The following is a 42,664-nucleotide window of genomic DNA, read 5'->3' as shown; positions in this document are numbered from 1 at the left end:
TTCATTTATTTTTTATTTATTATTTCTTTCACTGCAATACAAAGTTTAAGGTTAGATCGTTTTTTTAATTCAGATCAACAAAGAGGAATTCAAATTTTAATTGTACTATTATCAATTTCTGTAGGGTATTTAACGGGAGAATTTTTCTTGAGTTTTATTGATAATGTGAGAAACTTTACTTATTTTGTGAAATAATTAATTGAATGATGAGGGAATATCATGGAAAAAATCGTTGTTCGTGGTGGAAAGCAACTTCATGGGGAAGTTGAAATTGAAGGAGCTAAAAATGCTGTATTACCACTATTAGCTGCGACAATTCTTCCGATTGAAGGAAGAACTAAGTTATTAAATGTACCAGTTTTATCTGATGTGTATACGATGAATAATGTTATTAGATATTTGAATGTTACAATCGGATTTGACGAGGAAGAAAAGATTATTGAAGTTGACGCAACAAGACCATTAACACATATTGCACCGTTTAAATATGTTTCCAAAATGAGAGCTTCAATTGTTGTTTTAGGGCCACTTTTAGCACGATTAGGTAAGGCTAAAGTTGCATTGCCTGGTGGTTGTGCTATTGGATCTCGTCCCATCGACTTGCACTTAAAAGGGCTAGAAGCTTTAGGGGCAACAGTTCATCAAGAAGAGGGCTATATTGAAGCAACTTGTAATGAGTTAAAAGGTGCAAATATTTATTTAGATTTTCCTAGTGTTGGTGCAACTCAAAATATTATGATGGCTGCAGTTTTGGCTAAAGGTAAAACTGTGATTGAAAATGTTGCGCAAGAACCAGAAATTGAAGATTTAGCTAATTTACTAAATGCAATGGGAGCAAAAATTTCTGGAGCAGGAACGGAAATTATTACAATTGAAGGAGTTTCAAAACTCCATGGGGTTGAATATCAAGTAATGCAAGATCGTATTGAAGCGGGAACGTTTATGGTTGCTGCTGCAATTACTCAGGGAAATGTGTTAATCAAAGACGCTATTGCTAACCACAACCTACCGCTAATTGCTAAGTTAGAGGAAATGGGTGTTCAAATTTCAAAAGAAGAAAACGGTATTCGAGTTATCGGTCCCGAAAAATTAAAACCAGTAAATATGAAAACAATGCCACACCCAGGTTTTCCAACGGATATGCAACCACAGTTTTCAATTGCACAGTTATTGTCAGACGGTATATGTGAATTGACAGAAACGGTATTTGAAAATCGTTTTATGCATTTGGAAGAATTAAGAAGAATGAATGCAAACTTTAAGATAAAGGGAAATACTGCAATGTTGTTTGGACCAACTAAATTTAGTGGTAGCGAAGTGGCGGCAACAGATCTTAGAGCAGCTGCGGCACTTGTATTAGCTGGATTAACTGCTGAGAATGTGACAACTGTTACCCAATTAAATTATTTGGATAGAGGATATTATCATTTTCACAAGAAGTTAGCGATTTTAGGTGCAAATATTAAACGCATAAATGATATTGAATAATATATAAAGACGAGTATTTTAAGCTCGTCTTTTTAATACCATTGATTGGGGAATTAATATTATATTTTAATTTTGATTATGGTATAATAAATTGGTTATAGAAATGGTTATTTGTAAAAATAAGTGTGAAGGAGAATTGTCATGGTTAAGGATATTGGTATTGATTTAGGTACCGCTAATGTTTTAATAAATGTTAAAGGGAAAGGTATCGTATTGAATGAACCTTCTGTTGTTGCAATTGATACTAAAAGTGGTCGTGTACTTTCAGTTGGAACAGAAGCCTATCAAATGGTCGGTAGAACACCAAGTAACATCCGGGCAATTCGTCCGTTAAAAGATGGGGTAATTGCTGATTTTGATATGACTGAGCAAATGTTGTCATACTTTATCAAAAAGTTAAATGTTAAGGGATTTATGTCACGTCCTAATATTTTAATTTGTTGCCCTACAAATACAACAGATATTGAAAAAAAGGCAATTCGACAAGCTGCTGAAAAATCTGGTGGTGGAAGTCGCGTCTTTTTAGAAGAAGAACCAAAAGTAGCGGCAATTGGTGCTGGATTAGATATTTTTCAACCTCATGGAAATATGGTTATTGATATCGGTGGGGGTACAAGTGACATTGCAGTACTTTCACTTGGTGATATTGTAGTTAGCCGTTCTTTGAGATTTGCTGGTGATCGTTTGAATGCAGATATTGCTAATTATGTAAGAAATAAGCATAATTTAATCATTGGTGAAAGAACAGCTGAAAAAGTTAAAATTGAAATTGGTTCAGTATTAAAAGGTCGCCGCGATGAAACGTTTGCCGTACGTGGAAGAAACGTTGTTGACGGATTGCCAAAAACAATTACGATGACATCTGATGAAACGGAAGAAGCTATGCATGATACAATGCAATCAATGGTTGCAGCTGCTAAAGAAGTATTGAGTGTGACCCCTCCTGAATTAGCGTCTGATATTATTGATCGAGGAATTGTTATAACTGGCGGTGGAGCATTACTAGACGGAATTGATCAATTATTTTCAAATAATTTAAAGGTTCCAGTTATGGTTGCTGAAACACCATTAGATGATGTAGCTGTAGGTACAGGAAAATTATTAGAGCACATTGAAAATGCACAATAATTTTTTTCGCAAACTTCTAATATTTCCAATAATAATTTATAAAAAAATAATTTCTCCATTATTTCCACCGTCCTGTCGATATTATCCGACTTGTTCGACATATATGATTGACGCGATTGAAATGCATGGAATTGTTGGAATAATAATTGGAATTGCAAGAATTCTTCGGTGCAACCCCTTTGTTAAAGGTGGCTATGATCCAGTTCCTGAAAACATATCTATTTTTCGAAATAAAAATTATGAGATGAGAAAGGCGGAAAATAACCGTGTCAAAAAAAGAAAAAACAATTGAAATTCACGAAAATGAAAAAGTAATTAATGGTGTTAAAGTTCATCAGTTAACAACAAAAAATGATGAGGTAATTGGTGAAGTTAAGCCTGAAGGGAGTAAATTTATTGCTGCTTTAAGTAGTGGTGAAAAATTTACTGTTACAAGAGTAGAAGAAGGAATGGCTATTTTGCTTCGAGAATACCACTTACATTATAATAATTAAATTTTCATAAGAGGTAATAAGCGTGCAAGAAAGAAAAACACCAACGCGGCGGCAAGTCGAAGAAGATACCCGAATTGATTGGGGCATAATTTTATCTGTCTTGGTTCTTGCGGTAATTGGACTTGGTTCGATTTTTGTTGCTGCAAATCATGATTCAAGTACAACAAGTGTTGCTAAAGCGTTAATTTCGCAGTCAATTTGGTATGTTCTTGGTATTATCGCAGTTATTTTTATTATGCAATTTGATGCTGAACAACTGTGGAAAATTGCGCCGGTAGCATATGGATTAGGAATTACTTTACTAATCTTAGTCTTAATTTTTTATAGTAGGGCGTATGCTGTTCAAACAGGTGCAAAAAGTTGGTTTGCTATTGGGGGATTTACGTTCCAACCGTCAGAGGTTATGAAACCTGCGTTTATATTAATGTTAGGTAGAGTGGTCGTCCAACACAATACCGAATATTATGAACATTCGGTTAAGAGTGACTGGGAATTAATTGGAAAGTTGTTATTGTGGACGTTACCAGTTGCGATTTTATTACGTTTGCAAAATGACTTTGGGACAATGCTGGTTTTCTTTGCTATACTTGGGGGTATTATATTAGTTTCGGGTGTTACATGGGAAATTTTGCTTCCACTTTTTGGTGGAGCTTCTTTAATTGGTATTTTAGCAATTATTTTAGTTACGTACGGTAGAAATTTACTAATGTTAGTTGGATTTAAAGCTTATCAATTTGATCGTATTGAAGCGTGGTTGAATCCAACTGCGGGAACATCAGGAAACAGTTATCAATTATGGCAAAGTATGAAAGCGATTGGATCAGGACAATTATTTGGAACGGGTTTCAATAACTCTCATGTTTACGTTCCTGTTCGAGAATCAGATATGATTTTCTCTGTTATTGGTGAAAATTTCGGATTTATTGGTGGATGTATTTTGATTTTCATTTATTTATTATTAATTTTTCAAATGATTCAAGTAACATTTGATACGAAAAATGAATTTTATGCATATATTTCAACCGGTGTAATCATGATGATTTTATTCCATGTTTTTGAAAATATTGGGATGAGTATTGGATTACTTCCATTAACAGGGATTCCATTACCCTTTATTAGTCAAGGGGGATCGGCATTAATCGGAAATATGATTGGGATTGGCTTAATTATGTCAATGAGATATCATAACCAGAGTTATATGTTCTCAAATAGTAAGGAATTCAGATAATTATAGAGGATCTGTTCATGATAGAATTTTACTGTTATAAAAAATGTAGTACATGTAGTAAAGCCAAAAAATGGCTTGATAACCAGCATATTGAATATAAATATGTTGAGATAACTGAACAAAGGCCTTCAAAAGAGATGTTTAAAAAGTGGTTAGGCAATAGTGAATATTCAGGGAGATATTTATTTAACACAAGCGGTCAAATTTATCGAAAGTTAAATTTAAAAGATAAGTTAGATAATATGTCTATTGATCAAAAAGCAGAACTACTCTCTAATGAAGGGATGCTCATTAAAAGGCCATTAATAGTTGATGGTAGTGCTATTATGTGTGGTTTTAACGAAAAAGAATATTCGAAAAAGTTTTTGTAATGCACTAGATACTTAGTTCATTATAAATTATAATTTGTATTAATAGATAGAGGCTTGGAAATTTCAAGCCTTCTTTTTTGTAATAGGAGGTTTGTGTATGATAAAGGACAAAAGGCGTTTAGGGATGATTTTTGCGATTGTCGGTACAATGTTTTGGGGGATATCTGGTACAGTAGCGCAAGGACTTCTCCAAAATGGTGTAACAGCGCAATGGTTAGTCTGTGTTAGAATGATTTTTGCCGGATTAATTTTGGTAATTTGGAGTTTTTTTACGATTGAAAGGAAAATATGGCAAGAAATTTTTTCTAAGAAAAATTTCTTATCACTAGTCGTGTTTTCAATCTTTGGAATGATTCCATCGCAATTTACATATTTTAAAGCAATTGAGGCAGGAAATGCCTCAACTGCAACAATATTACAATTTTTAGGGCCATTATTTATTATTATATATTTAGCTTTTGCAACTAGAATTTTACCTAGAAGAATCGATGTAATTTCAATTGTTATAGCTATTTTGGGGATACTTTTATTAGTAACAGATGGTGACATGAATAGATTAACGTTATCTCCAGCAGCTCTTTTTTGGGGAATAATGGCGGGAGTTAGTCAAGCATCGTATACTTTGTTACCGCGAGAGTTATTAAAGAAATTTGATGCTAGAGCAATTTCTGGTTTGTCTATGATAGTTGGAGGAATTGTATTATTACCGTTTGTAATTTTTCAAAAAGTACCGGAATTTTCACCCCAAAATTTTGCAGCGCTATTTTATATAATTGTTTTTGGAACAATGTTTGCTTATTTATTATATTTAATGAGTTTAAAATTTATTCCACCAGAAACTACAGGTATGCTTAGTGCGTTTGAGCCGTTTACAGCAACTATTTTAACTATTCTAGTGTTTCATATTCATTTGGGATTTTTTGAATTATTGGGCGGGCTCTTGATTTTATCAACAACATTTTTACAATCAATTTCTATAAAAAGAAAATAAATGACTTGTTGTCCCTGTATTTCTTTAATACAATTAAGTAAAGGATAGAAAGCGGGGGAAGTACGATGAATGAAACTTTTTTAATTCAGTTTTTAAATGACTATTTTAATGGAGATTTTAAAAACATTCATGATGTTGCCGGAAATAAACATTTGGTAGGATACAGTAACTTATATAATGAAAATTTATTTATAAAAATCTTCATTGATGAATCTATGTTTTATGCTGAACAACATGTTAATCAAGTGTACTATCCAGAAATATATTTAGATAGTGTAATATACGAGGACAACTATGTTGTAGTTCTTAAAGATAGAGAATTATTTGATATAGATCAAGAATTAAATGAAGAAAGAGCATATAAGTACGGCACTATGATTGCTAATTTTCATAATAAACTAACTAATAATGTTAGTGTGAAAAATGATACGCGTAGGCTTTCTGAAATTGTTGATGAAGATTTTCAAAATTTGAAGAACACAGAATATGAAAAGAAAGTTAGTGAAGCATATGAGCATATTCAAAGAATATTACAACAGGTAGATAACGAATATGAATTACTTCCTAAAGTAGTATTACATGGTGATTTTAGTCTTCGTAATATAAAGAAATATAAAGATAACGAAGTGTTGATTGATTTTGAACATTCAAGAATGGGATCTCAATATGAAGATTTTATTAAATTTTTCTTTAATGAAGTGGTAGATGTTTCCTTGCGAAATGAATTTTTGAAAGGTTATCGCGATCAAGGAGAATTTGAAATTCCAAGTTCTGAGTTACAACAAGTATTACTTTTTAAAACAGCAATTGAGATATATTTATTTCACTTATCACATCCAAAGAAAAAATTTGGAAAAATGGCGGATATGATGATTCAAACAATTTTGAATAACGATGCGGTGTTAAAAATTTAAAAAAATATACTTTTGTTGGTACGAATTTATCAATAAGACTTGAAATATTTTGAATTTTATTGCATTATTAAAATAATACAGATTGTTTAGGAGAATTATATTTCATGGCTAAAAGAGGGATGTTAATTGTTCTATCTGGCCCATCAGGTGTTGGTAAAGGAACAGTTAGAAAAGAAATTTTTTCACAACCAGGTAATAACTTTCATTATTCAGTATCTATGACTACTCGAGATATGCGACCTGGAGAAGTAGATGGAAAGGATTATTACTTTGTATCAAAAGAAGAATTTGAACAACAAATTAAAGATGATCAAATGCTTGAATATGCAAAGTATGTTGATAATTACTACGGAACACCATTAAAATATGTAAACCAAATGTTAGATAGTGGTAAAGACGTATTCCTTGAAATTGAAGTTAAAGGTGCAATGCAGGTCCGTAAAAAAGCTCCAGATGGTTTATTTATTTTCTTAACTCCACCTGATTTAATGGAATTAAGACAAAGAATTATCAATCGTGGAACAGATGATATTGAAACAATTAATAAGCGTATGGAAAAAGCGGTTGATGAAATTGAAATGATGCAAAATTACGACTACGCAGTTGTTAATGATGTTGTTGAAGAAGCCGCTGAAAAAATTAAAACAATCATTAGAGCTGAACGTTGGCGTGTAAAACGTTTTTTACCAGATTACAAGAAGCAGTTAGGAGATTTTAAATAATGATTTTATATCCATCAGTAGACGAATTATTAGAACAAGTTGATTCACGTTATTCTTTAATTATGCTTGCAGCTAAGCGTGCTCATCAAGTAGACGAAGGTGCTGAAGAATTATTAGATTCATATAAATCACCAAAACAAATTGGTCATGCTTTAGAAGAAATTGCTGCTGGTAAAGTTAAGATCAAAGATAGCAAAAAATAATTATTAGAGGGTTAGGTAGAATCTTACCTAACCTTTTGGATTTTTGTCAGTTAATACTGATGAGAAAATTTAATTAAATATATTCGAAAAGATAATGGTTAAGTAGATTGGAGAACAAGCTGCTTAGCCGTTATTTTTTTGCGCATCTTTTCTTTAATCTTTAGAGTGCCTGCGGTAGATTCAAGACATCTTTGGACAGTATTACTAGAAACATGGTAATCAAAAGAAGTGTCTTTCATGGATGTATTTTTCTTAAAATTAACAATAATCTGTTATTTAATATTATTTGAAATAGAACAATGTTCTTCAAAACCAGAAATAGGGAATACACGAGTTGAACGACAATTCTTCCAGATGAATTTTTGTTCACAAACTCCCATAAATAAAGACTTTTCATCTGATCTAGAACAAAGGATTAGAACCGGAGGAGTTTTACCATATTGAACCCACAATTATGGCAGCGTTTAGGAGAATCGAAACTTTGAATACAGTTTAAAATCTTAAAATCGTCTAATTCGGAGTATTGATCTTTTGATTTATCCAAAATAATACTGATGATAATCTTAAAATACATTTTAAAATTATCATTAGTACAGAATATAGAACCACCCTTTTTTAGTCTAAAATTTTAAGCGTCAATTTTTAAGGAAGCTCTAGTAGTTATGATATAATTTATTTGAAGTATTTTTATTGGAGGAAAGTTCATGTCTAAGAAAAATGTAGTTTTCTTTATTACAGGTGGGATTGCGGTTTATAAAGCTGCGTCTTTAGTTAGAATTTTCGTTAAAAATGGATATAATGCGCGAGTAGTTATGAGTGATTCAGCTCAAAAATTTGTTACTCCTTTAACGTTCGAGGCATTAACACACACTAAAGTAATAACAGATATTTTTAATAACGATACTGAATTTATCCCTCATGTAGAACTAGCAAATTGGGCGGATTTTGCTGTGGTATTACCAGCAACTGCAAATGTTGTAGGAAAGATGGCCAACGGGATTGCCGATGATACTGTATCAACTTGTTTATTAGCAATTGATAAACCAAAATATGTTATTTTAGCAATGAATGATAAAATGTATGAAAATCCCGCCACGCAAAGAAATATTGAAACTCTAGTGGCGGATGGAATTAAGGTTATGGAACCTAAAGTCGGTTTATTAGCTGAAGGGTATGAAGCAAAAGGGAGGATGCCAGAACCCGATGAAATTTTTCAATGGGTAAAAAAATGTAATATTCAAAAAAATGACTTGGAAGGCAAAGTAATTACGATTTCTGCAGGGAGTACTATTGAACCAATTGATCCCGTTAGATATTTAACTAATCATTCGAGTGGAAAAATGGGATTTGAACTTGCTAAAGTTGCGGCCAATAGAGGTGCGATAGTAAATTTAGTCAGCGGTCCTACAAAACTTACCCCACCTCAAAATGTGAATTTTGTAGATATAAAAACAACAACTGACATGAAAGACACAATGTTAAACTTACTACCAAAGTCAGATGTGGTTATAATGGCGGCCGCGGTTTCAGATTATCGTGTGAAAGAAATTTCGAATAAAAAAATAAAAAAGGATGGGGAAAGCCTACAACTTACATTAGTTCAAAATCCAGATATTCTTAAAGAATTAGGACATAAAAAAGGTAAGGGGCAAATTATTATCGGTTTTGCTGCAGAAACCAATAACCTTGAAAATTATGCTAAGGGCAAATTAAAATCTAAAAATGCAGATTTTATTGTAGCAAATGATGTGTCGAGAAAAGATATTGGGTTTGGGACGGATGAAAATGAAGTTATAATTTTTGGACAAAATGATTTCAAACAAAAAATTAGCAAGGCTTCAAAAGAAATTATTGCAGAAAAAATATTTGATGTTTTGTCAATGAAGGGTGAGTAAAAATATGCAAATTGCGGATGTGATTGTCGATGTACCGACAATGCAAACTAATAGACCGTACACATATTTAATTCCAGAACAATTTCAAAATGATTTAGAACCAGGAATGAGAGTTTCTGTTCCGTTCGGAAATGGAAATCGGCTAATCCAAGGATTCATTACCAAAATAGATTATGTTAAAAATAATGATATTAATTTAGAAAAATATAAAGAAATCCAAGAGATACTAGATATTGAGCCAACTGTAAATGAAGAATTATTGCAATTAGCTGATTGGATGGCAAAGTATACATTTGCTTTTAAAATAAAATGTCTACAAGTAATGTTACCAAGTGCATTAAAAGCAAAATATGATCGCATATTTAAATTTATTGGTAATGATAAAACATCAGCAATTCAAGAAATTTTTGGGAATGATAATGAATTAGTAGAAAGTAAACATGATTTAACTCCTCAAAAAATTCAACAATTATTAAACTTACGCAAAAAAAATCTTGTTGAAGTATCTTATATAGTAAAAGATAAATTAACATCTAAAAAAGTTTGGGCGTTTAGGCCAATTTTAGAAAAAGATTCTTATCAAGAATTAAGCAGAAAAGTATCTAAAAATGCGAATCGACAAAAATTATTGCTAGAGTTACTCCAAAGGTTGGATTCAACTAAGGAATATAGACAACTAGAGTATGCAAATAAGTTAAATTTATCAAGTGTTGATTTTAAAAATGCAGAAACAAAAGGCTGGATTTCAAGATTTAAAGTTGATGAATATCGTGATCCATTTGCAAATATTGAAATTAAACGTGATGAACATAAAATTTTGTCAAAAGAACAAGATGAAGCGTTTAAATCTATTAGTAGGGATGTTAATAATCATGTAAATAGTGTGAATCTATTGCAGGGTGTGACAGGAAGTGGAAAAACTGAAGTTTACTTACAAGTTATTGATAATGTTCTAAAAAAGGGGCAAACAGCGATTATGCTGGTACCGGAAATTTCTTTGACACCACAAATGATTAATCGATTTAAAGCCCGTTTTGGTAGTAATGTCGCCACTTTACATAGTGGATTATCAAATGGTGAAAAATTAGACGAATGGCGAAGAATCGAAAAAAATGAGGCCAAAGTTGTTGTGGGGGCAAGATCTGCAATTTTTGCTCCCTTAAAAAACATAGGGGTCATCATTATTGATGAAGAACATGAAGATAGCTATAAGCAAGAAGAAATGCCTCGTTATGATGCAAAAGACGTTGCAATTTGGAGAGGAAAATATCATCATTGCCCAGTAGTTTTAGGTAGTGCTACACCTTCTTTGGAAACAAGAGCAAGGGCGCAAAAAGGTGTGTATAAGTGGTTAAAACTAACGAAGCGAATTAATGGAAAAAGCCTGCCAAAAGTTCATATCATTGATATGAAAGAAGCGTATAAAGATTCACCAAGTCCAGATTTTTCAATTGAATTATTAAATGAAATTTATCAAACGATTCAAAGAAAAGAACAGGTAGTCTTGATGTTAAATCGTCGTGGTTACTCATCATTTGTGATGTGTCGAGACTGTGGAAATGTGGTTAATTGTCCTAATTGTGATATTTCTTTGACTTTACACATGGATTCTAGAACATTGAGATGTCATTACTGTGGTTTTGAAATGAGTCCGCCAAAGGTTTGTTCAGTATGTAAAAGTACTAAAATTAGATATTACGGTACAGGTACACAAAAGGTTGAAGCAGAATTAAAAAAATTAATACCAAATGCTCGAATTTTGAGAATGGATGTCGATACAACTCGAAAAAAAGGTGCTCATCAAAAAATTCTGGATGAATTTGGAAGTCAAAAAGCAGATATTCTGTTAGGAACACAGATGATTGCGAAAGGGTTAGATTTTCCTAATATTACACTAGTTGGAGTTTTGAATGCCGATACAGGTTTAAATTTCCCTGATTTTCGTGCAAGTGAAAAAACTTTCCAATTATTAACACAAGTAAGTGGTCGTGCTGGTCGTGCTGATAAGGATGGGAATGTATTTATACAAACTTTTAATCCAGACCATTATGCAATTAATCTTGCTAGAAAACATTCATATGAGGAATTTTTCTACCACGAGATGAAAATGAGGCATATGTTAAATTATCCCCCATATTATTATTCATACAAAATATCTGTTAGTGCTAAAAATGAAGAACAGGTTGTAAAAAGAATTTATAAAATTGGGAATGAGTTAAAAGGAATTCTGTCTGCTCAAGCACAGATTTTAGGGCCAGCGCCTCAAGGGATAACCAGAATTAATAATCGATATTATTATCAAATTATTATAAAATATAAAAAAGAAGAAAAATTGGAAGAATATTTATCGAAATTACTCGTTTCTAGTCAAAAATTTGAAAGAAATGGAGAATTAATTGTAATCGATAGAAATCCAAATAGATTCGAATAAGGGAGTGGAAGAATCGTGAAATCAATTATTTTTATGGGAACGCCTCAATTTGCGGCACCAATTTTAGAATCATTAATTGAAACAGGATATAATGTTTTAGCTGTAGTAACACAGCCAGATAAGAGGGTTGGAAGAAAAAAAGAACTACACCAGTCACCAGTTAAAAAAATTGCAGTTGCACATGGAATTAAGGTGTATCAACCATTTAAATTAAGTGGTAGTGATGAAATGCAAGAATTAATGGATCTAAAGCCTGATTTGATTGTTACCGCAGCATACGGTCAATTTTTACCAACAAAATTAATTGAGTCTGCTAAAATTGCTGCTATTAACGTACATGGATCATTATTACCAAAGTATAGAGGTGGGGCTCCAATTCAATATTCAATTATGAATGGTGATGATAAAACAGGAGTAACAATTATCTATATGGTTAAAAAAATGGATGCAGGTGCAATGCTTGCACAAGCAGAAATGCCAATTTTAAGTTCTGATGATGCTGGATCTATTTTTGAAAAGATGAGCTATTTGGGAAGAGACTTACTGATTGAAACCTTACCAAAAATAATTTCAGGAGACATTCAACCTGTCGAACAAGATGAAAATCAAGTTGTATTTTCTCCTAATATCGAACCAGAAGAAGAAATCTTACACTTAGATTTAGAAGCAAAAGAAATTGATTGGAAGGTTCGCGCATTGCGTCCGGCACCTGGTGCTTATTTTACAAACTTTAAAAATAAGCGGACCAAGATTTGGGATGTTACGCCATTAGATGAAATAACTACATTAGAAGCAGGTTGTGTAGTTGAAGTAGGAAAACACTTGTTAAAAGTTGCAGCAGCGAATGGAACGGTGTATTCAATTAATGAAATTCAACCAGCTGGAAAACAACGCATGGATATAACTAGTTACGTGAACGGAACTGGTCAAGGATTAAAAGTAGGACAAAAGGTTGTTGAGGATGAGCAATAAATTAAATAAAAAAACTAATAATGTACGTGCGTTAGCCGTTCAAACATTAACTAAAATTGAAAAACAAAATAGTTATTCAAATTTGGCACTAAATAGCGTGATTGAAAGTAATAACTTATCAAATCGTGACGCCGCATTATTAACTAATATTGTATACGGAGTTATTCAACACAAATTAACTTTGGAATACTACTTAGCCAGTTTTATAAATCTAAATAAAACAGATAATTGGGTAAAAATTTTATTAATGACGGCATTGTATCAAGAATTGTATTTAGATAAGATTCCTAAAAGAGCAATCTTTAATGAAACAATTGAAGTAGCTAAAATCTTGGGACATGCCGGAATTCGAAAATATGTGACTGGGGTGTTACATGCAATTGATCGCCAAGGATTGCCAGAGATCCCAACAGATAATTTAGTAAAAAATTTATCTTTGAAATCAAGTACACCAACTTGGTTAGTTGATTATCTAATAAAGAGTGTTGGTGAAAAAAAGGCAAGTTCTATTTTAAGCGTAATTAATAATGTACCAAATCATAGTGTAAGGGTGAATACCCAACAAATTGATATTGACAAGCTGTCTAATCAATTAATTCAAGAAGGGTATGAAGTTACTCAAAGTAATGTTAGTCCTGTAGGGTTAATTATGGATGGGGGATTTATTCCTAAGAGTAAAGCTTTTAAAGAAGGAAAATTAGTTATCCAAGATGAAAGTGCAATGTTGGCTGTAGATAGTATGAATGTCCAACCTAATGATACTATTTTAGATGCTTGTGCAGCTCCAGGAGGAAAAACAACGCAAATTGCTGATTCACTACAAGATGGGGAAGTTTATGCTTTAGATATTCACCAACATAAGGTGAAGTTAATTGCTGAAAATGCTTCTCGTCAAAATGTAGCAGATAGAGTTAAAGGAATTCAATTGGATGCAAGAAAGGTGAACGATGAATTTTCAGCTGAATATTTTGATAAAATTTTAGTTGATGCTCCTTGTTCAGGTTTAGGATTATTAAGACGAAAACCAGAAGTAAAGTATGATAAAAATCTTAATGATTCAAAAAATTTACACAAAATTCAAGTAGAAATTTTGGAAAAAGTTGCCCCAACACTTAAAGAAGGTGGGGTTTTAACATACAGTACTTGTACAATTATTGATATTGAAAATCAACAAGTTGTAGATGAATTTCTAAGTAAACATCCCGATTTTAAACAAGTAAAGACTAAAACAATGAATAAAATTAAAGAAAATAGAGATGAATTGGGATTAACTATTTATCCAGATGATTTTAATTCAGATGGATTTTTTATTGCTACGTTAGTAAAAAATAATTAAAAATTGGGGAGATAAGATGAAAATTGCTTATTTAAGTGATATTGGAAGAGTTCGAGAAAATAATGAAGATTATATTGGAGCTTTTCAAAATAAAGCCGGAGCTACTATGGTATTGGTTGCTGATGGTGTCGGTGGCCATAATGGTGGTGAAGTGGCTTCAGAAATGGCAGTGTCTCATTTGGGATATTATTTTGGAGAGACTAGTTTTTATTCTATCGACCAAGCAAGTGCATGGTTAAATAAACAGGTTGAAAAAGAAAACAAAATCATTTTAGAAAATGCTTCTAAGTATTCCGACTTATCTGGAATGGGAACTACATTAGTTGTGGCAATTATTTTTTCACAAGGAATTTTGGTAGCAAATATTGGGGATAGCAGGGGTTATTTGTATCATTTATCTCAATTAGAACAGATTACAGAAGATCACTCGCTTGTAAACGAGCTAATCAAACGAGGAGAATTAAGTAAAGAAGATGCCCAGGTTCATCCTGGAAGAAACGTTATTACTCGTTCGTTAGGAATTTCAGATACGGCTGAATTAGATGAAAAAGTCATCCCAAAGTTGAGTGGACAAATGCTCTTATTGTGTTCAGATGGTTTAACAAATTTAGTTACTGATGAACAAATTGCAGAAATTCTTAATGTTTCTGAAACTCTAGAAGATAAGTGTCAAAGATTAATTAACGCCGCAAACGATGCAGGTGGAAATGATAATATATCAGTTTTATTAGTATCGTTTGATGAAGAGGAGATTTGATAATAATGGAGCCAGGATACATATTGAACAAACGTTATCAAATTATTCGTACATTAGGCGAAGGTGGGATGGCAAATGTTTATCTCGCAAATGATTTAGTTGAACATCGCCAAGTTACAATAAAAGTGTTGCGCCTGGATTTACAAACTGATGAATCTGCTCTAAGAAGATTTAAACGTGAAGCAAAAGCATTAAGTGAATTAGATAATGAAAATATCGTTAAAATTTATGATATAAGTCAGTCAAACGATGGATTACAATTTTTAGTTATGGAATATATTGAAGGAACAGATTTAAAAGAGTATATTAAAGAAAATTATCCGTTAAAATACGAAACTGTCGTTCAAATAATGGATCAAATTTTATCAGCTGTTTCATATGCTCACAAGCAAAATATAATTCATCGGGACCTGAAGCCTAAAAATATTTTAATCGATAAAAATAATGTTGTTAAAATTACAGATTTTGGAATTTCAATGGCAACTACTGAATCAACATTGACGCAAACGAATTCTATGCTTGGATCTGTCCATTATATATCCCCTGAACAAGCTCGGGGAAGTATGATTACGAAACAATCAGATATCTATTCTTTAGGAATAGTTTTATTTGAATTATTAGTGGGGCACGTTCCGTACAAAGGAGAAACTGCAATATCAGTTGCTTTAAAGCATTACAAAAGCAAAATACCATCTGTAAAGAAAATCGATCCTAAAATTCCACAGGCACTGGAAAATGTTATCTTGCATGCAACATCAAAAAGCCTATCGGACCGATATCAAACGGTTGCCGCAATGAGAGATGACTTACGTACAACTTTAAATGAAGAACGAAAAGAAGAAAAAATCTGGCGGCCACAAATTTTGATCGAGGAAGAAACTAAGATCATTCCTCAGATTAATCATGAAGATGAAATGATTGAAGATGATACAATCGAACTCCCAATAAAGAAAAAATATGTTGTCCCAGAAAATATTAGTTTAAGAGAAGTTTTAAAACAAAAGTACTCTAGAAAAGAAGTGGGAATCTTTTTAGGAGCTATTTCATTCATAACCGTCGTGATTACGGTGATAATTTTTGCAATTACGACAACACCAAAAGTAATTTCAATGCCAGATATTAGAGGTTTGTCTAAATCTCAAGCTACTGAAATTTTAGATAGTCATAAATTAAGTTTGGGACAAGTGAAATATCAATATTCGAGTGATTATAATTATGGCCAAATTATTAAGTCTTTTCCCAAAAAAGATAAAAAAGTTCGTCAACAAACGGCTATTAATGTAATTATTTCTAAAGGGCCAGATGCAAAAAAATTTGGTGATTATCGGGGGCAAAATTATCAAGCAGTTAAAAAGCGGCTTGAAAAACAAGGTGTTCATGTATATGAAGAAGAAAAGTATACGGACAGTGCCGAAACCGGAGCTATTTTAAAACAAAGTATTTCGCAAAAAGAAAAAGTAGTAATGAGTGAAACTACGGTAACATTTACAATTAGTAAAGGGCCAACTTATTTTAAAGTAAGAATGTTATCTGGGATGTCAAAGGATCAAATTGATGCTTATGCCCAAAGTGAAGGAATTAAAGTCGTATATCAATATGAATATTCCGATACAATTGCCGAGAATCAAGTTATTAAGCAAGGACCAGCGCCTAATGCAACAATGTACCGTGGTCAAACACTAATTGTTATTTTGTCTCGTGGAAAAGTACTAGGTAATGAAAATAGTAATTCGAAAGAAAAATTTAACCAAGGTGAAGGTAATAATAGGGAAAGTGAATCCCTTAATAGTACCTCAAATTCGCTTAGTCAATTGCAACAAAAATAGTTTTTTAAGAAATTAAAATAGATATAATATTTAAAGCTCTGATAAGATAAAGGTTATTAAACTAAGATTATCAGAGCTTTTATTTAGTATTCTGATAGCTTTAAGTAGTTTGTTTAACTAAGATGTTTCGTGTATACTAAATTTAAAAATGAAAGTAGGGTAGATATTTGGTAAAAGGAAGAATTAAGCAATCATTGAGTGGATACTATGATGTTTTAGTAGATGATAAAATTTATAGAACGCGAGCACGTGGGAATTTTAGAAAAAAAAAGTTGACTCCATTAGTGGGAGATTGGGTAGAATTTAAATTTGAGGATAACTCAACAGATGGATATGTATTAAAAATTTATGAAAGAAAAAATGAACTTGTACGTCCACCGGTTGCAAATATTGATGCAGCGATTGTTGTTTCTGCTTGTATTGAACCAAAGTTTTCAACAAACTTATTAGATCGGCAAATTGCAATGTTAGAATCACATGATATTGAACCTGTATTATATTTTTCAAAGGCAGATATTTTATCAGAATCGGAATATAATGAGATGAACGAATATATAAATTATTATAAAGAGTTTTATCCTACTTATAATACCCGTAAGCAAGAGTTGAAAAAAGAAATTCTAGATCAAATGATGGATACTTTGAAAAATAAGGTTGTCGTAGTAATGGGACAAACCGGAGCGGGAAAATCTACGATGCTAAATGAAATCGATGAATCGCTTAAAATTGAAACAGGAGAAATTTCAAAAGCTTTAAGTCGTGGTAAGCATACTACTAGGAAAGTTACATTACACGATATTAATGATGTACTTATTGCAGATACACCTGGTTTTTCTTCTTTTGACTTATTAGAAATTACTAAAGAAGAATTACCTTTATTATTTAGAGATTTTGTTAAATATCAAGATGGCTGCAAATTTAGAGGATGCCTTCATATAAAAGAACCGAAATGTGCGGTTAAAGAAGCGGTCGAAGAAGGAAAAATTTTGAAGTCACGCTATGAAAACTATCTTCAATTTAATGAAATGATTGTAAATAAAAAAATTAAGTATAGATAGCGAGGGGATTTTATGATTATTGCACCATCAATTTTAAGTGCTAATATTAATAATTTAGAAGAAGATATTCAAAAAATAGAAAAATCAGAGGCGCAATATCTACATATTGACATAATGGACGGGCATTTTGTACCCAATTTATCTTTTGGTCCAAATATTGTGCAGTCACTCCGAAAAATAAGCACCAAGGTTTTTGACGTACATTTGATGGTCGAAAATCCAGATGAATGGATTGAAAAATTTGCTACCGCTGGTGCAGACGTAATTGGTGTTCATTACGAATCTTCACCACATATTTATCGGACTTTAACGGAAATTAAAAAATTAGGAAAACAGGCAGAAATTGTTATTAATCCAGCAACTCCAATCGGTGTAATTGAAGAAGTATTGCCAATTGTTGATCAAGTGTTGGTGATGACTGTTAATCCAGGTTTTGGTGGCCAAGCATTTATAGAAAATATGTTAGATAAGATAGCTAAATTAGATGACATGAAAAAAAAGTTTGGATATCAATTTAAAATAGAAGTTGATGGTGGAATTAACGAAAAGACAATTCAAAAATGTAAAAAATCCGGTGCAAATATTGCAGTAGCAGGTTCATATATTTTTGCAGGGGATATTGAAGATAGAGTCAAAAAATTAAATGATGTAATAGAGGATTAGATAGTGACAATTAGAATTTTAGCTGGGGGAACTAAAATAAATTATCCCCCAAATTTTGAACAAGTACTTGAAAAAACAAAAAATGATTTTTGGATAGGTGTCGATTATGGGGCGCTATATTTAATAAATCATGGAGCTAAAATTGATGTTGCTGTCGGTGATTTTGATTCAATTTCCTCTAGTGAATTAGAAAAGATACAAAAGAATGTTTCTCGGATAATTAAGGTAAGTCCTGTGAAGGATTATACAGATACTGAAATATCATTAATCGAAATTTTAAAAAAAGATGTAACAGAAAATATAATCTTATATGGCGCTACTGGCGGACGCATTGATCATTTGATGGCAAATTTATTCTTCATTCTTAAACCAGAATTTAAAGATTTAGTAGGAAGAATAAAAATTGTTGATTTGAAAAATGAAATTAGTTTTTTAAAACCGGGGAAAAATTTAATAAAGCATGATGCTGATAAAAAATATATTTCTTATATAACTTTAGGGGATGTAAGAAGATTTTCAATTTCAAAACATAAGTATAATTTGGAAGCAAGGGATGAAGTGCTACCAAACGCATATGTTAGTAATGAGTTAAACGAACATGAAAGTCAAGGAATTGTAAGTTTTGAAAGCGGAATCGTTTGTTTGATAAGAAGCAAAGATTAATATGAGATAAACAAAAAGAGGCTGAAAAAATCAGCCTCTTTATTTGCATTTTTAACTCAAATTATACACGAGTAACCTTGCCAGACTTTAATGCACGAGTTGAAACCCAAACTTTTTTAGGCTTACCATCAACTAAGATACGAACTTTTTGTAAGTTTGGCTTCCAGCTACGGTTAGTTGCGTTTAAAGCGTGTGAACGCTTCTTACCAAAAGTAGTCTTACGACCTGTAACAAAATCTTTTGCCATTCTAGATATCCTCCATTCAAATTTAAATTCAAATAAAGCAAAGTTGCTTATCCACTAAATAAAATTATCATAGATAGCGCATGATTGCAATAGTTTTCTGTAAAGTTAATTTACTTTACGGCAAAAAAATAAAATTAAAAGTCAAAAATTTTAATTTCAAACGAAGTATGGTAAAATGGTGTATGTATAAAATACCAATCAATTAAGGAGGCTTATTTATGGCTGTAAAAATTAAAAATCAATATGGTAACATTGATATCTCTAACGAAGTAATCGCTACAGTTGTTGGAGGAGCCGTAACCGAAATTTTCGGTGTTGTTGGTATGGCAAGTAAAAATCAAATTAGAGATAATTTAAATGGAATTTTAGGAAGAGATAGCTATTCAAAAGGGGTTATCGTTCGCCAAGAAGAAAATGGCATAAGTATTGATGTTTACATCGTAGTTGGATATGGAATTAAAATTTCAGAAGTATGTCATAACGTACAATCAAAAATTAAATACAATTTAGAATCTATGCTTAATGTTGACGCCCAAGCAGTAAATGTAGTCGTTCAAGGCGTGCGCATTATTGAAGATTAATTTGTTTTATCTGATTTAAGGAGGAGAATTAAAAGGTGGAAGTAACTAAGATTACTGAATCAGAATTTAGAAAAATGGTTCTGACGGCTTCAAATAAATTAAATAATAATGCGAAATTTATAAATTCATTGAATGTATTTCCTGTTCCAGATGGTGACACAGGGACTAATATGAGCCTTTCGCTTGCAAGTGGTAATAAATACGTGTCAGAATCAACTTCTACAGAAGTTGGACATTTAGCTTCTGCGCTTGCTAAAGGATTATTAATGGGAGCTCGAGGAAATTCTGGGGTTATTTTATCTCAAATTTTTAGAGGATTCGGTAAGGCTATCGAAGACAAGCATGAGTTAACAGCACAAGATTTAACCGATGCATTATCAGCTGGGGTTGAAACAGCCTATAAAGCAGTTATGAAACCTCAAGAAGGTACGATTTTAACTGTTGCCAGAAAAGCTGCCGAAGCAGCACGTATTGCAGTTAAAAATACTGATGATTGTGTTGTAGTAATGACTAAAGCTCATGAAGGCGCAAAGAAAGCCCTAGAGAGTACACCTGATCTTTTACCGGTATTAAAAGAAGTGGGAGTTGTTGACTCAGGCGGACAAGGGTTAACATTTGTTTACCAAGGATTTATGGAATCATTATCAGGAAATGTTGTTGAAGATGAACACGTTCCTAATCCAGTTGAAATGGATGAAATGATCAATGCTGAACATCACAAAAGTGTTCAAGGGCAATTACATACAGAAGACATTGAATTTGGTTACTGTACAGAAATTATGGTCAGATTAGGAGCAGGTCGATTAGTTGATTCTGAATTTGATTATGATACTTTTAGAGGACACTTAGCTGAATATGGTGATTCTTTATTAGTTATTGCCGATGATGAAGTGGTTAAAGTCCATGTTCATACAGAACATCCTGGGGAAGTTCTTTCATATGGACAACATTTTGGATCATTAATTAAAGTTAAAGTTGACAATATGCGTCTTCAACACGAAACAATTCTTGAAAAAGATAAAGAAGAAGACACTACTGATGAATTGCTTGAAAAAGCTAGAAAAGATGCCGGGGACTATGGTGTAATGGCCGTTGTCTCTGGTAAAGGACTAAAAGAGTTATTTATTAGTATGGGAGCCACTGATATCTTAGACGGTGGACAAACAATGAATCCAAGTACAGAAGATTTTGTAGAAGCAATTAATGCAAGTTCTGCTAAAAAGTTTATTATTATGCCTAACAATAAAAATATTTTCTTGGCAGCAAAACAAGCAGCACAATTGGTTGAAAAGCCTGTAGAAGTTGTTGAATCAAGATCAGTACTTGAAGGATTATCAGGATTATTTGCGTTTAGCCCAGATGTTGAATTACAAGACAATGCCGAATCAATGCGAGAAGCAATTGAAGAAGTAACTTCAGGTCAAGTAACAATTGCAGTTCGTGATACTACTATTGATGGTCAAGAAATCAAAAAAGATGATTACATGGGGATTATCGACGGCAAGATTAAGTTAACTCAAAAAGATGCTAAATCAGCTGCTATTGAAATGGCTAAGGCTATGATTGATGAAGATAGCGAAGTTGTTACAATTATTTTTGGGGAAGATGGAAACCAAGAAGAAGCTGAAGCAATTGAAGAAGCAATCTTAGAAATTGATGAAGATTTAGAGGTTGAAATTCATGAAGGAAATCAACCGGTTTATCCATATTTAATTTCTGTAGAATAATAAAAAAGGTTCGAGAGAACCTTTTTTATTTTATATATGAGAGGATGGTGAAAAGATGCCATTAAGTGATTCGGTAGCTGTTTTAAAAGGGGTAGGCCCTAAAAAGCAAGTTGCATTAAATAAGTTAGGGATCAATACAATTGAAGATTTATTTAATTTTTATCCCTTTAGATATGATGATTTGGCACAAAAAAAGCTAAATGAGATTTCAGATCAAGAAAAAATAACACTTAAAGGAACAATTGCTTCAGAGCCTACATTAACACATTTTGGAAGAAAGAAAAGTCGAATAAATTTTAAACTATTAATCGAACATGATGTTGTCAGCGTTTCTTTTTTTTAATCAACCTTGGTTAAAAAAACAATTAGAAACAGGAAAAGAAATCGCTGTATATGGTACATATGATCCAATCAGACAAAGTTTAGCGGGAATAAAAATCTTAGCACAAAATCAAAATGACTTTGTGGGCGTTTATCGCTCTTCAAAAGATATTAAAGCAAATACAATCAAAGATATTGTTAAAATTGCTTTTGCATCATATCAATATGAAATTGTGGATGTATTGCCGGTGTCATTAAGGAATAAATATCGGTTGGAAAACGCTAAGAAAATGATTGCAGGAATGCATTTTCCGACTTCAAAAAAAGAAGCTGATTTAGCTAGAAGAACTGCAATATTTGATGAATTTTTTAAATTTGAGGCAGGGATAACATTTTTAAAAAAGGAAAATAAAGTAAATCAAGGTATTATTATTGATTATGACAATGAAAAATTGAAGAAGTTCATTGCCAAGTTACCATTTGAATTGACGAATGCTCAAAAACGTGTAGTAAATGAAATTTGTCATGATATGCATAGTAGCAATCATATGAATCGCCTACTACAAGGAGATGTAGGATCTGGGAAAACAGTTATTGCAGCAATTGCAATGTACGCAGCCGTAACTGCAGGGATGCAGACAGCTTTGATGGCGCCTACTGAAATTTTGGCACAACAACATGCTGAAAAATTAGCTCATCTTTTTGAAAGTTTTGACGTAAATGTTGCATTGTTAACTAGTTCTTCAGTTAGTAAAGTAAAGCAACGGAAAGAGTTAATGGAGCACCTTGTAAATGGGGATATTGATATCGTGATAGGAACTCAAGCTTTAATACAAGATAAAGTTGAGTTTCATAATTTAGGATTAGTAGTTACGGATGAACAACATAGATTTGGTGTTAATCAGCGTAAAATCTTACGTGAAAAAGGAAATAATCCCGACGTACTTGCGATGACAGCCACTCCAATTCCTCGAACTTTAGCAATAACTACTTATGGCGAAATGGATGTTTCAATTATTAATGAACTTCCTAAAGGCAGGCAGCCAATTCAAACTCATTGGATTCCCAAAAAAGATACAGGTAAAGGAATGGAATTTATCAAAAATGAGTTAAAAAAAGGTTCACAAGCATATATTATTTCAGCTTTAATCGAAGAATCAGAAATGTTGGATTTACAAAATGCGACTGAAGTTTATGAAAAAACTAAAGCATATTTTGGAAATGAGTTTAAAGTAGGGTTGCTTCATGGAAAATTGACGGCTGAAGAAAAAGATAATGTGATGCAAGATTTCAAAAATGGAAAATTTGATATTTTAGTTTCGACGACTGTTGTTGAAGTTGGAGTTGATGTCCCAAATGCGACAGTAATGATGATCCTTGATGCTGATCGATTTGGGTTAGCTCAGTTACATCAATTAAGAGGACGTGTTGGTCGTGGATCTAAAGCATCGACTTGCATATTAGTTTCTGATCCTAAAAGTGATTATGGTAAAAAAAGAATGCAAACCATGGTTGATACGAATGATGGATTTGTAATATCTCAAAAAGATTTAGAATTACGAGGCCCAGGTGATGTTTTAGGATATAAGCAATCAGGACTTCCGGATTTCAGAGTTGGTAATCCAATTTCAAACTTGAATATTTTACAAATTGCACAACAAGAAGCGTATGATATAATAAATGATGAAGAGTTCGAAAAAAAGCAAGAAAATTTTGAATTAATAAAATTTTTAAATCAAAAAATGGTTGAAGAAAATAAATTCGACTAGGAGGATAATTATGAGAATTGCGGTAGATGCAATGGGCGGAGATTTTGCACCTAAAAGCGTAGTTGAAGGTGTAAAAAGAGCTAGTAAAGAATTTAAAGATATTGAGTTCCAATTATATGGGGACAAAAATCAAATTGAAGAGCTAATAAGCGAATCTAACAATGTGAAAATTTTTCATACAACAGAATTAATTGATATGAACGATGAACCAGTCAAGGCGATTCGGAGAAAAAAGGATTCTTCTTTGGTAAGAGCAGCTCAAGCAGTTAAAGATGGTGAAGCAGATGCGCTATTTTCATGCGGTAATACGGGTGCACTTTTGGCAAGTGGCCTATTGATTGTAGGTCGTATTAAAGGGGTTGCAAGACCAGGATTATTATCTACTTTACCAGTTTTATCTGATAATGGTGGCGCTTTTAACTTATTAGATAGCGGGGCTAATGCTGATAATAAAGCTGATCAACTTTATCAATACGCGCTTTTAGGTAAATACTATGCTCAAAGTGTTCGAGGAATTGAAAACCCAAGAATTGGGTTGTTAAATAATGGAACAGAACCACACAAAGGAAGCAAGTTAACTTTAGAAGCTCATCAATTAATTGCTGCTGATGAATCAATTAATTTCGTAGGCAATGTTGAGTCAAAAGATCTCTTAAATGGTGTGTGTGATGTTGTAGTAGCTGATGGTTTTACTGGAAATGCAGTTTTAAAAGCAATCGAAGGAACAGCTAAAACAGCAATGGGATTATTAAAGTCCACTGTAAAAAATTCAGGTATTCGTGGAATTTTAGGCGGTTTACTTTTGAAACCTAGTTTAAAGAAAATGGCCTCAAAAATGAGTGCTGCCCAATATGGTGGAGCTGTTTTATTAGGAACAAAATCCCCTGTTGTCAAAGCCCATGGTGCTTCTGATTCAGAAACAATTTACTACACAATTAAGCAAATCCATGAAATGTTAGAAACTGATATGATTGGAAAATTTACTAAATCAATTCAAAGTGAGTCAAAATCTAATAAAGAATAGCTAGAAATTAATATAGAGTAATGTTAAAATATATTGGCTATTAAGAAAAAGAAGGGTGTTTTAATTATGACAGAACAAGAAATCTTTAATAAAATGTCAGAAATTATTCAAGATCGTTTCGAAGTTAGTGCTGATAAAGTTACTAATGATTTAAACTTTCAAAATGATTTAGATGCAGATTCAATTGATATTGTGGAATTTGTCTTAGAATTAGAAGATGTTTTCGGACAAGAAATTCCAGATGAAGATGCTGAAAATCTTAAAACTGTTGGTGATGCTGTAAGTTATATTAGTGCACATCAAAATTAATTTTATTTTAGGAGCTAAGAAAAAACTATTATTTTTTCTTAGCTCCTTTTTTGTTATAATAGTAAAGAATACAGTATTTATGATGGGAGAGTAGTGTCGTGTTAAAAGGATTAGAACAAATGCTCAAAAAAGATTTTGATATTGAATTTAAAAATCATGAAATATTAGAGGCAGCTTTTACTCATGTTTCATATCTAAATGAAAAACCAAATTTAAAAAATAGAGGATACTATGAAAGAATTGAATTTTTAGGAGATGCAGTTATGCAATTATGTGTATCTGAATATATCTTTAAGAAATTCCCAAAAATGCCAGAAGGAAAATTAACTCGATTACGTGCGGCAATGGTTTGTGAAGATAGTTTTAGTAAATTTGCAACTGAATGCCATTTTAACGAATATATTCGTTTAGGAAAAGGTGAAGAAAAGGGAAATGCGCGTCAACGTACGAGCCTTTTATGTGATATCTTTGAAGCTTTTATAGGTGCACTATATTACGATCAAGGTAAAGATGCGGTTGTTAAATTTATATCTAAGGTTATTTTTCCTAAATTAGATGAAGGTTGGTTTGATCATTTAATGGATAACAAAACTGAATTACAAGAATTTCTTCAACAAAATGGTGAATGTAAAATTGTTTATGGAGAAGTTTCAGTAACAGGACCAGATAATCAACGTACGTATACAATGAATGTCTCAATTAACGGAAAAGTAATGGGTGAAGGAACTGGTAGAACAAAAAAATTAGCTGAACAAATGGCTGCATATAAAGCTCTAAAAAAACTCAACAAATAAAGGAGTGCCTTAGTGTATGAAAATAAAAACACTTACTTTGGATGGGTTTAAGTCTTTTGCAGATAAAACAGTTATCGAATTTCAGCCAGGTCTAACGGGAATCGTTGGTCCGAATGGTAGTGGTAAAAGTAATATTACGGAAGCAATTCGTTGGGTTATTGGAGAACAGTCAGCTAAAAATTTGCGTGGAGATAAGATGCCAGATGTTATTTTTGCAGGATCTGAAATTCGAGCTGGCTTAAATCGAGCCGAAGTTGAATTAGTATTAGATAATTCTGACAAATACTTAGATTATCCTCATGAACAAATTAATATTAAACGTCGAATTTTTAAAGATGGTGAAAGTGAGTTTTACTTGAATAATAAAAAAATTCGTCTTAAAGATATTGTTGAATTGTTCATGGATACTGGATTAGGGAGAGAATCTTTTTCAATAATTTCTCAAGGTAGAGTTGAAGCAATTTTTAATAGTAAACCTGAAGAACGGCGCAAGTTAATTGAAGAAGTTGCAGGGGTACTTAAGTATAAAAAAGAAAAGAAAAAAGCTCAGTCTGAATTAGACTCTACAACTGATCACTTGAATCGTGTAGCAGATATTGTGTTTGAACTTGAAAAGCAAATTGAACCGCTAAGGGAACAAGCAAGTAAGGCTAAGGATTACGTAGATCAAAAAGCACAATATGATGAACTAAATCAAACGCGTCTAGGAATAGAAATTTTAGCTAATAATCAAGAAAAAGTTGAATTAGAAGAAAAGTTACGTCAAGTAAACAAAGTAATTACTGAAAAAGCTTCTTTACTCGCCAAGCAAGATAAAGAGATTAAGTCTTTACGAACACAACAAAAAGAAATTGAAGTTCAACTTGATGATAGCCAAAAAGAACTAACATTTTTGAGTCGGCAAGAAGAAAAAATCAAGGGAAAACAAGACGTATCTGCAAAGGTAGAAAATTTCCAAAATCAAAGAATTGATGAATTAGAAAATCAAGTAAAACAAAACACGGAAAATTTAAAGCGCACGCAAGAAAATGTAAAATTACTTGAAAAACAAAAGCAAGAATTGAATAAGAAAAAAGCAGAGTTAAGTGTTAATATTCATGAACTAGAGATTTTAGTTAGCAATTCAAGCGAAGATACGGTTGCTGATTTAGAATTTAAATTAAAGAACTTAGCGCAACAATTAGAATTACTCGAAAGAGAAAATGAATTTTTATCTACTAATATTGCTACAAAAGTTAATGAACTAGATGATAAGAATAATGAATTGTCACAATACAATAATCAAATCAAAGAAAATCAAGACAAGATTAAAAAAATTGATAAAAAGATTGCAAACATTAATGATTCTGCAGTAAATTTAAAAACAAAATTGAATAGTATCCAAAATCTATTAAATAAAAAAACTTTAAAATTGCAGAATAATGAAATTAAAGAAGCGCAAGCAAAAGAAATTTATCAAAAAGCAAACACACGTTTAGAGACTTTAAAGAATATTGCGCAGTCATATTCAAATTATTACCAAGGGACAAGAGAAATTTTAAAGGCTAATCTTGAAGGGGTTGTAGGCCCTGTAGCAGAAAAAATTGATGTTCCAAAAGAATTTAATAAAGCGATTGAAACTGCATTAGGTTCACAAATTCAAAATGTAATTACAATCAATGATAAAGCAGCGCAAATAGCAATTAAATATCTTTCGAATAACAGATTAGGGCGGGTAACATTTTTACCAAGAAATACGGTAACTCCTCGCTATATTGATGAAAAAATAAAAACATTAATTTCAAAAGATTCTGGATTTGTTGGGATTGCAAGTGAGTTGATAAATTTCGATAGTGCTGACCAAGTTATTGTGAAATATTTATTAGGATCAACAATCGTGGCAAAAAATCTTGAAGATGCAACGCGTATTGCGAAAATTACTAAATTTAAAAATCGAGTGGTAACAATTGATGGAGATGTCGTTAATTCTGGTGGTTCGTTGACTGGTGGAAAAACCAAAGGGAAACGAGAAGGTGTTTTTGAACAAAAACAACAAATAGCTGAATTGAGCCAAAACATTGAAGTTATGAATGAAAAACTAGTAATTTTTCAAAACAATAATCAGCAGTTAAAAATAAAGATAAACGAACTAGAAGAAGAATATCAGCGCTTAAATAGCGAAATTACAGAATTTGCTAAAGAAAAAAATGAGCTTGAAGCCAAAAGAAATATTATTGAACTAACATTGGAACATTTAAATGAGAATGTAAAAAATAATATGGATTCAAAAGCAAATGCTGAGTTAGAGGAATTGCGACGTAAATTAGATGTTGGTCAAAATAAACATCGTGAGTTACAGCAAGAATATGAATTATCATACAAAATATTTAATCAACATAAACAAAGTATAGACTCTGAAAAAAATAATTTACAACAAAATCAGTTGAAATTATCAGAGCAAAAACAAAAACTTGCAGTTCTTGACGAAAAACTGCGAGTAAATATTTTACAAGTAGCTGATTACAAATATCAAATTGATAATTTGAAGGATTTAATTGCAAAACAAAAGCAAAAAATTAGCGACATCCAAGTAGAAATTAAGCAAAGTAGTGAAGAAAGCTCGGATTTTGAATTGAAACAAGCAAATCTTGTAGAAAAAATTGCAAGTTTAAAAAAGACAATCGCTGAGTTACAAAATAAGAGAAATAACATTCACGCAGAAATTAATAAAATTGAGTCTAAAAATAAAGTCGATGAAGCATTAAACATGAATGCGCTAGATGAACAAAGAAAAATTAGCGTAAAAATTAGTCAATTGGAGACGATGTTAAAGAGATCTTTAAAAGATTTGTCAGATTTATACCACAAATCATTTGATGAGATTAAAGATAATTTGGATACATCGAAATTAAACGAGATTAATCGCAAATTACATCTTCTAAAATTGGGAATTGATGAATTAGGAAATGTTAATATAGGGGCAATAGATGAATTTCAAAGAGTTAACGAACGTTATGAATTTTTAGCTAAGCAACAATCCGATTTGATTGATGCAAAAAAACAATTGGAAGATAGCATGGTTGAAATGGATACTGAAGTAAAAAAACGTTTTGAAACTACTTTTAAGAAAGTTGCAGAAGCTTTCAAGCAAACATTCCCAGTTATGTTCTCAGGAGGAAAAGCGGAATTGACACTAACCGATCCCAATAATCTACTTGAATCGGGAATTGAAATTATGGCACAGCCACCTGGAAAGAAATTTCAAAGACTTAGTTTGTTATCGGGTGGGGAACGAGCTTTAACAGCGATAACTTTATTATTTGCAATTTTAAAAGTTAAACCAGTTCCTTTTGTTGTATTAGATGAAGCAGAAGCGGCACTTGACGAAGCTAATGTCACACGATACGCTCAATATTTGAAAAAATTCGATGAAAAAACACAGTTTATTGTGATTACCCATCGCAAAGGGACAATGGGGTATGTAGACGTACTTTATGGCGTAACAATGCAAGAATCGGGCATTTCTCAAGTTGTCTCAGTTACATTAGATGATATTTAGGTGAGGAGAAGATATATGGGTTTTTTTGATAAATTAAAAAAAGCATTTAGCGTTGAAAATGAAGATGAAGTGAATAAAAAACAAAATAATGACAGTCATGTTGAAGATGCTCAAGCAACTGTAGATGATGCACCTTCAACAGAGCAAACAGATTTAAAATCGTCTGAAGCAACCGAATCAATTAACGATTTTCAAGAAGATAATCAAAAAGAAGATAGTGAACTTACATATGAGGAAAATGTAAATGAAGTTGAAACTCAAGAAGATGTAATTGAAGAAAATGAGAATTTAGATGTAAATGAAGATTCTCAAACTCAAGTTCAAGAAACAAAACAAGAAGAAATAATTGAAAATAAATCACAAGAAGAACTTTTTGAAAACACTTCAGAAACCAAACAAGAAAATGATGAAACACAGGCGTATGATAAAGGATTAGAAAAATCTCGCTCTGGCTTGGGGTCAATGATTAATTCTTTATTAGCAAACTTTAGAAAAGTTGATGAAGATTTTTTTGAAGAATTGGAAGAAACATTGATTGAAGCTGACGTAGGATTTGAAAATGCAATGCGTATCAGTGAAGCACTTCGTCAGGAAGTAAAGCTTCGTAATGCTAAGAAAAAAAGTGAAGTTTCTGATGCGATTGTAAGAAAAATGGTTGAACTTTACGAAGAAGATGGAAAAAAAGAGGATTCAAACTTACATTTTGCTTCAAATGGGCCTACGGTATTTTTATTTGTTGGTGTTAATGGTGTTGGTAAAACTACAACAATTGGAAAATTAGCTTATCGCTATAAACAAGAAGGTAAACGCGTCTTATTATGTGCGGCAGATACATTTAGAGCAGGAGCAATCGAACAACTTGCTGAATGGGGTAACCGCGTGGGGGTCGATGTTGTTAAAAAACCTGAAAAAAGTGATCCTGCATCAGTTGTCTTTGATGCAGTGGCTAAAGTTAAAGAGGGCGACTATGACATCCTTTTAGTAGATACAGCTGGTAGATTGCAAAATAAAGTTAACTTGATGAATGAATTAGAGAAGATTTCAAGAATTATTAAACGAGAAATTCCAGATGCGCCACACGAAGTTTTATTAGCACTTGACGCTACAACTGGTCAAAATGCATTAATTCAAGCTAAAGAATTCAAGAGTGTAACTAATGTATCAGGAATTGTTTTAACAAAGCTTGATGGAACTGCTAAAGGTGGTATTGTGTTAGGAATCCGAAGTGAACTTCATATTCCAGTTAAACTAGTAGGTTTAGGTGAACAAATGCAAGATTTACGGATATTTAATGCAAAAGAATATATTGAAGGTCTGTTTGGAAATTTAATTAGTCAAGATAAGTAGGTGATCAAGTGGCGATTGAAAAAACAAATAGAATTAATGCATTATTTGATTTTTATGAACCTTTGTTAACTAAAAAACAAATGACATATATCGGATTATATTATCGTGATGATTATTCTTTAGGTGAAATTGCAGAAAATTATGAAGTTTCACGCCAAGCGGTTTATGATAATATAAAAAGAACGGAAAAAATTCTTGAAGGATACGAAAAAAAATTGCATCTGTATCAACAATTTACTAAAATTAGCGAGATAACGGATGAATTATTAGAATACGCTTCTAAAAATTATAAAGATGATGAAAAATTAGTATCTTTAATTGAAAAATTAGAAATGATTGAAGAATGAAAGTAGGTGGCCTAAATGGCATTTGAAGGTTTAACTGAAAGACTACAAAATGCGATTAGTAAGCTTCGTAGAAAAGGGAAAATTAGTGAAGCTGATGTAAAGGAAGTTATGCGGGAAATCCGACTTGCTTTACTTGAAGCCGATGTTAACTTTACTGTAGTTAAAAATTTTGTAAAGAAAGTAAAAAATCGAGCTGTTGGAGCTGAAGTATTAGAAAGCTTAACTCCCGCGCAACAAATTGTAAAAATTGTTAATGAAGAATTGATTGAAGTAATGGGAGAAGAAGCAAGCCCATTAAATAAATCTTCAAAAATTCCAACCATTATTATGATGGTCGGGCTACAAGGGGCAGGTAAAACTACCACTGCAGCCAAATTAGCAAATAAATTAAAAAAAGAGCAAAATGCACGTCCATTCATGATTGCTGCGGATATTTATCGTCCTGCCGCAATCGATCAATTAAAAATCCTTGGTAATGAAATTGATGTTCCTGTATTTGAAATGGGGACAGATGTTAATCCTGTAGAGATTGTGCGTCAAGGTTTGGAAGTAGCAAAAGAAAATAAAAATGACTATGTATTTATTGATACGGCTGGTCGTTTGCAAATTGATGAAAAGCTGATGAATGAATTAGCTGAAATAAAAGAATTAGCTAACCCAAATGAAATTCTATTAACGGTTGATGCGATGACAGGGCAAAATGCGGTTGAAGTTGCTCAAGGATTTAATGACCAACTAGATGTTACAGGTGTGATTCTTACTAAGTTAGATGGGGATACACGTGGTGGTGCAGCATTATCAATTCGCGAAGTAACTGGTAAACCAATCAAATTTATTGGTCAAGGTGAAAAAATGTCAGATTTAGATGTTTTTTATCCTGACAGAATGGCATCAAGAATTTTAGGGATGGGAGACATGTTGACGCTGATTGAAAAAGCGCAACAAGATTTTGACCAAAAAGAAGCCGAAAAATTAGCACTTAAAATGCGAGAAAATTCATTTGATTTTAATGACTTTTTGAATCAGTTAGAACAAGTGCAAAATATGGGACCGATTGAAGATCTTATTAAAATGATTCCAGGGATGGCAACTAATCCTGCCCTCAAAAATCTTAAAGTAGATCCAAAAGATTTAGAACGTACTAAAGCAATTGTATATTCAATGACAAAGCAGGAACGAGAAAATCCAAATCTATTGAATCCAAGTCGTCGTCGAAGAATTGCTGCTGGATCAGGTCGTCCAATTCAAGAAGTTAATCGTATGATTAAACAATTCAAGCAAATGCAAGATATGATGAAAAAAATGTCAAACGGAAATCTTGGTGGATTAGAAAATATGTTTGGCAATGGAATTCAAGGAAAACTTGCAAAAATGTCGATGAAGCGCGTCATGAAGAAGCAAAAGAAGCTTAAAAAGAAGAAAAAGAAGCGTAAGTAGAAAAAAATTAAAAAAAATTGCAACTGTCAAGAAATTTTACTTTACACCTGATAAAAAAACTGGTATATTATTAATTGTTGAGAAGAATACTAGGAGGTGTAATTAAATGTCAGTTAAGATTCGTTTAAAACGTATGGGTTCTAAGAAGCGTCCTTTCTACCGTATCGTAGTTGCTGATTCACGTTCACCACGTGATGGTCGTTTCATCGAAACAGTTGGTACTTACAACCCACTTACAGAACCAGAAACAGTTACTCTTAAGGAAGAACAAATTATGAACTGGTTAGGAAATGGTGCACAACCATCAGATACTGTTCGTAACATTCTTTCACGTAACGGTGTTATGAAGAAATTCCACGAAGCTAAGTTTTCAAAATAATTAGGTTGAACAATGACAGAAGTTGATGTTAAAAACTTAGTATTAACTATTGTTAAACCATTAGTTACTAATCCTGATGAGGTTTATATAAACTCGAGACAGGATAACAGGGTTCTATACTTAGATTTAAACGTAGCACCTGAAGATGTTGCCCGTATTATTGGAAGACATGGTCGAGTAGTTCAAGCTATTCGTTCTGTCTTGTATGCGGTAAGGCTAGAAAACAAATTTAGACTTCGTTTAAATATTGTGGAATGATTATAGTAGCAATTAAACCTCTAATTTAGTGTTTACACTTGATTAGAGGTTTTTATTTTATGAAATATTATGGAGGAAACTTAATGAATTATTACACAGTTGGAAAAATTGTTAATACTCATGGGATTAGAGGAGAAGTTAGGGTTCTATCAGTTACTGATTTTGCTGATGAACGTTTTAAAGTAGGAAATAAATTATATGTAAATAAAAATAACACCTTAAAAGAATTAACTATTAAAACACATAGAAAGCATAAACAATTTGAAATGTTGTCTTTTGAAGGATTAGAAAATATTAATTTTGTTGAACCATTAAAAGGATTAGAACTTAAAATTTCAGAAAATCAACAAGGTGATTTAGAAGATGGATCATTTTACCATCACCAAATTGTCGGATTAGAAGTTTATACCATTGATGGCGAATATATTGGAAAAATTTCTGAAATTATGACCCCAGGTGCAAATGATGTATGGGTTGTTGAACGAGACGACAAAGACGATTTACTTTTACCAGCAATTAAAGATGTAATTAAAAGTGTTCAACTTAACGAACAAAGAATTATTGTTGAATTATTAGATGGGTTGGATGAATAATGAAAATTAATATTTTAAGTCTATTTCCAGAAATGTTTGGACCGCTACAACAATCAATTTTAGGAAAAGCTAGCGAAAAAAATATTGTCGATATTAACGTAACCGATTTTAGAGATTTTACTACTAATAAGCAGCATCATGTTGATGATACGCCATATGGGGGCGGTGCAGGGATGCTTCTTCAAGCACAACCAATTTTTGATGCGTTAGATCATATTGAATCAGAAAATGGATCACTAGGTAGAGTAATCCTTTTAGATCCTGCTGGACGAAAATTTGATCAAAAGGTTGCAGAAGAATTTTCTAAAGAAGATAATTTGACATTTATTTGTGGTCATTATGAAGGTTACGATGAACGAATTCGTGCTAGAGTGACTGATGAAATATCTTTAGGTGATTTTGTCTTAACCGGTGGAGAATTGGGGGCGATGGTTGTAATTGATGCAACCGTACGTTTATTACCCGAAGTTTTAGGAAATAATGAATCAGCTGTAGGGGATTCATTTTCAACAGGTTTATTAGAATATCCTCAATACACGCGTCCAGCTTCATTTAGAGGAATGGATGTTCCAGAGGTTCTAACAAGTGGGAATCACCAAAAAATTGCTGAATGGCGTAAAAAAGAGTCATTGAGAAGAACCTTACTTCGTCGTCCAGATTTATTAGAAAATTATGAATTAGATGATGAGGAAAAGAGATTATTACTCGAAGTTAAGGAAGAAGAAAATCTTTTTTAATTAAATTAGAGGTGTAATACTTATGGAAAATGATCAAATAACGTTAAGATTTGCTAGGGTTGAAGATGCTAAAGAGTTACTTGAAATTTATAAACCGTATGTAGAAAAAACTGCAATTACTTTTGAATACGAAGTTCCATCAGAAAGCGACTTCAAAACAAGAATTCAAAAAACGCTTTGCAAATATCCATATATTGTTGCACTAAATGAAGGAAAGATTATTGGTTATGCATATGCAAGTAGCTTTAAAAATCGTCAAGCATATGATTGGAGCGTGGAAACTTCCATTTATTTGAGCGAAGATGCAAGAGGGAAAGGTTTAGGCACTATTTTGTATAATGCGCTAGAATTAATTCTAAAAAAACAGGGAATTATTAATATTAATGCTTGCATAACAGCTCCAAAACCAAAATCAAACTATGTAACAGATGCAAGTATAAAGTTTCACGAAAAGCGTGGATACAAATTAGTCGCTCATTTTCATAATAGCGGTTTTAAATTTGATGAATGGTATGATATGGTATGGATGGAAAAATTCATTAATGATCATACGGTACCACCTAAATCTGTTAAATGGTTTAGTGAATTTGATTTTTCAAAACTATTGAAAAATAACTTTACAAGTTAATTTAAAGATGATATATTAATATATGGCTTGATGCCATATAAATAACGATATTCCGCTGCAACTGGACAAGAATGTCGGTGAAAGGAAAGATATTAATGTCAGTTAATCCATTAATCGCAAAGATTACAGAATCACAATTACGTGATGATATTCCAGAATTCCGTGCAGGAGATTCTGTACGTGTTCACGCTCGTATCGTTGAAGGTTCACGTGAACGTATCCAAATTTTTGAAGGTGTTGTTATCAAACGCCGTGGTGAAGGTGTTAGTGAAACATATACTGTTCGTAAAATCAGTAACGGTGTAGGTGTTGAACGTACTTTCCCATTACACACACCTCGTGTTGACAAAATCGAAGTAACTCGTTACGGTCGTGTACGTCGTGCTAAGTTATACTACTTACGTGCATTACACGGTAAGGCTGCTCGTATTCCAGAACGTCGCCGTGGCTAAAAGCGTTAGAAACCTTGCTGTTGCAGGGTTTCTTTTTTTATGCATTTTTTGAAAGAGAGTCATTTTTAATTGAGAAGTAATAAATGGTAGCAAAATGGTAGCACTTTTTCAAAGTTTCTCTAATTGGGAGTTTAAATTTAACTTGGCCTCTTTGGTAACATGCAAATAAATTTGTTCTAACATCTTAGAATTTTCATGACCAACTCTATCTTGAATAACATAGAACGGTACTCCTAAAGCAGCTAGCATTGAAACATGAGTGTGTCTAAATGTATGAGTGGATAATCTTTTGGCAATACCTAGCTTATCTTTAGCATTTCTTAAAATTGTATTCAAAGAAGATATTTGATAAGGGGTTCCGTTAGCAGTTTGAAATAAAAAACCAGATTCGTATTTATCTAATTGTTTTTGGTAAATTTCAACTGCTTGAGATGATAAGTTTATATCTCTAATCCCAGCGGCAGTTTTAGTTGTATCTGTTTTGTGCTGTTCAGTAACACTAACTTTTTTATATTCTAATGTTCCAGTTACATGTACTACATATTGATTGTTAATGTATTCAATATCATCCATATCTAACGCTAGAGCCTCACCAGCACGCATACCAGTTAAATATAGCCATTGAAAAATTGGAGCGTAATTAGGGTGCTTTTTTTGAATATAGTCAAAGAGTTTAGTCAACTCATCCTTTTCCAAAAATTTATCCTTTATTTTAGTACCATGATTTGGTTTTTTAGGTGAAAGTTCAACTTTATCCAATGGATTATCTTTTAAATAATTTTGTTTTATGGCAAATTTAATGGCCAGATTTAGCTTACTTTTTATGATGGAAACGTATTTAGCTGATAAATCATGTTTGAATAGCAGATCATCAAATGAACGACTTAAAATTGATGAATCAAGCTGAGATAATAAAGTATCTTTATTGATGACACCTAATAGAGTTTGGATATTTGCAACTGTTGCCAAATAAGTGGTCCTTCTAACTTGCTGTTTATATATTAGAAACCATTCATCAAACAGATTAGCTAATGTTTTACCTTCAATAATATTATCGTTAGCTAAAGCCGTTTTGTTCCTTATTTTTTCGTTAAGTAATCTCATAGCTTTATTTTGTGCTTGTTTTGAATTACTAGATAAAGTAATACTTACAGTTTTTCTTTTTTGTGTATATGGATCTATATAACGTTCATAATATCTATAGACGTCATTTCTTTTTTGAAAATACATATTAATCATCTCCTTAGAATAATGTTCTTTTTGACCTATAATTAAACCCGTCATTCTTGACGGGTTATTAACTCTTTTTTAGACTTTCAACAAAGCGTTGAGGGTCTTTTTTTATCTCGTTGACAATAGTTTCAATTAATTGCTTAGCGTACCATTCAGTTAGATTATCTAAACAATCCTATAATCGCAATTCCAACTCCAAATAAGCCAATAACGATAGTTCCCCAAAAGAACCTGCGCCATTCTTTTTGTTGTTCTCGCTGATATTCACGTTCCTTATATAACGCATTTTCAATCATCATTGGAATAGAACTAAACTTTTCATCTATCTTTTCGGATAAATTATCTATTTTAGAATTCAGTTTATCAATTTTATTTTGAGTTTCTAACTGTGAAATTTTGAGTTCATCATGCGTTACAAATTTCTTATCCATATTCTCGCTGCCTCCTTTAGACAAGTTTTCATCTTCATTATAACTTAAGGGAGAGCCAGGAGAAATAGATTCATTATTTTTAGAAACTAAATTCATATACTCTTTAGACATTACCTTCCACCTCTTATATCTAGAATAGGAACCTTTGTTTTGAAAAATGTACCAACTCTAACACTTTCACCAACTCCCATTTCTCCAGGATGCTTATGAGTATAGGAGAAACTGACATTTGCAAAGTCATATTTTAAATGTTCATATTCATCAATAAGATATTTTTTATCAATAAAAATATCAGATTGTATAGAAAATATATCTTGAGAATTAGGAATTTCAGTAAATTCTTGAGAAAGATAGATTTCATCAGGTGGTGTAGTACCCGCGGTTATTGTTAGATAAATAAGTCTATCAGTATTGGCTAAAGAATAATTTTCGTTAACTTTCATAGATGTTATAATTTTACAATTAATACCACTATTATTTAATTCAAAATAAGGAACGGTAGCATCTTCTGAATTACCAATTCTTAACTCTAATAAAGAAATATCAATATCATTTAGCATAAGTATTCACTCCTTTAAATAATAACTACACCAACAATTTTAAAATCATCACTTTTTACGATTTCATAACAACTCCGACAACATCTTAGAAACATATGGCTCAAAGGCGAGGGGGAGGCCGAAACTTTCTAAGAACTTAACGGGGCTGAGTTCGGATTCGTCATATTCTGATCTGTAATTTTCCAATTCTTCCCTAATCATGAACTGATTGGCTTCAGCTTCCATTTTTGTATGTAAGGCTGGTGTAGCATTGTATAAGTTTGACAGTCCTTTTTGCTTAGCAGCATGCCCTAACTCATGTAGAATTACTTTTTCTTGTTCGTGTTCATTTAAACGGTTATCTACAATTATCCAGTTCAATTTATCCACGTACAAGCCACCACAATCTAATTCGTCATATTTCAATGTGATTTGTTGTTCAGAGAGCAGAGCTTTAATTCTACTATCCATAAAATCACCTACTCTTTATTGTTGAGGTAAGCAGAGATAAGACCTTCCACGACATCTTTATCATGCTGATTAAGTTCCTTGCCGTTGTAGGTCATAATGCTATTCATAATTTCCGACAGGTCTTTTGTATCAGTAGAGTTTTCTTCCTTACCATCCCGACCTAATAAGTAGTCGGTTGTTACGTTGAAGTAGTCGGCTAGAACATTTAATGTATCAGCTCCAGGCACAGTTCTTCCAGTTTCCCAAGAACCTACAGCTTGTTGCGAAACATGAAGTGTAGTTGCAAGTTCAGATTGTCGTAGTCCTTTTTCTTTACGTAGTTCTTTAATTCTTAATCCTAATAACCCAACATCTTTTGCAGTCATAAATATCACCATCCTAATTAAAATAATTTCAGTTATATTTTATTACTTTTTTCAGTTAAATACTACTTTTAATAGGGTCAACAACAAAATGTAGAAAATAAAACAACAAAAAATGAAAAAAGTGTTGAAATACAACTTAGAATAGTATATTATATACATGTAAGGTTGATAAGGGCTTTACGAAAACTAAAGAAAGGAGAAAGTTATGAATGAGGTAATAAAAATAGCCTTAGCCATCTACTTCATAACAGATATATTCTTAAATCTATATAAGAAATATCTGGAAGTCGAAAAACTAAGACTAGAAAATAAAAAAATAAAATCAGAACTAAGATATAAACGCAAATTAAAGTTCTGATTAACCACAATGAAAGGGGCTTGCCCCTTAATTTGTGGCACTCTCATCATAACATAATAATAATTATGAATACAGTTTTATTATATGTGATCTTAGTAGTTGTAATTGTTAGTAAAATAATTGATTTTTATCTTGATAACAAAATCAAGAAATTAAAAAAAGAACAAGAACAACTAAAAAAAGATCTAGATGAATTGAAGAAAAAATAGGAGGTAATAAAAAATGAATAAACCATTCAATGAGTTTGAAGTCAAAAATAAGAAAGTTTTTATTGATGAAAAAGAAGTTAAAGCAGTTAAGAATTTGAATATAAAAAAAGGTAAGGGAAACCTTGTTGAAGTAACTCTTACCTTTGATGCAGTACCTAAAGACCTAAATACTTTTGGATACTGATAGACATAACTGATGAAGCGACTGATTGAAGTGTAGAAATTGCGAATGAACCTAGTTTACCAGAAAATTCTTTTGTTTTATTCCAATTATCATCAGAACGAATATTATTAAGAAATTCATGTCCTTGTGGGGATAAGTCCAAAATAGAAAAAGAATTATCCAGATAAAAATCAGTTTGTTCAAGCATTTTAGACCAAGCTAATTGACGAACATGATATAAAATTTCATTTTCAGAATAATTTGATAGAGACTTTGATTTATATAATTCAAAACTGGAAATGATTTTACCATAACTAGATGTATCTTCTACAGCTAACAAAATATCACGTATACAATCAGGATTTAACTTCATAAAACTACACCTCCTTTCACTAGGAGATAAACAAATTATATCAAAGATAAAATAGAAAGCGAGATGATTAAAAATGGCTACAAAATTAAAAGTTTTGAGAGCTGAGCATGATTTAACACAAGAAGATTTAGCTGAAGCATTAGGAACCACACAGAAAGTGATTTCAGCGTGGGAGACGGGTAGAGTTAATCCTAGACCATTTATGATGCAGAAAGTAGAAGACTTTTTTGGTGTTCCCAAAGAAGAAATTTTTTTTACAGCTTTCAACTACACAAAATAGTAAAATCATCAAAATTAATGGATTTTAACGCTTTATAGTTGTTTTAAGAAAGGGATGAACACAATGAATGAACTTAAGATTTTGGGAACTGAAAAAATCGGAAACTTTAAATTTACTGGAATCGAAGGCGGTTTTGGTGAGAATAAAAAAGCAATGTTAGTTAGAGACATTGCGGTTATTCATAACTTAGAAACGAGAACCGTAAATCAAACGATTAATAGAAATATCAAACGTTTTAAAACTGGGATAGATATTCTTGATCTAAAACAAATCACACACAGTGATGTGTTTTCGGAATATGGATTTACCAAAGCACAATGGGGTAATGCTAACAATATTTACCTCCTTTCAGAACGAGGATACGCTAAATTACTCAAAATTCTTGAAGATGACAAGGCTTGGGAAATCTATGACGAGTTGGTGGATAACTACTTCAATATGAGATACGTCATCCAAAAGCAAGATTCATATATGATTACTGATCCAGTTCAACGTGCTAAGCGTTGGATTGAAGAGCAAGAAGAGAATCAAGTTAAGTTAGCAATGGCTAAACAAGAAACAAAAGATGTTCAAGATAACACGCCAATATCTTCTAAAGATTATCAAGTGTTATCTAGAAAGATTGGTCAAAAGCTAGATCGATATCTTAGTCAACATCAAATTTACAACAAAAACCAAGTTGCTTTGTTGAGATGGGATTTAAATAATGCAATTTTAAAAGCTGCGGGAGTTCCTGCAAGAACATTAATCAAACAGAAGCATTTTACAGCCATTGCGGAAGCATTAGTTAATTGGGAACCAAGTGAATCAACGTTAGAAAAGATGAAGGCTTATTAAGGTAAGTAAGGTAGGTGAGCGATGTGGAATACTATAACATGTTGCGGAAGAAAGATTTTGTAAAAAAGTACAAATATTCGCCTTCGGTTTATCAAGCCAGAATGAAAGAGTTTAAAGTATCTAGATTTTCGGAAGGGTATGTCGAAGTAACAACGCATGAAATTTGGATAATAGAAGAATATTTTCAACAATTTTTAATATGGAAATCTAAACAAAGAAATTAGAGGTGACCTAATGGAACCAGGTTTAGCAGTGATTGTAGCGTGTATAGCTTATGTAATAATTTTTGCTTTGGTTAGTTGGATCAAGAATATTTTTACGAATTTAAAGGAGGTGAGAAGGATGATTAATTACAGAACAACAACTCTTGTCGCTTTTGGCATGTTAATTTTAAGTTTTTTGCAAAACCCGTTTAGCAAACAAACGATATTTTGTGTAGTACTTGTTACTTTGCCACTTGCTGGCAAAGTAGTATACGACTCCATTAAAAGAAAATGATTCTTAGATAATTAGCTATCAATGAAAGGAGGTGAGATTGTGGTAGAACAAAAAAATTCAGTGGTTGCAGCCACTGAAAAAATAAAAATTACCAACATTAATTTTAACACATTATTCAATTTCACGAAATCACTAGATAGTGATGTTGAGAAGTTTTTAGTAATCAGAGCTTTCTATCAACTTAATTATTTTGATCTTGAATCTAATGATAGAGAAGCATTAGAAGAACTATTAAAACCAATAGGAGGAACCAAGTAATGAACTTATTTGACTTAAACCAAACGTACAGAGAGTTAGAAGAACGCGAGGACTTAGATCCAGAAACACTATCTGACACCTTGGACTCAATCAACGACACCAGAGAATTGAAGCTAGACAATATTGCTTATTGGATTGAAAAAAACAAGATGCAACTTGATTGGCTGTCTGAAAAACTCAAAGATTTAAGAGCAAAGCAAACGTCACTTAACAACTTAAATCGTTCTTTGCAAAATTACATGACACAAGCATTAGATGATGCAGGCATCAAAGAATTGCAAACTGAAAATCACATTTTGAAGCCTAGAAATTATAAGGCATCAGTTATTGTAGATAGTCTAGATAATGTACCAGAAGAATTTAAACAAACTAAAACAGAAGTTACTGCTGATAAGAAAGAACTATATAAGGTTTTAAAAAATGGACAAGAAGTTCCAGGTGTTCACCTTAAGGCCAATAGAGGAACAGTGATTAAGTAATGTTTAAATTGAGAGATTATCAATTGGAATCAATTAAAAACATATATGATTCCGTCAAGAAAGGACATCACTCCATAATTGTTCAGTCACCACCTCGAACAGGCAAGACTGTGATTATGTCCGAGATTGCCAGACGTGCTACTAAAAAAGGTAATCGAGTGATGTTCATGGTTCATAGAAAAGAAATTGTAGATCAAGTTACCAAAACTTTCAAGGCTAATGAAGTTGATATGTCTCTAACTCAAATAGGGATGGTTCAAACATTTACTAGACGTGTGGATACTCTTTCTAAGCCTACTATCATTTTCGTAGACGAGGCTCATCATGTTCTAGCTAGAAGTTATCGTAGAATCCTTGAGACGTTTCCAGACGCTTTAAAGTTACTTTTTACAGCTACACCAGTAAGACTAAATGGAGAAGGGTTTGAAGATGTAGCAGATGACTTAATTGTTGGTAAGCCTATTTCGTGGCTGATTGATAATCAATTTCTAGCTCCAGTAGATTACTATGCACCAGTTGCTTTAGATACTTCAAAACTAAAA

The 42,664-nt window shown here is 32.2% G+C and carries 50 protein-coding genes and 1 pseudogene (1 of these 51 running past the window's edge); 44 read left to right on the top strand and 7 right to left on the bottom strand.

Annotated elements, in window-relative coordinates:
• The 20 genes from JCM14209_RS09830 to JCM14209_RS02180 all read left to right on the top strand — a co-directional run.
• Positions 1 to 195 (top strand): DUF1146 family protein (locus tag JCM14209_RS09830; RefSeq protein WP_025022012.1); only part of this gene is annotated, 195 nt, incomplete at its 5' end.
• A gap of 24 nt (positions 196 to 219) precedes the next feature.
• A complete protein-coding gene (murA, locus tag JCM14209_RS08820; RefSeq protein WP_035519760.1) occupies positions 220 to 1,488 on the top strand; it encodes a UDP-N-acetylglucosamine 1-carboxyvinyltransferase in 1,269 nt (422 codons plus the stop codon).
• A gap of 141 nt (positions 1,489 to 1,629) precedes the next feature.
• Complete coding sequence (locus tag JCM14209_RS02265; protein ID WP_025022011.1) at positions 1,630 to 2,616, top strand: rod shape-determining protein; 987 nt, start codon at positions 1,630 to 1,632, stop codon at positions 2,614 to 2,616.
• Positions 2,606 to 2,908, top strand: a complete 303-nt coding sequence (gene yidD / locus JCM14209_RS02260; protein WP_025022010.1) for a membrane protein insertion efficiency factor YidD — start codon at positions 2,606 to 2,608, stop codon at positions 2,906 to 2,908. Before JCM14209_RS02265 ends, yidD begins: the two co-directional genes overlap by 11 nt.
• Positions 2,883 to 3,110: a DUF2969 domain-containing protein gene (locus JCM14209_RS02255; protein ID WP_025022009.1), complete on the top strand. Its 228-nt coding sequence runs from the start codon at positions 2,883 to 2,885 to the stop codon at positions 3,108 to 3,110. Before yidD ends, JCM14209_RS02255 begins: the two co-directional genes overlap by 26 nt.
• A 22-nt stretch (positions 3,111 to 3,132) precedes the next feature.
• Entirely contained in the window at positions 3,133 to 4,338 is a 1,206-nt protein-coding gene (locus JCM14209_RS02250) for an FtsW/RodA/SpoVE family cell cycle protein (protein ID WP_025022008.1), read from the top strand.
• A gap of 17 nt (positions 4,339 to 4,355) precedes the next feature.
• Positions 4,356 to 4,709: an arsenate reductase family protein gene (locus JCM14209_RS02245; RefSeq protein WP_025022007.1), complete on the top strand. Its 354-nt coding sequence runs from the start codon at positions 4,356 to 4,358 to the stop codon at positions 4,707 to 4,709.
• Positions 4,710 to 4,833: 124 nt separating this feature from the next.
• A complete protein-coding gene (locus JCM14209_RS02240; protein WP_235804124.1) occupies positions 4,834 to 5,700 on the top strand; it encodes an EamA family transporter in 867 nt (288 codons plus the stop codon).
• 65 nt (positions 5,701 to 5,765) lie between these two features.
• Positions 5,766 to 6,614 carry a phosphotransferase family protein gene (locus JCM14209_RS02235; RefSeq protein WP_025022005.1) on the top strand — a complete coding sequence of 283 codons (849 nt, stop codon included), beginning with the start codon at positions 5,766 to 5,768 and terminating at the stop codon, positions 6,612 to 6,614.
• A 104-nt stretch (positions 6,615 to 6,718) separates the two neighbouring features.
• A complete protein-coding gene (gene gmk, locus JCM14209_RS02230) occupies positions 6,719 to 7,336 on the top strand; it encodes a guanylate kinase (RefSeq protein WP_025022004.1) in 618 nt (205 codons plus the stop codon).
• Positions 7,336 to 7,539 carry a DNA-directed RNA polymerase subunit omega gene (gene rpoZ / locus JCM14209_RS02225; protein ID WP_025022003.1) on the top strand — a complete coding sequence of 68 codons (204 nt, stop codon included), beginning with the start codon at positions 7,336 to 7,338 and terminating at the stop codon, positions 7,537 to 7,539. Before gmk ends, rpoZ begins: the two co-directional genes overlap by 1 nt.
• 704 nt (positions 7,540 to 8,243) lie before the next feature.
• Positions 8,244 to 9,434 carry a bifunctional phosphopantothenoylcysteine decarboxylase/phosphopantothenate--cysteine ligase CoaBC gene (coaBC, locus tag JCM14209_RS02220; RefSeq protein ID WP_025022002.1) on the top strand — a complete coding sequence of 397 codons (1,191 nt, stop codon included), beginning with the start codon at positions 8,244 to 8,246 and terminating at the stop codon, positions 9,432 to 9,434.
• Positions 9,435 to 9,438: 4 nt separating this feature from the next.
• Complete coding sequence (priA, locus tag JCM14209_RS02215; RefSeq protein WP_035519756.1) at positions 9,439 to 11,865, top strand: primosomal protein N'; 2,427 nt, start codon at positions 9,439 to 9,441, stop codon at positions 11,863 to 11,865.
• A gap of 15 nt (positions 11,866 to 11,880) precedes the next feature.
• Positions 11,881 to 12,837, top strand: a complete 957-nt coding sequence (fmt, locus tag JCM14209_RS02210; protein ID WP_025022000.1) for a methionyl-tRNA formyltransferase — start codon at positions 11,881 to 11,883, stop codon at positions 12,835 to 12,837.
• Complete coding sequence (gene rsmB / locus JCM14209_RS02205; RefSeq protein WP_025021999.1) at positions 12,827 to 14,173, top strand: 16S rRNA (cytosine(967)-C(5))-methyltransferase RsmB; 1,347 nt, start codon at positions 12,827 to 12,829, stop codon at positions 14,171 to 14,173. Before fmt ends, rsmB begins: the two co-directional genes overlap by 11 nt.
• A 16-nt stretch (positions 14,174 to 14,189) precedes the next feature.
• Positions 14,190 to 14,930: a Stp1/IreP family PP2C-type Ser/Thr phosphatase gene (locus tag JCM14209_RS02200; RefSeq protein ID WP_025021998.1), complete on the top strand. Its 741-nt coding sequence runs from the start codon at positions 14,190 to 14,192 to the stop codon at positions 14,928 to 14,930.
• Between the two features lie 5 nt (positions 14,931 to 14,935).
• Positions 14,936 to 16,756, top strand: a complete 1,821-nt coding sequence (gene pknB, locus JCM14209_RS02195; protein ID WP_025021997.1) for a Stk1 family PASTA domain-containing Ser/Thr kinase — start codon at positions 14,936 to 14,938, stop codon at positions 16,754 to 16,756.
• Positions 16,757 to 16,923: 167 nt separating this feature from the next.
• The gene (gene rsgA, locus JCM14209_RS02190) at positions 16,924 to 17,814 is read left to right on the top strand and encodes a ribosome small subunit-dependent GTPase A (RefSeq protein ID WP_025021996.1); all 891 of its coding nucleotides are present in this window, start codon (positions 16,924 to 16,926) and stop codon (positions 17,812 to 17,814) included.
• Positions 17,815 to 17,826: 12 nt separating this feature from the next.
• Positions 17,827 to 18,477: a ribulose-phosphate 3-epimerase gene (gene rpe, locus JCM14209_RS02185; protein WP_025021995.1), complete on the top strand. Its 651-nt coding sequence runs from the start codon at positions 17,827 to 17,829 to the stop codon at positions 18,475 to 18,477.
• Between the two features lie 3 nt (positions 18,478 to 18,480).
• On the top strand, positions 18,481 to 19,140 hold the full coding sequence (locus JCM14209_RS02180) for a thiamine diphosphokinase (protein ID WP_025021994.1): 660 nt from the start codon (positions 18,481 to 18,483) through the stop codon (positions 19,138 to 19,140).
• Positions 19,141 to 19,201: 61 nt separating this feature from the next.
• On the opposite strand, the gene rpmB is transcribed toward JCM14209_RS02180, so the two are convergent.
• The gene (rpmB, locus tag JCM14209_RS02175) at positions 19,202 to 19,387 is read right to left on the bottom strand and encodes a 50S ribosomal protein L28 (RefSeq protein WP_025021993.1); all 186 of its coding nucleotides are present in this window, start codon (positions 19,385 to 19,387) and stop codon (positions 19,202 to 19,204) included.
• Between the two features lie 218 nt (positions 19,388 to 19,605).
• Here rpmB and JCM14209_RS02170 point away from each other — a divergent pair, with 218 nt between their 5' ends.
• The 16 genes and pseudogenes from JCM14209_RS02170 (at position 19,606) to rplS (ending at position 35,628) form a co-directional block, all read left to right on the top strand.
• Positions 19,606 to 19,968: an Asp23/Gls24 family envelope stress response protein gene (locus JCM14209_RS02170; protein ID WP_025021992.1), complete on the top strand. Its 363-nt coding sequence runs from the start codon at positions 19,606 to 19,608 to the stop codon at positions 19,966 to 19,968.
• Positions 19,969 to 20,003: 35 nt separating this feature from the next.
• On the top strand, positions 20,004 to 21,695 hold the full coding sequence (locus JCM14209_RS02165) for a DAK2 domain-containing protein (RefSeq protein ID WP_025021991.1): 1,692 nt from the start codon (positions 20,004 to 20,006) through the stop codon (positions 21,693 to 21,695).
• Between the two features lie 55 nt (positions 21,696 to 21,750).
• Positions 21,751 to 23,785, top strand: a pseudogene (recG, locus tag JCM14209_RS08815) (ATP-dependent DNA helicase RecG).
• Between the two features lie 10 nt (positions 23,786 to 23,795).
• Positions 23,796 to 24,809 (top strand): phosphate acyltransferase PlsX, encoded by a 1,014-nt coding sequence (gene plsX / locus JCM14209_RS02155; protein ID WP_025021990.1) that lies wholly within the window; start codon positions 23,796 to 23,798, stop codon positions 24,807 to 24,809.
• Positions 24,810 to 24,875: 66 nt separating this feature from the next.
• Positions 24,876 to 25,118 carry an acyl carrier protein gene (gene acpP, locus JCM14209_RS02150; RefSeq protein WP_025021989.1) on the top strand — a complete coding sequence of 81 codons (243 nt, stop codon included), beginning with the start codon at positions 24,876 to 24,878 and terminating at the stop codon, positions 25,116 to 25,118.
• 119 nt (positions 25,119 to 25,237) lie between these two features.
• Entirely contained in the window at positions 25,238 to 25,912 is a 675-nt protein-coding gene (gene rnc, locus JCM14209_RS02145) for a ribonuclease III (RefSeq protein WP_420806404.1), read from the top strand.
• A gap of 16 nt (positions 25,913 to 25,928) precedes the next feature.
• On the top strand, positions 25,929 to 29,450 hold the full coding sequence (gene smc / locus JCM14209_RS02140; protein ID WP_025021987.1) for a chromosome segregation protein SMC: 3,522 nt from the start codon (positions 25,929 to 25,931) through the stop codon (positions 29,448 to 29,450).
• Between the two features lie 15 nt (positions 29,451 to 29,465).
• A complete protein-coding gene (gene ftsY, locus JCM14209_RS02135; protein ID WP_025021986.1) occupies positions 29,466 to 30,797 on the top strand; it encodes a signal recognition particle-docking protein FtsY in 1,332 nt (443 codons plus the stop codon).
• Between the two features lie 8 nt (positions 30,798 to 30,805).
• Positions 30,806 to 31,144, top strand: coding sequence for a putative DNA-binding protein (locus JCM14209_RS02130; protein ID WP_025021985.1), 339 nt, complete (start codon positions 30,806 to 30,808; stop codon positions 31,142 to 31,144).
• Positions 31,145 to 31,159: 15 nt separating this feature from the next.
• Positions 31,160 to 32,581, top strand: a complete 1,422-nt coding sequence (gene ffh, locus JCM14209_RS02125) for a signal recognition particle protein (protein WP_025021984.1) — start codon at positions 31,160 to 31,162, stop codon at positions 32,579 to 32,581.
• A gap of 106 nt (positions 32,582 to 32,687) precedes the next feature.
• Complete coding sequence (gene rpsP, locus JCM14209_RS02120; RefSeq protein ID WP_025021983.1) at positions 32,688 to 32,960, top strand: 30S ribosomal protein S16; 273 nt, start codon at positions 32,688 to 32,690, stop codon at positions 32,958 to 32,960.
• Positions 32,961 to 32,972: 12 nt separating this feature from the next.
• Positions 32,973 to 33,218 (top strand): KH domain-containing protein, encoded by a 246-nt coding sequence (locus tag JCM14209_RS02115; protein ID WP_025021982.1) that lies wholly within the window; start codon positions 32,973 to 32,975, stop codon positions 33,216 to 33,218.
• 83 nt (positions 33,219 to 33,301) lie between these two features.
• Entirely contained in the window at positions 33,302 to 33,811 is a 510-nt protein-coding gene (gene rimM / locus JCM14209_RS02110; RefSeq protein WP_025021981.1) for a ribosome maturation factor RimM, read from the top strand.
• Positions 33,811 to 34,548: a tRNA (guanosine(37)-N1)-methyltransferase TrmD gene (trmD, locus tag JCM14209_RS02105; protein ID WP_025021980.1), complete on the top strand. Its 738-nt coding sequence runs from the start codon at positions 33,811 to 33,813 to the stop codon at positions 34,546 to 34,548. Before rimM ends, trmD begins: the two co-directional genes overlap by 1 nt.
• Positions 34,549 to 34,570: 22 nt before the next feature.
• The gene (locus tag JCM14209_RS02100) at positions 34,571 to 35,176 is read left to right on the top strand and encodes a GNAT family N-acetyltransferase (RefSeq protein ID WP_035519753.1); all 606 of its coding nucleotides are present in this window, start codon (positions 34,571 to 34,573) and stop codon (positions 35,174 to 35,176) included.
• Positions 35,177 to 35,271: 95 nt separating this feature from the next.
• Entirely contained in the window at positions 35,272 to 35,628 is a 357-nt protein-coding gene (rplS, locus tag JCM14209_RS02095) for a 50S ribosomal protein L19 (protein WP_025021978.1), read from the top strand.
• Positions 35,629 to 35,736: 108 nt separating this feature from the next.
• Here the strand turns inward: rplS and JCM14209_RS02090 are convergent, their stop codons facing one another.
• The 5 genes from JCM14209_RS02090 to JCM14209_RS02070 all read right to left on the bottom strand — a co-directional run bounded on the left by JCM14209_RS02090 (position 35,737) and on the right by JCM14209_RS02070 (position 38,667).
• On the bottom strand, positions 35,737 to 36,858 hold the full coding sequence (locus tag JCM14209_RS02090) for a tyrosine-type recombinase/integrase (protein ID WP_025021977.1): 1,122 nt from the start codon (positions 36,856 to 36,858) through the stop codon (positions 35,737 to 35,739).
• A 164-nt stretch (positions 36,859 to 37,022) separates the two neighbouring features.
• On the bottom strand, positions 37,023 to 37,403 hold the full coding sequence (locus JCM14209_RS02085; RefSeq protein WP_025021976.1) for a hypothetical protein: 381 nt from the start codon (positions 37,401 to 37,403) through the stop codon (positions 37,023 to 37,025).
• Entirely contained in the window at positions 37,403 to 37,852 is a 450-nt protein-coding gene (locus JCM14209_RS02080; protein WP_025021975.1) for a hypothetical protein, read from the bottom strand. The genes JCM14209_RS02085 and JCM14209_RS02080 overlap by 1 nt, the downstream gene beginning before the upstream one ends.
• A gap of 63 nt (positions 37,853 to 37,915) precedes the next feature.
• Positions 37,916 to 38,302 (bottom strand): ImmA/IrrE family metallo-endopeptidase, encoded by a 387-nt coding sequence (locus JCM14209_RS02075; RefSeq protein ID WP_025021974.1) that lies wholly within the window; start codon positions 38,300 to 38,302, stop codon positions 37,916 to 37,918.
• Between the two features lie 8 nt (positions 38,303 to 38,310).
• The gene (locus tag JCM14209_RS02070) at positions 38,311 to 38,667 is read right to left on the bottom strand and encodes a helix-turn-helix domain-containing protein (RefSeq protein WP_025021973.1); all 357 of its coding nucleotides are present in this window, start codon (positions 38,665 to 38,667) and stop codon (positions 38,311 to 38,313) included.
• 423 nt (positions 38,668 to 39,090) lie between these two features.
• On the opposite strand from JCM14209_RS02070, the gene JCM14209_RS09980 reads away from it, so the two are divergent.
• Together JCM14209_RS09980 and JCM14209_RS09975 are read left to right on the top strand one after the other, a co-directional pair.
• Positions 39,091 to 39,234 carry a hypothetical protein gene (locus JCM14209_RS09980; RefSeq protein ID WP_155830653.1) on the top strand — a complete coding sequence of 48 codons (144 nt, stop codon included), beginning with the start codon at positions 39,091 to 39,093 and terminating at the stop codon, positions 39,232 to 39,234.
• Positions 39,235 to 39,247: 13 nt separating this feature from the next.
• Positions 39,248 to 39,418, top strand: coding sequence for a hypothetical protein (locus JCM14209_RS09975; protein ID WP_155830652.1), 171 nt, complete (start codon positions 39,248 to 39,250; stop codon positions 39,416 to 39,418).
• Here the strand turns inward: JCM14209_RS09975 and JCM14209_RS02050 are convergent.
• On the bottom strand, positions 39,390 to 39,770 hold the full coding sequence (locus JCM14209_RS02050; protein ID WP_025021972.1) for a DUF2513 domain-containing protein: 381 nt from the start codon (positions 39,768 to 39,770) through the stop codon (positions 39,390 to 39,392). The genes JCM14209_RS09975 and JCM14209_RS02050 overlap by 29 nt on opposite strands.
• Before the next feature lie 73 nt (positions 39,771 to 39,843).
• On the opposite strand from JCM14209_RS02050, the gene JCM14209_RS02045 reads away from it, so the two are divergent.
• The 6 genes from JCM14209_RS02045 to JCM14209_RS02015 form a co-directional block, all read left to right on the top strand.
• Positions 39,844 to 40,050: a helix-turn-helix transcriptional regulator gene (locus JCM14209_RS02045; protein ID WP_025021971.1), complete on the top strand. Its 207-nt coding sequence runs from the start codon at positions 39,844 to 39,846 to the stop codon at positions 40,048 to 40,050.
• A gap of 63 nt (positions 40,051 to 40,113) precedes the next feature.
• Positions 40,114 to 40,887: an ORF6N domain-containing protein gene (locus JCM14209_RS09825; protein ID WP_025021970.1), complete on the top strand. Its 774-nt coding sequence runs from the start codon at positions 40,114 to 40,116 to the stop codon at positions 40,885 to 40,887.
• Between the two features lie 234 nt (positions 40,888 to 41,121).
• Positions 41,122 to 41,385: a hypothetical protein gene (locus JCM14209_RS02030; protein WP_025021969.1), complete on the top strand. Its 264-nt coding sequence runs from the start codon at positions 41,122 to 41,124 to the stop codon at positions 41,383 to 41,385.
• 39 nt (positions 41,386 to 41,424) lie between these two features.
• Positions 41,425 to 41,643, top strand: coding sequence for a hypothetical protein (locus JCM14209_RS02025; RefSeq protein WP_025021968.1), 219 nt, complete (start codon positions 41,425 to 41,427; stop codon positions 41,641 to 41,643).
• Entirely contained in the window at positions 41,643 to 42,122 is a 480-nt protein-coding gene (locus JCM14209_RS02020) for a siphovirus Gp157 family protein (RefSeq protein ID WP_025021967.1), read from the top strand. Before JCM14209_RS02025 ends, JCM14209_RS02020 begins: the two co-directional genes overlap by 1 nt.
• Positions 42,122 to 42,664, top strand: partial view of a DEAD/DEAH box helicase gene (locus JCM14209_RS02015; RefSeq protein ID WP_025021966.1) — the beginning only. Its footprint extends 825 nt past the window's final position; the window shows 543 of its 1,368 coding nt (coding positions 1-543); its start codon is at positions 42,122 to 42,124; its stop codon lies beyond the right edge, outside the window. Before JCM14209_RS02020 ends, JCM14209_RS02015 begins: the two co-directional genes overlap by 1 nt.

It is taken from the genome of Ligilactobacillus hayakitensis DSM 18933 = JCM 14209, from assembly GCF_000615845.1.
In the GTDB taxonomy this organism is placed as follows: Bacteria; Bacillota; Bacilli; order Lactobacillales; family Lactobacillaceae; genus Ligilactobacillus; species Ligilactobacillus hayakitensis.
This window is presented reverse-complemented; position numbering and strand designations above follow the sequence as displayed.

Coding starts and splice junctions, on each gene's coding strand:
- ffh (WP_025021984.1), top strand. CDS start 31,160: ATGGCATTTGAAGGTTTAACTGAAAGACTACAAAATGCGATTAGTAAG.
- JCM14209_RS02030 (WP_025021969.1), top strand. CDS start 41,122: ATGGAACCAGGTTTAGCAGTGATTGTAGCGTGTATAGCTTATGTAATA.
- JCM14209_RS02265 (WP_025022011.1), top strand. CDS start 1,630: ATGGTTAAGGATATTGGTATTGATTTAGGTACCGCTAATGTTTTAATA.
- JCM14209_RS02235 (WP_025022005.1), top strand. CDS start 5,766: ATGAATGAAACTTTTTTAATTCAGTTTTTAAATGACTATTTTAATGGA.
- JCM14209_RS02200 (WP_025021998.1), top strand. CDS start 14,190: ATGAAAATTGCTTATTTAAGTGATATTGGAAGAGTTCGAGAAAATAAT.
- rpmB (WP_025021993.1), bottom strand. CDS start 19,387: ATGGCAAAAGATTTTGTTACAGGTCGTAAGACTACTTTTGGTAAGAAG.
- rsmB (WP_025021999.1), top strand. CDS start 12,827: ATGAGCAATAAATTAAATAAAAAAACTAATAATGTACGTGCGTTAGCC.
- plsX (WP_025021990.1), top strand. CDS start 23,796: ATGAGAATTGCGGTAGATGCAATGGGCGGAGATTTTGCACCTAAAAGC.
- JCM14209_RS09980 (WP_155830653.1), top strand. CDS start 39,091: ATGAATACAGTTTTATTATATGTGATCTTAGTAGTTGTAATTGTTAGT.
- JCM14209_RS02090 (WP_025021977.1), bottom strand. CDS start 36,858: ATGTATTTTCAAAAAAGAAATGACGTCTATAGATATTATGAACGTTAT.
- coaBC (WP_025022002.1), top strand. CDS start 8,244: ATGTCTAAGAAAAATGTAGTTTTCTTTATTACAGGTGGGATTGCGGTT.
- JCM14209_RS02070 (WP_025021973.1), bottom strand. CDS start 38,667: ATGACTGCAAAAGATGTTGGGTTATTAGGATTAAGAATTAAAGAACTA.
- JCM14209_RS02050 (WP_025021972.1), bottom strand. CDS start 39,770: ATGAAGTTAAATCCTGATTGTATACGTGATATTTTGTTAGCTGTAGAA.
- rpsP (WP_025021983.1), top strand. CDS start 32,688: ATGTCAGTTAAGATTCGTTTAAAACGTATGGGTTCTAAGAAGCGTCCT.
- rnc (WP_420806404.1), top strand. CDS start 25,238: ATGCTCAAAAAAGATTTTGATATTGAATTTAAAAATCATGAAATATTA.
- rpoZ (WP_025022003.1), top strand. CDS start 7,336: ATGATTTTATATCCATCAGTAGACGAATTATTAGAACAAGTTGATTCA.
- gmk (WP_025022004.1), top strand. CDS start 6,719: ATGGCTAAAAGAGGGATGTTAATTGTTCTATCTGGCCCATCAGGTGTT.
- JCM14209_RS09825 (WP_025021970.1), top strand. CDS start 40,114: ATGAATGAACTTAAGATTTTGGGAACTGAAAAAATCGGAAACTTTAAA.
- ftsY (WP_025021986.1), top strand. CDS start 29,466: ATGGGTTTTTTTGATAAATTAAAAAAAGCATTTAGCGTTGAAAATGAA.
- rimM (WP_025021981.1), top strand. CDS start 33,302: ATGAATTATTACACAGTTGGAAAAATTGTTAATACTCATGGGATTAGA.
- JCM14209_RS02240 (WP_235804124.1), top strand. CDS start 4,834: ATGATTTTTGCGATTGTCGGTACAATGTTTTGGGGGATATCTGGTACA.
- acpP (WP_025021989.1), top strand. CDS start 24,876: ATGACAGAACAAGAAATCTTTAATAAAATGTCAGAAATTATTCAAGAT.
- priA (WP_035519756.1), top strand. CDS start 9,439: ATGCAAATTGCGGATGTGATTGTCGATGTACCGACAATGCAAACTAAT.
- JCM14209_RS02245 (WP_025022007.1), top strand. CDS start 4,356: ATGATAGAATTTTACTGTTATAAAAAATGTAGTACATGTAGTAAAGCC.
- pknB (WP_025021997.1), top strand. CDS start 14,936: ATGGAGCCAGGATACATATTGAACAAACGTTATCAAATTATTCGTACA.
- JCM14209_RS02170 (WP_025021992.1), top strand. CDS start 19,606: ATGGCTGTAAAAATTAAAAATCAATATGGTAACATTGATATCTCTAAC.
- JCM14209_RS09975 (WP_155830652.1), top strand. CDS start 39,248: ATGAATAAACCATTCAATGAGTTTGAAGTCAAAAATAAGAAAGTTTTT.
- rplS (WP_025021978.1), top strand. CDS start 35,272: ATGTCAGTTAATCCATTAATCGCAAAGATTACAGAATCACAATTACGT.
- JCM14209_RS02100 (WP_035519753.1), top strand. CDS start 34,571: ATGGAAAATGATCAAATAACGTTAAGATTTGCTAGGGTTGAAGATGCT.
- JCM14209_RS02080 (WP_025021975.1), bottom strand. CDS start 37,852: ATGCTAAATGATATTGATATTTCTTTATTAGAGTTAAGAATTGGTAAT.
- JCM14209_RS02085 (WP_025021976.1), bottom strand. CDS start 37,403: ATGTCTAAAGAGTATATGAATTTAGTTTCTAAAAATAATGAATCTATT.
- JCM14209_RS02115 (WP_025021982.1), top strand. CDS start 32,973: ATGACAGAAGTTGATGTTAAAAACTTAGTATTAACTATTGTTAAACCA.
- JCM14209_RS02075 (WP_025021974.1), bottom strand. CDS start 38,302: ATGGATAGTAGAATTAAAGCTCTGCTCTCTGAACAACAAATCACATTG.
- rpe (WP_025021995.1), top strand. CDS start 17,827: ATGATTATTGCACCATCAATTTTAAGTGCTAATATTAATAATTTAGAA.
- trmD (WP_025021980.1), top strand. CDS start 33,811: ATGAAAATTAATATTTTAAGTCTATTTCCAGAAATGTTTGGACCGCTA.
- JCM14209_RS02045 (WP_025021971.1), top strand. CDS start 39,844: ATGGCTACAAAATTAAAAGTTTTGAGAGCTGAGCATGATTTAACACAA.
- yidD (WP_025022010.1), top strand. CDS start 2,606: ATGCACAATAATTTTTTTCGCAAACTTCTAATATTTCCAATAATAATT.
- murA (WP_035519760.1), top strand. CDS start 220: ATGGAAAAAATCGTTGTTCGTGGTGGAAAGCAACTTCATGGGGAAGTT.
- smc (WP_025021987.1), top strand. CDS start 25,929: ATGAAAATAAAAACACTTACTTTGGATGGGTTTAAGTCTTTTGCAGAT.
- JCM14209_RS02020 (WP_025021967.1), top strand. CDS start 41,643: ATGAACTTATTTGACTTAAACCAAACGTACAGAGAGTTAGAAGAACGC.